This is a genomic window from Streptococcus mitis, assembly GCF_005844455.1.
GTDB lineage: Bacteria > Bacillota > Bacilli > Lactobacillales > Streptococcaceae > Streptococcus > Streptococcus mitis_BF.
Genome location: NZ_SPGF01000003.1, coordinates 1 through 57,671 on the forward strand (window position 1 = coordinate 1; position 57,671 = coordinate 57,671).

The following is a 57,671-nucleotide window of genomic DNA, read 5'->3' on the forward strand; positions in this document are numbered from 1 at the left end:
GTCAAATAAGCGTCTGGATTGTCAGTAAGATAGTTTTTAAGTCTATCTCTATCAACTTTTCTTGGTTTTGTTCCTTTTACTTGATGGTTTAGAACACCTATTTTCTCTTTTAGATAATGGTATTACGTGAGATTTGGAAAACGTGTGATGCTTCTGTTATACTACCTGTTCGCTTACAATAGGCAAGAACTTTTTTACGTAAATCTATTGAATATGCCATAAGAATATTATACCACATTGTGTACTATTTTTGGTTCATTTTACTATAATTTGACTTTCCTAATCGATTTGTTCACATCTTATTTCAATCTACTATATCATGTCATTGCTTGGTCATAAAGACGCTAAGACGACCAATCAAATTTATACTCACATCACAAAAAGTATGGAACAAGCAACGATTTACTCTTTAGCTACAGTTGCATTAAATCAAAAGTAGAAAACTTTTCCCATATACAAAAAAGCCCATCATACAGGCTAGACAGCTTGATACGATAGGCTATTTTTCTATTAATTAACGTACTGTACGGATACGCATTGTGTTTGTACGAACAGCTTCTCCAACTGGTACACCAGCAACAATAACGATATCGTCACCAGATTCTACTAAACCTGCTTCAACTGCTTTACGTTCAGCAATTTCAAACATATCATCAGTTGATGATGGAGCATCTGTCAACATTGGGATAACACCCCAGTTCAACATCAAACCACGTTCTGTCAATTCGTCGAATGTCAATGCCAAGATGTCAGCATTTGGACGGTATTTAGAAATCAAACGTGCAGTGTGACCAGTCTTAGTAAGAGTTACAACCAATTTGATATCCATTGAGTTAGTAGCATCTTTAACAGCTGAAGCCATTACTTCTGTCTTAGAGTTGCGCTCAAACGAATCTGAATCAAGACGTCCGTATTCGTTAAGAAGCGTTTGAGCGTTCTTATCGATTGTAGCCATTGTAGTTACTGACTCAAGTGGGTATTTACCGTTTGCAGACTCACCTGAAAGCATTGTTGCGTCAGTTCCGTCGATAACAGCGTTAAATACGTCTGATACTTCTGAACGAGTTGCACGTGGTTTTTCAGTCATTGTTTCAAGCATGTTTGTTGCAGTGATAACAACTTTACCTGCAGCGTTCACTTTAGTGATGATTATTTTTTGGTAAACTGGAACCATTTCGAATGGTACTTCGATACCCATGTCACCACGAGCGATCATGATACCATCAGCAGCTTCAATGATTTCATCCAAGTTATCGATACCTTGTTGGTTTTCGATTTTAGCGAACAATTGAACATGTCCGTTTCCAGTTTCTTCACAGATTGCACGAACTTCGTTAACGTCTTTTGCAGTACGTACGAATGAAATCGCGATGAAGTTAATACCTTGTTCAAGACCGAAACGGATATCGTCGTTATCGCGTTCAGCAAGAGCTGGGAAAGGAATTTTAGTGTTAGGGATGTTTACACCTTTTTGTTTAGCGATCACACCGTCATTTTCCACTTCAACTACAAATTCACGAGTTGCATCGTCTTTTTCTACAACGCGAAGACCAAGTTTACCATCGTCAACCAATACTTGGCGACCAACTTCAACGTCATCATAGATGTCAAGAGCACCAGCAACGTTCAAAGCAATCACTTCACGAGTTGATTTGATTCCTTGTTTAGTTGCAACACGGATTTTTTCACCAGTTTTGTATGAGTACTCTTTAGCTTCACCTTCGAACAATTCTGTACGGATTTCTGGTCCTTTTGTATCAAGAAGGAAACCAACTTTTTTACCTGCAAGTTTTTCTGCAAGTTTAACAGTTGCCATACGCTCACCTTGTTCTTGGTGGTCACCGTGTGAGAAGTTGAAACGGAATGTGTTAGCACCAGCTTCAATCAATTTAGCAATGTTTTTAGCTGAAGCTTCAACATCGAGTTTTTCACCCCAGTATCCGTCCTCACCAAATTTTTTACCACCACGGATTTCTACCGCAGGACCCAAAGTTGCAACGATTTTTACACGTTTGTTCATGATTTTTGTGACTCCTTTATATATATGACCTTTTTGGTCTTATTAACTAAATTGTAAATTATGACAAGCTCTTATTCAAGCTAGATAGCTCAAGGTCAGCCTTATGTGGGTTGTTAACCACAATCTTACCTTCAGCAGTAAGGCTAAACAATGCTCCTTCTTCTGCAGTACCAAGAATTGGATTTTCAACCATTTTTTCGTTACGAATACCAACCGCAACACCACCGATACCTTCTTTAAGAAGTTTAACAGCATGCGCACCCATACGTGACGCCAATACACGGTCACGCGCAGTTGGAGAACCACCACGTTGGATATGTCCAAGTTCTGTTACACGAAGGTCGCTTGTATCTCCAGCTTCTTTAAGTTTTTGACCAAATTCAGCTGCTGACATCACACCTTCTGCCAAGACGATGATGTTGTGTTTTTTACCACACTCATAACCACATTTAATGCTTTCTACGATATCTTCAATCTTGAAGCCTTCTTCGGGAATGATGATTTCATCAGCACCAGTTGCGATACCTGCCCAAAGTGCGATATCACCAGCATTACGTCCCATTACTTCAACAACGAAAGTACGACGGTGACTTGATGATGTATCACGAATCTTATCGATTGCATCCATTGCAGTAGTAACTGCAGTATCAAATCCGATTGTGAAGTCAGTACCTACGATATCGTTATCGATTGTACCTGGAAGTCCGATAGCAGGGAATCCATGCTCAGTCAAGCGCATAGCTCCGTGATAAGAACCGTCACCACCGATAACAACGACACCTTCGATACCGTGTTTTTTCAACTGCTCAATCCCTTTAAGTTGGCCTTCAAGTTGTGCAAACTCAGGGTAGCGAGCTGAGTGAAGGAAAGTACCACCACGAGAAATGATGTCTCCTACTGAAGCTGCATCTAGGGGATGAATTTCACCGGCAACCATACCAGCATATCCGTCATAGATACCAAACACTTCCATTCCTTCTGAAATTGCTTGACGAACAACTGCACGGATAGCAGCGTTCATACCAGGGGCGTCTCCGCCACTAGTCAAAACAGCAATACGTTTCATATTGGTTTATGCTCCTTTTTCTTTTAACATTCTTATTGATTATACCACATTTGATTTTAAAATTCTTCTATTTTCCGTATTTTTAGCGATAAATCGTTTTCATAACTATTTCATTCAATTTCACTTCTAATTCAGTGGATTTAGATACAAAATGATGGGGAGAAACAATTGTTTTTTGTTCCTCTTCATACCTGATGATGACTGGGATTGGACCTTTATACTGGTCTAAAATACGTGAAATTTCTTGATCCGATTCATGATTTTTCACCTGTATCCAAAAGCGTTCAGCAACTGCTTCTCTAATTTCTTGTGCAATCATTTGCAGACGGCCATCACGTGACTGGATTTTTCCTTTTATATAGTAGAAAGCTCCCTCTTTTATTTCCTGCCCAACCTGACGATATAAGTCTGAAAAGAGAGTGACATCCAATTTTTTCTTACTGTCATCTACCTGTAAGAAAGCCATGTTTTCACCCTTTTTAGTACGAATTACTTTTATTTTCTGAACTTCAACCAAAATAATAGCGTAGCTATTTTCTGATAAATTTCCGATTGGGGTAATCGAGTAAATAGCCTTACTCGCGATAGTTTGTAGAGGGTGTTTGCTGACACCTATCCCTAAAAGCTCTTGTTCCATATAGAATTTTTCTTGTTCTGTCCAATCTTCCGAATCTTGCCAACTATAAATGGTCTCACCAAACAAGCTTCCTAACTCTTTCACAAATTCAAATAGATTAGCTAAATTATTGAATACTTTTTGACGATTTTTTTCAAATAAATCGAAAAGACCAACTTTTACCAAAGGTTCTAGCAGAGGAAGTTTCAGATAATTATCAGGTAATTTAGCTATAAAATCTTCAATGTTAGAATAAGGTCTATTTTCAAGAATCCAAAGTGCCAAATCCTTGCTGACTCCCTTAATCGATTTCAAACCTAGATAGATGGCCCTGTTTGTAATTTTATCGTGATAGGGAATGGTGTTGATGGACAGAGACGCCACTTCAAAGCCTGCTTCAAGTGCATCTGTTAAGTAATCACTGTTGGCAGAATTCAACATTACTTGATAAAAAATGGCTGGATAATGCGTTTTGAAATAAGCCAACTGGAAGGCCAAGGCTGAGTATGCATAGGCATGTGACCTGTTAAAACCATAACCTGCAAACTTCTCCATGACATCAAAGACCTGCTCTGCCTTTTCCGTAGTATGTCCAGCTTCTAATGAACCTTGAATAAAAGAAGCCCTCATCTCATGCATGGCAGAGGCATCCTTTTTCCCCATAGCTCGGCGCAAAATATCGGCTTTCCCAAGACTAAATCCAGCAAATCGCTGAGCAACCTGCATAACCTGCTCTTGATAAAGCATGATACCATAGGTTGGAGCCAAAATATCCTCCAATACTGGATCCAGCACCGTCACTTCTTCCTGCCCATGTTTTCTTGCTACAAAATTATTGATATAATCACTAGCTCCTGGTCGATTTAGGGAAGTAGTCGCTACGACATCTTCAAAACAGACAGGCTGCACACGCTTGAGCAAGCGAATGGCACCAGGTTGTTCAAATTGAAAGATACCTTTTGTATTACCAGAAGCAAAAAGAGCTAGCGTTTTTTTGTCTTCCAAATCGATTTCTTCTATTTTCAGATGAATCCCTTCTGTTTCAGCAAGCAACTCTTTCATTTTCTGGACAAAGGTCAAATTTCGTAGTCCCAGAAAGTCCATTTTCAATAGCCCACTAGCTTCAACTCCATGAGCATCATACTGAGTCAGTGGAATTTCATCACCATACTTTAGAGGAATGTAGTCCGTCAAATCTTGGTCACTGATCACAACACCAGCTGCATGGACAGAGGTTTGTCTTGGATAGCCCTCTATCTTGCAGGCAATTTCAAAGGCTTTTTGGTATTCTAACTTACTATTGATTTGCTGTCGAAATTGGAGATTACCCTCATAAGCTGACTTAAGATTATCACGAAAACTGATTTTCTTAGTAATTGCGGATAATTCATACTCAGGAACACCATAACGTTTCAAAACATCTCGTAGAGCTTGCTTGGCTCCAAAGGTTGAAAAAGTAACGATTTGAGCCGCATGTTTACTACCATATTTATTACCAACATACCTGATAAAATCCGGACGATAAATATCAGGAATATCAATATCAATATCAGGCATGGTATAGCGTTCACGATTGAGAAAGCGTTCAAAAATCAGATTTTTCTCTACAGGGTCAATCCCTGTGATATCCAAGGCATAGGAAACCAAGCTACCAACTGCAGAACCCCGTCCCATCCCCATATAGTAGCCATTCGAACGTCCAAAACGTAACAAATCCCAAACGACCAAAAAATAATCATCAAAGCCCATATCATGAATTACAGCCAATTCTTGGTCTAGACGGTCTTGATATTCTTTACTAGACAACCCCTTCTGAGCAAGACCCAGTTCAGCACGTTCTCTCAACTCTTCTACAGCTGGTCTAGCTGGGTTAAAACGAGGCAGTTTCAGACTAGTATCCAAATCATAAGAAATACCTGAAATAAGCTTTTCTAAATTGTCCAAGGCTTGCGGAAAACATTCTTGGAATAGTTTCTCTAAAGAACTTGCAGATATAAAGACATCTTGTCGTGAACGCAAGGGAACTTCTCTAAGCGGTAGATTTTCTTTAATCGCTGTTAACACTTGCAAAACTTCTCTATCCCTGCTTTCAAAGGCATTGACCCGATAAAGGGGCAAAATAGGATTATGAAATTCGCTTGCCAGTGTTTCTGGGTAAACTCCAATATAGTAATCACAGTCTAGATTTAGCGACTCCAGTCCATCAAAATAAGGCACAATTACCGCAATATCCTCCAGATACTGAGATAAAACTGACCAATCTTTCTCCCCCTGCATCTTGGCTGTTGAGAGTTTCATCAACTGCTGATAGCCCACACTAGACAGAGCTAAAAAGCGCAGATTCACTTCCTGAGCATCCACAAATACAGTCGTTTCAAGCCCTAACAATGGATGAATTCCGTATTTTTTTGTAACCTCTAGAAAGTCAAAAGCACCATAAAGATTATCGATATCCATCATAGCCAGATGAGTGTAGCCAAATTCTTTAGCTGCTCTCACATACTTGTCAATCGAAATAACGCTCTCCATAAAACTATAGACTGTTTTTGTATCTAGTTGTGCGATCAATTTACACTTCTCCTCTATCCTTCTCAGTATATTATACCATTTTCAAAAAGAGAAATACAAAAGCAATAACTCCTATCTCCGTTTTATATTTTACATAAGGCATTTTGGATGAAAAAATAACAAATATATTTGCAGTAAAAATGTTTCTGTAAACTATTTTGAACTTTTTATCCCAATAAATGGATATCTCTTTTAAAAAAGTGAGATAAATTCACTCAAAATTCTTGTTAGATATAGTTTAATTTATGAACACTATAGAATATCACATATTATTTCATATAATTTGTATTCATTATTCTTTAATTAATTTCTTTCTCACTTAATAATTCCCTTTCTCCTATTTTTTTGATATAATAACCTTAATTATTATTTTACAAGGAGGTTTTATGCGCTTTAATCAATTCAGCTATTTATCACTTCCAAGAGATACTATTTTATATGAATTAAAAAAGTATGGATTTGATTTTCCATCTGAGTCAACAAATAAAAAGATGTTGGAGGCTTTTCTAAGTCGTTTCTTTTTTACTTATCAAGACACCAACTACCCACTTTCCATCCTAGCAGCTGATAAAAAAACAGACCTGCTGACATTTTTTCAATCAGAAGATGAACTGACAGCAGATATTTTTTATACTGTTGCTTTTCAACTTTTAGGCTTTTCTTATTTGGTCGACTTCGAAGACAGTGAAGCTTTTCGTAAAGAAACTGGATTTCCCATTGTATATGGTGACTTGATCGAAAATCTCTATCAGTTACTCAATACTCGCACCAAAAAGGGAAATACTCTTATCGACCAACTTGTTAGTGATGGTCTTATTCCGGAGGATAATGACTACCACTACTTTAACGGTAAGAGTTTAGCGACTTTTTCCAGCCATGATGTCATTCGAGAAGTGGTCTACGTTGAGTCTCGTGTCGATACTGACCAAAAGGGCCTACCTGACTTAGTCAAGGTCAGCATCATTCGTCCTCGTTTTGATGGACAGATCCCTGCTATCATGACAGCTAGTCCCTACCATCAGGGAACAAATGACAAGGCTAGCGACAAGGCTCTCTACAAGATGGAGGGCGAGCTCGAGGTTAAGCCTGCTCATAAGATTGAGCTAGAAGAACCTCAACTAAATCTCGTCCAACCTCAAGGCCAAGCTGAGCTTGTGGCACAAGCTGAGGAAAAGCTAAGTCATATCAACTCTAGCTATAGTCTCAACGACTACTTCCTTCCACGAGGTTTTGCTAATATTTATGTCTCAGGTGTTGGTACCAAAGACTCTACTGGTTTCATGACTAACGGAGACTACCAGCAAATCGAGGCTTATAAAAATGTCATCGACTGGCTCAATGGTCGTTGCCGTGCCTTCACTGATCACACGCGCCAGCGTCAAGTCAAGCCTGACTGGTCAAACGGAAAAGTAGCTACAACAGGACTTTCCTATCTAGGTACCATGTCAAATGGTCTTGCTACTACAGGCGTCGATGGTTTAGAGGTTATCATTGCCGAGGCTGGTATTTCCTCATGGTACAACTACTACCGTGAAAATGGGTTGGTGACTAGCCCAGGCGGTTATCCAGGTGAGGACTTTGACTCCCTTGCTGAGTTAACCTATTCTCGTAATCTCTTGGCTGGCGACTATATCCGTGGCAATGAAGCTCACCAAAGTGACTTAGAAAAAGTAAAAGAGCAGTTAGATCGCAAAACTGGTGACTATAACCAGTTTTGGCACGACCGCAACTATCTGCTCAATGCTGATAAAGTAAAGGCAGAGGTTGTCTTTACCCACGGTTCTCAGGATTGGAATGTCAAACCACTTCATGTTTACCAGATGTTCCATGCTCTTCCTGCTCATATCAACAAGCACCTCTTTTTCCATAATGGCGCACATGTTTACATAAACAACTGGCAGTCCATCGACTTCCGTGAGTCCATGAATGCCTTATTGACTAAGAAATTACTGGGACAGGAAACAGATTTCCAACTTCCTACTGTTATCTGGCAGGACAATACAGCTCCTCAGACTTGGTTATCACTTGATAACTTAGGTGGGCAAGAAAACTTTGAAACCTTCTCACTTGGTCAAGAAGAGCAAGTGATTCAAAACCAGTACCCAGATAAGGATTTTGAGCGCTATGGTAAAACCTACCAGACCTTCAATACAGAGCTTTATCAAGGGAAAGTCAATCAGATTACCCTTGACCTTCCTGTGACTAAGAATCTTCACTTGAACGGTCGCGCTCAACTCAATCTTCGTATCAAATCCAGCACAAACAAGGGGCTTTTATCTGCTCAACTACTGGAACTTGGTCAAAAGAAATACCTACAACCTTATCCAGCTATTTTAAGTGCTAAAACCATTGACAACGGTCGCTACCACATGTTGGAAAATCTCTGTGAATTGCCATTTAGACCAGAGGCACAACGAGTCGTGACAAAAGGTTACCTTAATTTACAGAATAGAAACGATTTACTGTTAGTAGAGGATATCACTGCAGATGAATGGATGGATGTACAATTTGAACTGCAGCCAACTATTTACAAGTTAAAAGAAGGAGATACTCTTCGTCTAGTCCTCTATACTACTGACTTTGGAATCACCATCCGTGACAATACCGACTACCACTTGAGTGTCGATCTTGAACAGTCTACACTTATCTTACCTTGTCAGAAGGTATAATGTAACAGACATTCAGTATGGAAAAATTTCCACTTGAATAGTCTAACTAAACATAAACTTGGTATCAAATCCACTCTCAAAGAAGGACTTATGATAAGCCCATAACTGGAGTTTGGATAAAAGATACTAACACCTCTGACCAACATGTGTAACCATCTATCATACACGCTACCACACCACATGTTGGACAATCACTGTGAATTATATTTATAGAAAATTCACAACAAGCCGTGACAAAATGCTACCATAATTAAATGATTCACTGTCAGTAAAGAACAGCAATGTAGATGAAGGGATAGATATCCAATTCAACTGCATCCAACGAGGGACAAATTAAAAGAGGGAGATGCTCTCCATCTAGTTCTTTATACTACTGACTTTGAAATCATATTACTTGACAATACCGCTTACCACTCGACTGACGATTTCGATCAGTCCACGCTTTCTGTACTTTGTACAAGGAGTAATATTTTATGAACAAATCTGAACACCGACACCAACTCATACGCGCTCTTGTTGCAAAAAACAAGATTCATACTCAAGCTGAGCTACAAGCCCTTCTTGCTGATAACGACATTCAAGTTACCCAGGCAACTCTCTCACGCGACATAAAAAATATGAACCTCTCAAAAGTACGTGAAGAAGACAACTCTTACTACGTACTCAATACAGGTTCTATCTCAAAATGGGAGAAACGTCTCGAAATCTACATGGAAGACGCCCTTGTCTTGATGCGCCCAGTTCAACACCAAGTCCTACTAAAAACCCTTCCTGGACTTGCTCAATCCTTTGGTTCTATCATTGATGCTTTGAGTTTCCCTGACGCTATCGCTACCCTCTGTGGCGATGATATCTGTCTCGTTATCTGCGAAGATGCAGAAGCTGCTCAAAAATGCTTTGAAGATCTGAAAAAATTCGCCCCACCATTTTTCTTTGGTGAGTAAACAGAAATTGAACTCAAAAACTGTAGCACTCTCAAAATTTTAAACAGTAGTGAATTGATGTCAGATAACATCTAGCGAATACAATAGCTGATTCCTACTGAAAAGTGAGCTATGCAGTTTTATACTCTTCGAAAACCTCTTCAAACCACGTCAGCGTCACCTTACCGTACTCAAGTACAGCCTGCGGCTAGCTTCCTAGTTTGCTCTTTGATTTTCATTGAGTATTAATATAGTAGATTGAAACTAGAGTAGTACACTACGGCTGCGAAAATATTTCTAGAAATTAATTTAACTTTCCTAATTAATTTGTTCACATCTTATTTCAATCTACTATAAAACAAAAAAGAGAAAACTATCTCATACATGAGTACAAAAGCTCCCCTTATAGTTTCTAGTGAAACACAAACATTCACTAGAAACTATAAGGGGAGTCTTCATATATCTAAAAGAAATTCTAAACCTGTTTCAGCTTGATATAGTGTTTGAATAAAATGTGAACAAATTTATTAGGGAATTCAAATCAATTTCATGCTTTAAAAGTCGTTTCGTACTATTTTAGATTCAATTAATTATACATCATAGATAATCCGCTTCAAAAGTCTCTTCAAATCACGTCATGTTCACATTTCCGTATAAGAGAGAAATTTATTGTTGCAATACTTTTCTTGGTTTGGTACCTTCAGCTGGACCGATGACACCTGCCATCTCCAGTTCTTCCATGAGACGGGTCGCACGGTTAAATCCAACTGACAAACGACGCTGAATCATGGATGCACTGGCTTTCTGCGTCTCGATGACCAAAGCCTTGGCTTCTTCAAAAAGCGGATCTCCACCAGTTTCACCATCTGAAAATTCTCCGTCATTTTCAGAAACCTCACCTGGATCAAAACTCTCATCGTAGTCCGCGTCTGCCTGAGCCTTGATGAAGTTTACGATGCGTTCGACATCATCATCCGAGATAAAGGACCCTTGCAAACGAACTGGATGATTTTCATCAATCGGTTTAAAGAGCATGTCGCCTCGACCAAGCAGTTTTTCTGCTCCATTTTCATCCAAGATCGTACGAGAGTCTGTCCCTGACGAAACTGCAAACGCCACACGAGATGGAACATTGGCCTTTATCAGACCAGAGATGACATCAACGGATGGACGCTGGGTTGCAAGAATCATGTGGATACCAGCAGCACGCGCCTTCTGTCCAAGACGAATAATGGCATCCTCTACTTCCTTGCTAGCCACTATCATGAGGTCAGCCAACTCATCCACAATCACAACAATGAGTGGCAGTGGAATCTGCTTGTACTCAGATTGAGCATTAAATTCCTCTACCTTGGCATTAAAACCTGCAATGTTACGAACCCCCACCTTAGCAAAGAGTTCATAACGGTTTTCCATCTCATCCACAACCTTTTGCAGGGCCTTACTGGCCTTGCGTGGATTGGTCACAACTGGAATCAAGAGGTGGGGAATATCATTGTAAACAGACAACTCAACCATCTTGGGGTCAACCATCATAAATTTGACTTGGTCTGGTCTCGCCTTCATGAGAATGCTAGCAATAATGCCGTTAACTGCTACTGACTTCCCAGAACCCGTTGAGCCTGCGACGAGCAAGTGGGGCATTTTAGAAAGGTCAAAAGCTCTTGCAGTGCCATTAACTGCCTTCCCTAAAGGAATTTCCAAGAGATTTTCTGCTTTCGTTTGAGATTGTTCCCATAGTTCGCGGAAGGACACGGTGGCAATTTCAGAGTTAGGAACCTCAATTCCGACTAGGGATTTCCCAGGAATTGGTGCTTCAATCCGAACATCCTTGGCAGCCAAGGCAAGAGCGAGGTCATCTGCTAGATTGGAGATGCGGTTGACCCGTACACCTACTGCTGGTTTAACTTCATACTTGGTCACTGATGGACCAATTTCAGCCCGTTCAACTGTCACCTTGATACCAAAGCTAGCAAAGGTTTCTTCTAGGATTTTGATATTTTCCCGGACGATTTTCTTCTCTTTAGACTGGTCCTTTGGTTTATCCGGTGCAAAGAGTTGCAAACTCGGGAGTTTGTATTCAAGGGCTTCCTTGGCTGAAAAATCAACCTGTACATCTTCATCATCAGAGCTATCTTCCTCTTCAGCGAATTCAAGCTCTGGTTGAGGCAGGATGATTTCTGGTTCCACCCACTCTTCTTCAGGCATAGGTGGAATATCGTGCACAACTTCCTCTGTCAGAATTTCACCTGTTTCCATATCGACAGGAGGCATATTAAGCAAGACTTTCTCAGCAGCTTCTTTTTCTAATCTAGCCTCTTCCTCAGCCTTTTGGCGAGCTTTTTCTTCTTGTTTGACAAAGCGTTCCTCTTTTCGACGCTCATGCCCTTCCCACCATTTAGCAAAGCCTCTGCTGAAAAATTCAGCGATATCGTAAACAGACCAAGGACTAACTAGGAGAGCACCTGATAAAATCAAAATAGCACCAATAAAGTAAGTACCGATATTTGAAAAGAGAAAGGCTGTTGGCACATAGAGTCCAACACCAATCAAGCCTCCACCAGCAAAACTGGTCGTTCGAAAACCAGTCAAATCAGTCACAACCTGCGCCATGGTTCCCTTTAGGACCGACTTGTCCAAACCATATTTCCAAACCAAATAGGCCTCAAAAATTAAAAGCAATCCCGCAAATATAATGAAAAAGCCAGCTAGGAGGCCTTCCTGTTTTCGTATCCACTTGAAAAAGAAGAGATAGACCAAGAGAGAAAATATTGCCAGATAGGCTAGGCTTCCCACCAGCAAGCGAATTAAATTGTAAAGGGTAATACCTGCAGCCCCTAATTTAAAAGCTGCGAAAATCAATAAAATCGCGATTCCTAGCGAAATCAACATTCGTTGAATCGCTTCTTTTCTTTCGAGTTCTGCTTTAGACGGTCTCCGTCTTGTTTTACTTGTATTTTTGTTTGCCATTCTTCTATTATACCATATTTCACAGGCATTTCGGAAAGAGAAAAAGACTGCACCGTACGGTACAATCTTTTCATTTTTCTATTTTTTATGCTTGAGGTTTGCGTAGGTAACCATAGACCACACCACTTACGATTGCTCCTACCAAGACAGAAACGAGGTAAAGAAGAGTATTTGAAGTAAGAGCGATCACGAAGATTCCTCCGTGTGGCGCCATGAGTTTGATTCCAGCAAGACCAACGAGTCCGCCTGCTACTGCTGAACCAAGGATGAAGCTTGGGATCGCACGAACTGGGTCAGCGGCACCAAATGGAATCGCTCCCTCAGTGATAAATGACAAACCCATGATGATGTTTGTCAAACCAGAGTTGCGTTCTTCTTTAGTAAATTTATCTTTGAAAAGAAGCGTTGCGACAAAAATTGCAAGTGGTGGCACCATTCCTCCAGCCATAACTGCTGCCATGGCTACAGAACCACCTGAAGAAACAGTTGCTGCAAGCGTACCTGTACCAAAGACATAAGCTGCTTTATTGACTGGTCCACCCATATCGACAGCCATCATTCCTCCAAGGACGATACCAAGAAGGACAGCTGAACCGCCTCCAAGACCGCCTAGAAAGTCATTCATAGCAGTGTTGATTGCTGCCATTGGGATGTTAACAGCTAGCATGACAAATCCTGTCAAGATTGTTCCTAGAAGTGGCAAGAGAAGGATTGATTTAGCACCTTCAAGTGAATGAGGAACTTTAACGTATTTCTTGATGGCAAGAACTAAAGCACCTGCGATAAATCCACCAACAAGGGCACCTAGGAAACCAGATGAGACACCTGCAAGAGTTGACGTTGCTTCACCACCTGCTGCATAAGGGATTTTACCAAAGGCAAAACCTTCTTTGGCAATAGCACCAGCCACGAAACCTGCTACCAAACCTGGTTTTTCAGCAATAGAATAGGCAACATAACCTGCAAATACTGGAAGCATCAAACCAAAGGCAGCTCCACCAATTTTCATGAACATAGATGCTAGTTCATTGTAGGAACCAAGATTACCAAGGCTATCATTTGGCACACCCATAGCACCATCAATCAAGAAAGCAAGGGCAATCATGATACCCCCACCAATAACGAATGGCAACATTTGAGATACACCACTCATCAAGTGTTTGTAGAAGGCCCCACCAAGGCTTTGTTTTTCGTTGCTTGCTGTTGCAGCTTTTGCTCCATGAGCAGCATGGTAGACTTCAGCATCTCCTGAAAGAGCCAAGTTGATCAACTCTTCTGTCTTACGGATTCCGTCAGCAACCGGACGATTGATCAATGGTTTGCCATCGAAGCGATCCATTTCAACGGCCTTGTCTGCTGCGATGATAACAGCTTTAGCCTTGCGGATATCTTCTGCAGTTAGTTGATTTCCAACACCGCTAGCACCATTAGTTTCAACCTTGATAACAACACCCATTTCAGCAGCCACTTTTTGAAGGGCTTCTTGGGCCATGTAAGTGTGGGCAATACCTGTTGTACAAGCTGTAACAGCTACGATAAAGTCACCAGATTCATTGGCAGGTGCTTGAACAGGCTCCTCAGTTTTTTCTGAAGCTTGGTCAAAGAGTTCGATGACTTGGTCAGCTGATTGCGCTTGACGGAGTTTGTCTGCAAATCCATCTTTCATCAAGTATTGAGACAATTCTGCTAAGGCTGCCAAGTGGGTATCATTAGCACCTTCTGGAGCCGCAATCATAAAGAAGAGGTCAGTTGCTTGCCCATCCAAGCTTTCGTAGTCAACACCCTTGTTTGACTTGGCAAAGAGAACAGTCGCTTCTTTGACAGCAGAGTTCTTACTGTGAGGCATAGCAATTCCGTCACCCAAACCTGTAGAAGTCAAGGATTCACGCGCCAAAATTCCTTCTTTAAAGGTTTCAAAATCTGTCACGTATCCGTGTTCAACCAAGCTACGAATCATTTCTTCAATAGCTGCTGTTTTTTCAGTTGCTTGTAAATCGAGCAACATGACATCTTTTCTCAATAGGTCTTGAATTTTCATCGTTTTTCTACCTCAACTTTTTCATAAGTTTCTTTTATAAATGCTGCAGTTGCCAAGTCATCAGAGAAAGTAGTTGCTGTCCCACAAGCCACTCCCCATTTGAAGGCCTCTACTGCGTCTTTTGATTTGACAAATTCACCTGTAAATCCAGCGACCATAGAATCACCAGCCCCAACTGAATTTTTAACTGTCCCTTTGATTGGTTTAGCAAAATATGATCCCTCAGATGTTACCAGAAGGGCACCATCCCCAGCCATAGAGATAATGACGTTTTGAGCACCTTTAGCCAGTAACTCACGAGCATAGTTCTCGATTTCATCTAAACTTTCGAGTTTCACTCCAAAGATAGCTCCAAGTTCATGATTGTTTGGTTTAACCAAGAGCGGTTGGTATTCCAAACTATCAATCAAGGTCTGTCCTTCAAAGTCACAAACGACTTGCGCACCCGTCTGACGCGTCAAGGCAATCAAATCTTTATAGATAACATTGCCTAGATTTTTAGCACTTGAACCAGCAAATACAACTGTATCATCTGCTGTCAGACTAGATAAAATAGCTTTCAATTCTTCTAACTGGGCTGGTTCGACATTTGGACCCGTTCCGTTGATTTCTGTCTCTTGGTCTGCTTTGATTTTAACATTGATGCGAGTATCTTCTGCTACTTGGACAAAACGTGTCTCGATTGCTTCATCAGCCAAAGTATCTGTGATAAATTTACCAGTAAAGCCACCGATAAATCCAGTCGCTGTATTTGGAATATCTAAGCGCTTCAAGACACGACTGACATTGATTCCTTTCCCACCAGCAAACTTATCATCACTGTCCATACGATTGACACTACCGACTTGGACTTGGTCCAGACGGACAATATAGTCAATGGATGGATTGAGTGTGACTGTATAAATCATACTTCTATTACCTCCGTTTTCTCCTTAATAACCTGCAAGAGCTCATGCCCTTGACTTGTGATAACAATAGCGCGTTTGAGTGGTGCTACCTTAGCAAAGCAAGTTTGTCCAATTTTAGACGAATCCACCAAGACGTAGGTTTGTTTGGCATTCTCTAAAATAGCACGCTTCACAGCCCCCTCCTCCATATCAGGAGTCGTATAATAGCCATCGTCCACACCATTCATCCCGATAAAGGCACGGTCAAAGTGCAATTGGTTAATCTGGTTAAGAGCAACGCCCCCGATGCTAGCATCTGTCGCCATCTTAACACTTCCTCCAACCATGACAGTTGGAATCTGCTTTTCAACCAACTGAGCAGCATGGTGAATCGAGTTGGTCACAACTGTAACATTCTTATTGACCAATTCATGAATCAAAAAAGCAGTTGTTGTTCCAGCATCGATAAAGATGACATCTTGTTCCTTGATGAGAGAGGCTGCTTTCTGAGCAAGTAGCTTTTTCTCTTGAAGGTTTTTGACAGATTTTTCTTGAATGGTTTCTTCTTCCTGCAAGGAATGGGGCAATTCTGCTCCACCATGCACGCGACGAAGCTTGTTTTCCGCTTCCAACTCATCCAAGTCTCTTCGAACCGTTGATTCTGAGGTCTCTAGCAAACTAACTAATTTCTCTAGAGAAACTACATGATGTTGATTTAACTCCTCTAAAATCAGTTGCTTCCGCTCTGTTTTTAACACTGAATCACCTCCTGTTATCGTTTACACTATTCATTCTATCACACTTTCTTTTAAAGTCAAGCATTTTTTATCATTTTCTTTCAAATTCTATCATTTTTCTTATTTTCAGAATTTTTATTGCAAGATAAGAGCCTTTATGGTAGACTATTTGAGTAAGTATTGGAAGATTACTCAAGAGGCTTAAGAGGCCGTGTTGGAAACGCGGTAGGCGTGTAACAGCGTGCGTGGGTTCGAATCCCATGTCTTCCGTTTATTTTAAAAAAGATACCCAAGAAATCTTGGGTATCTTTTTTCTTATATGCTTGTTTTATAACTCGGGTGAATTTCTTAGAAAATATCAAATAACAATTTCACATTGAGAATTGTTAAGATAATGGAAACAATATAACCAAGGATGGTATTCCATTTAGCATTGGTAAATTCGCCCATCAGTGATTTCTTAGAAGTTAAATAAATCAAAGGGAAGATTGAAAACGGAAGAGCGATTGAAAGAAAGACCTGTGAATAGACCAATAACTGATCCAAGGTTTTTTCCTGATGACCAAACAGAACTGCAACTATCATGACAGGTAGCAAGGCAAAGAGGCGAGTCGCCAAACGAATGAACCATTGAGGCAATCTCATATGCAAGAAACCTTCCATAACGATTTGTCCAGTCAAGGTACCCGTAATTGTCGAATTTTGACCACTGGCTAATAAAGCCAAGGCAAACAAGGTTGATAAGGTCGAGCTAGCTATAGCTCCTGCAATAGTAGAATCCTGCAAGGCATTATACATTTGAGAGAAGGCAGAAATCTCAGATGCATGGCCGAAAAAGAGAGCCGCCCCGAGAATTAATAGAAGGGAGTTAACCACAAAGGCCAAGGATAATTGGAGATTTGAATCCCAGGTCATAAAGCGCACGGCTTTTCGAACATCATTCTTGTCCTTGTGATTGATTTTCCGAGTTTGTGACAAGGAAGAATGCAAATAGAGGTTATGGGGCATAACCGTTGCTCCCACGATCCCTAGTGCCAAGGTTAATTGACTTTCATGCCCTGGCAAGGGACTTTCAAATAAGGTTGCATTCGGTAGATAACCCTCAACGATTCCTTGGAAGCTTGGATGTGACAAAGCTACCAGATAGGTAAAAATTGCTAGAATGGTTAAAATCAGTGTTGTCACAATAGCTTCAATCTTCTTAAAGCCAAATTTCATCAGAAGCAATAAGAGAAAAACATCCAACACGGTCAAGAGAATTGCTATCATAATCGGAATCTTAAAGAGAAGATTGAGAGCAATCGCTGAACCTAGAACTTCTGCCAGATCTGTCGCCATCAAGGCTAATTCTAAAATCACCCATAGACTATAACGAAGCCATTTAGGTGAATGATGAGCCGTTGCTTGAGCCAGGTCCATCTGGGTTACAATACCAAGCTTTCCTGCCATCTGCTGAAGTTGCATGGCAATGAGAGATGAAATCAAGATAACAAACAAGAGACTATACTTATAGGAAGCACCACCGACTACACTGGTAATCCAGTTTCCTGGATCCATATAACCAACTGCGACAAGAGCACCCGGACCTAAAAAGGCATTTAAATTTTGCCAGAAATGATTGTTATTTGGAGTATCGATAGATTGATTAATCTCAGAGAGTGACACTTTTTTATGAGAAGACATAGATACTTACCTCTTTCTAAACCTACTTTTTCATTATTTTCTATTAGAGAAAAATAAGATTGACTTTAAACTATTAAAACAATGAAAACTATATGAAAAACATTTAGTTTTTTCATTATTTTTCTTAAGGCACCTTAATATTTTTCTTAAGGCACCTTAATTATAACACAAAAATGAAAACTATATGAAAAACATTTAGTTTTTTCATTATTTTTCTTAAGGCACCTTAATTATAACAGAAAATATGATAAAAACTTAAGAAAATTCAGGACTTGATTTAATATTTAGGATACAACAAAATGTTGTATTCTTTTTTTGCAAAAGAATACCAAAGAATAAAATAAAAAACGTTGTAAAACACCTGATATTATGCGTTTTTTGATTTTAAAGACTTTTTGCTTGATCCTTTTCACCCTGTTTAACCGCCATTGATTTTAACTCATTACCCACATCTCAAAAAAGATTTAAAATTGTCTTAATCTCCTTTATTGTGCCGCTTTTGGAGTTTTTTTGGTATAAACTTCTACGCGCATCCTATGAAGCAAGACAGACTCATAGCTTCATACATAATAGAACGAGTATCTCCATCTGTAGAGATACTCGTTTTTTGCTATTTTCGAAGTGATCTTTTTGACCAGTCCTATACATCATTTTTATACTCAACGAAAATCAAAGAGCAAACTAGGAAGCTAACCGCAGGTTGCTCAAAGTACAGCTTTGAGGTTATAAATAAGACTGACGAAGTCAGCTCAAAACACAGTTTTGAGGTTGTGGATAGAACTGACGAAGTCAGTAACCATACCTACGGCAAGGTGAAGCTGACGTGGTTTGAAGAGATTTTCTAAGAGTATTAAGGAGTATAGAATAGTATTTTAACTCCATCCTCTAAAGTGCTTTCAATAAAAGATACTTGAACACTATATTCAGCATATAAGCTTTATGCCCTAAGTCAAAACAATCATTCTTTTCTAATTTATCGTAAATAAATCTAAAATCACAGAATACTGTCAGATGACTTAAAAAATGATTCTTTGGAAAAAGCGAATCAAAACTTGATTTATCACTTTTTATTCCACTATCTTCTCGTTACACATATTAATAAAATACTGATGTAAGCGCACATCATCAGTCAATTCTGGATGAAAAGAAGTTACCAGCATATTTTTTTCTTGAGCTGCAACGATTTGATTATCAACTCTTGCTAGAATTTCTACATCTTCTCCAACACTGCTGATAATTGGACCACGGATAAAGGTCATTGGAATCTGACCGACTCCCTTACATTCTGCTTCCGTGTAGAAACTTCCTAATTGGCGCCCATAGGCATTGCGCTCGACCACCATATCCATAGTTCCTAGATGACTCTCTTCCTGAGAAGTAATTTCCTTAGCCAGCAAAATCAAACCTGCACAGGTTCCAAAGGCTGGTAAACCAGATAGAATGGCTTCTCGAATGGGAAGCAGCATGTTTTGGTCTCGTAAGAGCTTGCCCATGGTTGTAGACTCCCCACCAGGCAAAATCAAACCGGATAAGTCACTCTGATGTTGCTGAAAATCCTCTAAATTTCTGATTTCAACACTCTCGACACCTAATTGATCCAACACTTTTGCATGTTCTGCAAAGGCACCTTGCAAGGCCAATATTCCAATTTTCATCTATTTCCCTCGCTCAGCCATGAGGATTTGGATCTCATTTTCATTGATACCAACCATGGCTTCCCCTAGATCTTCAGAGATTTGAGCTAGAATTTGAGGATTTCGGAAGTTAGTCACAGCCTTAACAATGGCACTAGCCCGTTTAACAGGATCCCCTGACTTGAAAATACCTGAACCGACAAAGACCCCCTCTGCCCCTAATTGCATCATCAGCGCAGCATCTGCTGGCGTTGCAACGCCTCCAGCTGCGAAGTTTACAACTGGCAATTTTCCATGCTCATGGACATATTGAACCAATTCTACAGGGACTTGCAATTCCTTGGCAGCAACATAAAGTTCGTCCTCACGTAGATTTTGAATGCGGCGAATTTCCTGATTCATCATACGCATATGGCGAACAGCTTGGACGATATCTCCTGTACCTGGTTCTCCTTTGGTACGAATCATAGAGGCACCCTCAGCAATACGTCGCAAGGCTTCACCCAAGTCCTTAGCCCCACAAACAAAAGGAACTTGGAATTCTTTTTTGTCCACATGGAAACGGTCGTCTGCTGGAGATAAAACTTCACTCTCGTCGATATAGTCAATCTCAATAGCCTCTAAAATCTGAGCTTCAACAAAATGCCCGATTCTAACCTTGGCCATCACTGGAATACTAACCGCTTCTTGGATTTCCTTAATCATCTTTGGATCACTCATACGGGAAACACCACCAGCTGCACGAATATCAGCCGGAATCCGCTCCAAGGCCATAACAGCTGCCGCACCAGCAGCTTCTGCGATACGGGCTTGTTCAGGATTTTGAACATCCATGATAACCCCACCTTTGAGCATCTGTGCCAAGTTTTTATTTAGTTCATAACGATTTTCAGTCATTTATTTTATCCTCATTATTTATATTGGTAGCTACCATTTCATTTTAAGTTAGATTAGAATGAATCACAAGATAAAAAAATCATAATTGTATGGGTACAGATTGACTAAAAAACTATCTGACCTTCATTTAAGGCCAGATAGTTCATCAAATTTTATTTTTCAGCTGTAAGTGCAGCCATTGTGATGTAGTTGTAAGGTTTGTTGAAGTGTGGCAAGAAGAATAGGTCTGTCAATGCCAATTTATCAATTGTTACATGCTCTTGGATAGCAAGTGAGAACATGTGGATTCCCATGCTGATTGCAGAATCGTGTGAAACCATTTGTGCACCAAGAATCTCACGGCTATCTTTGTCAAAAACAATCTTGATGGCAACTTCATGATTGTCATGCTTCATAAATTCTGGTTTTTGAAGATCGTTAAAGCCTGTTTCAGTTGCATTGTAACCAGCAGCTTTCGCTTTTTCAAGTGTCAAACCAGTTGAAACCATGTGAAGACCGTAGATAGAGATACCGTTTGAACCTTGCACACCGATTCCTTCCAATTCATGTCCACATGCGTTATAGGCACCAACGATACCAGTACGAACTGCATTTGAAGCAAGGGCGATATAGCTTGTGTCTTTGCGAGCGTTGTCATAAACAGTCGCACAGTCACCAACGGCAAATACACCAGGAAGTGAAGTTTCTTGTTTCTTGTCTACAAGGAAGGCACCGTTACGGAAGAGTTCAATCTTACCATCAGCAAGGGCTGTATTTGGACGGAAACCAACTGCAAGAACAACCATATCCACGTCGAAAGTTTCTTTATCAGTAATCAAGCGTTCAACTTTACCGTCACCCTCGATTGCTTTAACAGTTTGACCCAGAGCCAAGCGGATGTTGTGGTCTTCCAAGTTCTTCGCCATCATTTGAGTGAAGTCTTTATCATAGTAACCATTCAAGACAGTATCTACGATATCAACAAGGACAACCTCTTTTCCAAGACGTTCAAAAGCTTCAGCAAGTTCAACACCGATGTAACCACCACCAACAACGGCGATACGGTCGAGGTGCTGGCTCTTGTCAGCAAGTTTATTGATAACTTCTTCAGCGTTTTGGTACAATTTCACGAATTGTACATTTTCAAGAGTTGCTTTAAATTCGCGGTTGCCTTTAACAATTTCAACACCTTCGATTGGTGGCAAGATTGGTGTAGAACCTGTAGCGAAAATCAATTTCTCATATGATTCTTTGTGTTCTTTTCCTTCAACTTCCGCTGTAACTACTTTGTTATCATAGTCGATTGAAAGAACTGGTGAGTTCATGTAGACTTTAGCACCTTTAGCTTCCAATTTTTCTTTATCAGAATAGAACAAGCCTTCAGCACCGTCAATTTGTTCACCAATCCAGAGGGCCATTCCACATCCTAGGAAAGAGATGTTAGAGTTTTGGTCAAATACAACGATTTCGTTCTCATTTCCAAAATTATCCAACATAGTATTAATACATGCTGTACCAGCGTGGTTAGCACCGACTACAACGATCTTACTCATAAAAAATTTCCTACCTTCATTCTAAATTTACCCTACTAGTATAACATTTACTGTTAGCGTTTACAAGAGTTTGGCTGATTTTTCCTATTTTTTTGTAAAAAATTGTAAATAATCTGTATCTTAACACAGATTATTGCAAATTTTCTTCATTTCCTGAGCATATTTCTTGACATCTTTACAAATTTTATTTGTGAAAACGCTGACTTTATGGTATGCTAGTATCATGGAAAGAAAATGTAAGGGGTTCATTTTTCATAAATTTACTATATTTCAACCTTCTTTTCATAAGAGAAAGGAGTTGGTAGCTTGCCTCTTAGTTCACATTCTGAACGCCTAATGGGAACCACTATCACTATTTCATTAGTGGATGAGCGAGCCGATAGCTTGCTCCAGAAATCCTTTGATTTACTCAGAGAGCTAGAATACCGCTTCAACGCTAATAGCCAAGAATCTGAGTTGATGGAAATCAATCATCAAGCTGGAATAGCCCCCGTCAAGGTTCATCCAGACCTGTTTGAACTGATTTCACTTGGGTTAGAGCATAGCCTAGCGCCCTCTAGCCATCTCAACATCAGTATTGGTCCCTTAATTCAAACCTGGCGTATCGGTTTTTCAGATGCCAAGGTCGCCCAGCCTCAAGAAATTGAATCGGTGCTCCCTCTAATCAATCCTCATTATATCGAGTTAGATTCTTCTACTTCTACTGTATTCTTGAAGCAGAAAGGAATGAAGATTGATCTTGGTTGTTTAGCCAAAGGATATAGTGCAGATAAGGTTGCCCAATTTCTGAGAGCAGAGGGAGTGACTTCTGCCTTGATTAATCTGGGAGGGAATATCCTGTCCATTGGAAAAAATCAGGCAAGAGGAAATCAGCCTTGGCAAATCGGGATTCAAGACCCAGCCAATCCAAGGGGAAATCACTTAATGACTATCCCTGTTATCAATCAATCTGTCGTGACTTCAGGCATTTATGAACGTCACCTGACAGTCAATGGAAAAGATTACCATCACATTTTTGACAGCCAGACAGGATATCCTGTTGAAACAGAACTCGCTAGTCTCACAATCATCTCTGATAAATCAGTTGATGGTGAAATCTGGACAACTCGACTCTTTGGAGAAAGACCTGCTTCTATCCTTTGGCAAGTCGAAAGTTTGGAGGGAATCGAAGCGATTTTGATTGATAAGGAAGGTCACCTAAGTTGTTCTTCAGGAATTCCTACTCTATAGAGACAACTGTTTCAATGGAGTTTTAAAATCGTATTATGTAAAAAGAGAAAGGAAATCTCATGTTAAAACTTATTGCTATTGTTGGAACAAATTCAAAACGTTCTACAAACCGTCAATTGCTTCAATACATGCAAAAACACTTTGCTGACAAAGCTGAAATTGAACTTGTTGAAATCAAGGACATTCCTGTCTTTAACAAACCAGCTGACAAGCAAGTACCTGCTGAAATCTTAGAAATTGCTGCTAAAATCGAAGAGGCAGATGGCGTTATTATCGGTACTCCTGAGTACGACCACTCTATCCCAGCTGTTTTGATGAGCGCTCTTGCTTGGTTGTCTTATGGTATTTACCCACTCTTGAACAAACCAATCATGATTACAGGTGCTTCTTACGGTACACTTGGTTCATCACGCGCCCAATTACAACTTCGTCAAATCTTAAACGCACCAGAAATCAAAGCAAGTGTCCTTCCTGATGAATTCTTGCTTTCACATTCTCTTCAAGCCTTTAATCCAAGTGGAGATCTAGTAGATCTTGATGTTATTAAAAAACTAGATGCCACTTTTGACGACTTCCGTATCTTTGTAAAAATTACAGAAAAATTGCGCAACGCACAAGCCCTACTTCGCAAAGATGCTGAAGAATTTGACTGGGAAAATTTGTAAGATAGGAGACCAAAAAGAATGAAATTTGTTGGACTTGTAGGATCAAACTACGATCAATCATATAACCGTAAACTCTTGGAATTCATCCGTCGTCACTTCAAACTCAAATTTGAATTAGAAGTTCTCGAAATTGACGAAGTTCCAATGTTCAACCAAGACGAAAAATGGGACGAAAGCTTCCAATTGCGTCTCTTGTATAACAGAATTACGCGTGCTGATGGTGTCATTATTGCTACTCCTGAGCACAACCATACAATCTCAGCTTCTCTTAAATCTGTTCTTGAATGGCTTTCATATGAAGTTCATCCATTTGAAAACAAACCAGTCATGATTGTGGGAGCTTCTTACTACGACCAAGGTACTTCTCGTGCCCAAGTTCACCTTCGTAAGATTCTTGACGCTCCAGGTGTCAATGCCTATACGCTTCCAGGTAACGAATTCCTTCTTGGTAAAGCCAAAGAAGCATTTGACGCAGAGGGCAATATCACAAATGAAGGAACTATTAATTTCCTTGAAACATGCTTGGACAACTTTGTAAAATATGTGGGAGTCGTTTCAAAATTGAAAAAACCAAAACCAATTGAACCAGAAGATTTATATTGTACAAATTCAATTGCAACTACCATCCAAGGTGTTGATCCAGATGATCCTGAATGGGTAGAAAAAGCTGCTGAACTTGTTGGAGCTGTTTCTGGAGATACTTACGTTAAATTAGACCACGGTATCTTGACAGTTAACCAAATTGACATGTTCTTGAAAGCAATGCCATTTGAATTGACATTTGCAGATGATAACAATCAATTCTTGTACTTTAATAACGCCCACCAAGACCCAGATACAATGTTTGGTAAACGTGTACGTGCTCAATCAGGAAATAGATTAGGAACAGTACACGGTACATTGCCAGATTCTAGAATGAAAAACGTTGAATGGGTTGTCGGCGTATTGCGTAACGGGGATCAAGAATATGTCCGTACAATTGTGCCAGGAACACCTGAAGGTGTTATTAATACCCATAATTACCAAGCAATGTACTACCCAGATGGTTCATATGCTGGAATTAATGAAATTATCTTTAATTTCCAACCATGGCTTGACTGGTACCTCAATACAACTGGTCAACGTCTAGTTGGTGGGAATGCTGCAGCTCCTGCTGGAGGACATGGCGGAGCAGATGCCACATCTGGAGCTTCTGATGCAGGTGATGCTGGAGGTCACGGTGGTGGCGCAGATGCTACATCTGGAGCAAGTAACTAATTATTTTAGGAACCGTTATGGTTCCTTTTTTAGTGACTCTTTATCAACTGTACTTGGTGGTATGTCAATCCTTCTCCATGGGGTTATCGCCAGCAACAGTTTGAAAGTTTTGACCAAAGAACGTGTTGATTTCGCTCAAATGCGTAACCTAATCATCGCAAGTGCTATGTTGGTCCTTGGACTTGGAGGAGCTATCCTTAAACTCGGTCCAGTTACACTTTCAGGTACTGCCCTATCAGCCATGACAGGAATCATCTTGAACTTGATCTTGCCATACGAAAATAAAGACTAATACTCTTCGAAAATCTCTTCAAACCACATCAACGTCGCCGTGGATATATGTTACTGACTTCGTCAGTTCTATCTGCAACCTCAAAACAGTGTTTTGCGCAACCTGTGGCTAGTTTCCTAGTTTACTCTTTGATTTTCATTGAGTATAAGAATCTAAACATATCAAAAAACGAGCATTTCCAATTACGGAAGTGCTCATTTTTTGATATTTAAAAGTGAGTGTATGATTTCTACAACGTTTTAATACAGTTCCCCTACACTCATAAGCTCCCACTCATTATAATCAACCTGGAACACCTCTGGGGCTTTTGTAGTACCATTGTACACTACAATAAAGTAACCCTTATCATTGTAGAACTTGCTCAAAATCTCAGCGTCTTCAAAGTTTGCTTTTAGACTAGTCTCTTCTACTTTCTGAGTGCTTTCTTGTTTTGTGTCTTTACTATCTACCCCAACAGTAACAAAATTTACACCAATAAAAACAAATAGGTAAAATAGTACAAGCAAAACCCCCAGAAGGCTGTTTATAGTCTTCTAACGCTGTTTAATACGTTTCCCCTACTCTATACTCAACCCATTCCTTTTCCTTCACTGGGTAAATCTTAGCAACTTTTGTTTCCTCATCATACACTACAACAAAGTGACCTTTACTATTCCAGAATTTACCTAAAATAGTATCATCATGTAAATCAGTAAGTAAATTGCTTTCTTGACTTGTTGGGCTTTCTGTTTGTACTGTTTTAGGCTCTTCTACCCCAACAGTAACAAATCTTGACCCAATAACAATAAATAGGCAAAATAGCACTGCCCCAATTCCCACAAGTTTAAATAAGTATAAATCGCCATTATCTCTTTTCATGTTATCTTTTTATCTCTCTTTTTCTTTTATATACTCTTAAATCCCAAGGGGTAATAATATCCCCTTACACTCCCACCATTTCATCAAGCCATCTAGTGAAATTGGCTTCTTTTGTCTCATCATCATACCACTCAAAATATTCAATATAAGTTGAGTTTGTGATTAGCTTTATACGTTTTTTGATATTGGGAATCTAAATAGAATTCGGGCTCCTCTGTACTATATAAGTTAGCGAGGAACCGAACTCTTTTGGTATATTCTAATCGTTTTATTGGACCACTTTTTGAGACAGTTCCAGTGTATATGTTTTATATAATTGATGGCAAGCTTGATCCTCTCCTGCTTTAATCAAGGAAACACAAGGTAAGACAAGTTCTGACCAGATAGACTCTAGTGTTTCCTCACGATTTGAATGTTCCTCTAATTTGGCAACAATCTGAGGAGCTATCTTATAGTAGGATTCAATTTCCTCCTGACCACCATCTTGCAAGGCTAGATAAGAATCCCTGAATTTTCTCAAAGTCATCAATTCATCGCAGTCATCTGCCAATCCCTTGTAAGTTACCGCTGCTTCTGTCAAATAACAACCTCTTTGTTCAATTTGATAATAAGCATCTGGTTCACCGAAAAATCCAGTTTTAGAGCGCACATATCTCTCTGCATCACTCCTACGTTGAAAAATAGCTACTTCTCTTCCCTTACGATATACAACAAATTCCATCTCTTTTTCCTTCCTATCTTACAATATTTAATAATTCCTCATAACTTGAAACCACATCATAGATGTGCTGATCATTAATCAATCCAGCTTGTGCTAAAGCTTTAAAGTGAGCACGCGCACAGGCAATTTTTGCTTGCTCAGCTTGCTTTAATTGAAGACTAGACATAGAGCCTTTCGTTTCTGCAACAAAATAGATATGCTTGACACTTCCTTCACGGAAGGCGATTGCCCAGTCAGGATTATAGTTTCCAAGTGGAGTCGCAATACTGAACTTCCCTGGTAACTTCACATAAACACGAACATCCTCGTATTGTTCCAACGATTCTTTAAAGGTCTTCTCCGTATTTGAATCAACTTTTACAAAATTGTAAATTCCTTTTTTGGATTCAAGTAAGTGATCATCTGATCTGTTAGCAGTTTCAGGATTGTCATAAAACAAGTCCATATCATACTCTTCATTTAACACATTATACTGGATATGCTTGATAATTTGACTTGCTTTTTGTTCATTAATGAGCTTCGAAACCTTAAGAATAAACTCTTCTGGATTCTGTTTAAACTTGTCAAATTGGTAGACATAGATTTTACTTAATATTTCCGCAACCAACCTACGTGTTAATCCTGTCTGCTCAGCAATTTCCCCTAGTAAATCATATTTGGTCATAATCTGCGAATCCGTTAGATACTCTTGCTGACGATCATTCTCAGCCACTGTCAGATGGAGTCCTTCTTCCTTACTCATCTCAGTAGCGCTTGCTTGCGTTATATGAAAGCTTGGTTTGCTAACGACTAATTTCTCATTAATGTAGTCAACCGAATGTTTTACCAACTCTGCATCATCAAATTCTACTTGATAGCTTGTCTTTCGATTGATTTGCTTCCAGAGATTTAGGAATTCTTTTCGGGCAATATTTTCTTGATTGACCTCATTTGAGAACTGAATGACTGAATGATTGGCATTTTCAATTTCATACTGTCCAGCATGATAAACGCTCTCCAATATCTCTACCAGCTTATCCTCATAACCTGCTAGTGTTTCAGACAGCTGTAACTGATGATTTTCTTTTGCAGTAAAATATTCTGTAGTCAATTGCCCTTCACGGTCTATATAGCCTTGTCGAATCAAATCAAAGTGAATCGAATCTGCTTGTTCCTTCGTAATTCGTATTGTTTGACCTTCTTGATTGGTTAGAACTTTATTCGTAAAGAGAGTAACGTCCACTTTTACAGGACGATCTGCTAAGAGTTCTTTGATTTCTTCTTGTAGACTTCGAGCAAATTGATCATAATTTTCATTTGCAATTACTGTCAGTTTATTGATTTCATGAACATCATTTCCTAAGAGTTCAAAATCCTGACGAATTCCATTTTGGTCAACTGCCAAACGCATACCACGACCGATTTCTTGACGCTTTCCAACCTCTGCTGAAGATTTTTTGAGAGTACAAATTTGAAAGACATTAGGATTGTCCCATCCCTCTTTTAGAGCTGAATGAGAAAAGAGGAAACGAACTGGCTCTTCAAAGCTCAATAAACGCTCCTTGTCCTTCATAATCAAGTCATAGGCATCGATATCATTTGAAAGATTTTTCTTCTTTTCACTGGCAGATTTATAGTCCACAAAAATGGTCTTATCTGACTTCTTCACTTTATCTATCGAAAAATAACCAGCATGAACTGAATTTCCTTCAAGATTAGCCTCCAAATATCTACGATAAGGAGTTGGTTCCTGTGTTTGGATAAACTGATTTACTTGATTTCGGTATTCCTCTTCAAAAATCTGAGCGTATTCACCATTATAAGCATCATTATGTTCATCATATTGCTTATACTTGGCAACTTCATCGATGAAAAATAGGGATAATACTTTAATTCTTCGATTGTAAAGTTTATTTTCCTTTTCGATATGACTTTTTATAGTCTCTCGGATTTGAATTCTTCTGATGCTCGACTCATCCACTTCCCCAATCACTTCACCAACATGGAGCTCTTGAGTCACACCAACTTGAAGTTTGTTTTCTCTTGCATCAAAGTGACTAAGTGTCATTCCTTTATAAGCAGATAAATTCCCTGATTCAGCATACAAATCAAAGGGTTCTTCTACCACCTTCAATTTCCTTTTGACACCTGACTGCATTTTTACTTCAAACTCAATTTTTGCTTTAGGTGCTCCTGATTTTTGTAGAATGATTTCTTGTAGATATAGATAGCCTTGTGTCCCGGTCGTCCCAGTTTGCTCAATAGCCTTAACGGCAATCTTCTTCACCAATTTTTGATTGTAAGCATCCATGGCATCCAATCTATAAACCATATCATGCTTTTCTTTATGGGTAGCCGAATAACGTAGCGTAAACAATGGCTTGAAATCTTTTAGTCTTTCCTTGGTTTGCTTCCCTTCAACAGACTGAGGCTCATCGATAATCATAATCGGATTCATAGCTGCCAAGACATCAATCGGACGACGCCAACGGAAACTTTCCTGCTCAGAATGAATCCGTCGAGCATCTTTTCCTTTTGCATTAAAGGCTTGAGAGTTGATGACCATGATTTGAAGGTCTGACGAATTAGCAAAACTATCCAGATCACCTAAACGTGAAGAATCGTAGACAAAATAGCGTGGTTGTTTGCCATACTCCATCTGAAAGTGGCTTGACATAATTTGTAATGACTTGAGAACCCCTTCACGAATGGCTACACTTGGAACGACAATGATGAACTTAAGCCAGCCATATCGTTTGTTCAATTCCATAATTGTACGGATATAAGTGTAAGTCTTCCCTGTTCCCGTCTCCATTTCTATTGAGAAATTATAAGCTTCTCTCCCAGCAATCATATCAATAGAAAGACTATCAGAAGGACGTAAACCATAGCGAGTTTGCATAGTATGGACATTTTCCCGTATACTTGCTTGACTCAATTGAATCGGTGCATTTCGATAAGCATCTAAAACCAAATCTACCTCATCTGACTTGAGGCGACCTGGATCCGCCATATACTGAACTCCAGTATGTTTAGCTTGCCCTTGAAATAAATCTGCAATGGCACTCACCGCATCCAACTGAAATTGTTGTTTTTTAAATTGTAGTTTCATAATTTATTTTCTTCAATTTTTATATTTTCCAAATAATTGTATATTCTCAATACTTTGTTAACTGTTTATAAATATCACAAAAATCAAATATCATATACCTCTGATATTTATCATTTGGTTTATTACTATTAATACTAGCTACCAGGTAGATGGTCTATGAGAAATAGCATACTCTATCAATTCCTCCATGTTACTTTGAATATCCTCATAAACATACTTTGAAGTAGAGAATGGAGAATCGTAACAACGGATATAACTTGATAACGATCTGCCAGTTCGTGATATTGTAAAATCGTCAAATGGATTTCTTCCTTGATTATTTTGATTTCCAAATCTATCCTTTAAATTATGAATATATATGCCTACGATTCCTTTATCCAACTCAATTGCTTTTTTAATCTCATAGTTAATCCATTTACGTCCAGCGGTGTTCTCACCAATCAAAACAACCACACATGAACGCTTTGCCATTTGATTATCTATCCATGATTCTATCATTGCATCAGATTTTAATTTTACTTCTTCCCATTCATTATCTGAAAAAGTAGACTCGCCTGATACTCTCCCCATATTTCTAACTTGTGATGCTCGCCAGTTATCATTACTATAGTGAAAGCTAAAAAATACTTGTCTCTTCATACTTTCCTCACTTATCTAAAAACAATTAAAAGTGTCAATGTAGCAATAACTATTAAACCATAGGTATACTTTAAAATGGGACGAAATAATGCTATCAGAAAATCCCCTTCTTCTTGTTTTGGAGTCATTCTAAAATCTGTTTCTATTTCACTTAATCTTACCTCATCGTATAAACGTCTAAATTGTCGTTCTAATGACAAATAATATGCATCATGAAACCAGAATAAGATAGTCACACAAAAATTTAAAAGAAGTATATACCACATACTGGTATTACTAAACCAAAATGCGAACAAGGCTCCTATGGAAGTAAACGACCATCCTTTAATGATAAAAGAATTATTACCCATCCGTTCAATAATAGCTTGTATCATCTCTAAATGTTTTACATTGTATTCACTCATACCCTACACCACCTTAACTTTGGTATGAGGTGATAATTCTTTGAAGATTTCACTTACGTTAATCTTATCTGCTGAATTGGCAAATGAGCTATCACGGAAAACGGCACGGAGTGGTTGTGCTTGAGCGATGTGACAGATAACTTCTTCAGAGATTTCATCTTCAAAACAAGCCATGAGTGAGCCTTGATCTACATCATAGATTTCTGCTCCTGCTACTTTCTCCAAATCAATGGCTAATGACAGTTCTATTCCCCATGTTAACATAACTTGAAAAAGTAAGTCGAGGCCAGTACGTCCTTCCTTGATATTGGATACACTATCAAAGAGTTCTCCTTGGATAAATTGATCAGGACGAGCTGAAACATCCTTGAAATTAGAAGAATCTAACTTATAAGCTTTAAAACCAAAGTCTTGTTTGCCAATCAATTCAGGATGCTCCTCCTGAATCTTGGCAGCAGCACGACGAATCCGTTCACGAGAAATCTGGTCAATAGTTTCATAACCTGCTTCTTTAGCAGCAGACTTGTCGGCCACTTCCTCATCCAAAGTACACAGGATAAACTTACGATTTCCACCATCTTCAGCATTCAGTTGCATGACTGCATCTGCCGTAGTACCAGAACCACCGAAGAAGTCGAGGATTAAAGGAGAACTTATTGTCAAACGATCAATTAAATACTTAATTAAATTAGAATCTTTAGGATAATTGAAATAACCTTTTCCAAGAAGAATCTGTGTTTGTTTTGCTCCTTGTGTACTTGAAAAGTTTTCAACAACTCCCATCGGACGTTGAGTTCTATCGATCCTTGTACCATTATTATCATAATTTAAATATTGTTTTGTATAAACTGTCCAAATTCCATTCTTGTCTTTTTTAAAGACAAGATACTCATTATCAATGCCCCATTTTAACTTTTCCTTACTCCATCTCCAACAAGCTTTTTGTCCCGAATTATTTTGAGAAGGAGTAACAAAGGTTCCATCAGGACACTCTATTGGATAGTCCAACGATTCAGAATATTGGATAGAACCCATTCCTAGTTTTTGCAGATAATACTTTCCTCGAATTTCATCAGATAATACATACCTATCAATATTAGTAATTTCTACTCCATTTATTTCAAGCAAATCTATGGACTTAGAATAACAAAGAATATACTCATGTTTAAGTCTAAATAACTTACTATCCGAGCTTCCTCCACCTTCTTTATTTAGCCAAACGAGATTAGCTACAAAATTCTCCTCTCCAAATATCTCATCACAGATAGCTTTGAGGTTGGCTTGTTCATTATCATCGATAGAGATAAAGATAACACCTGAATCCTTGAGGAGATTACGCGCTAAACGGAGGCGTGGATACATCATATTGAGCCAGTCTGAGTGGTAACGGGCCGATGTCTTTTCATTTTTTGTGAGCCCAACGACCTGGCGTCCTTCTTCATCCAAAAGTTCCATATCTTCTTTCAGCTCTTCATCTGTTTTTTGGAACTTATCAGAGTATACAAAGTCTTTTCCTGTATTATATGGTGGATCGATATAAATCATATCGATTTTTCCTAGATAGGATTCTTGTAAAATTTTTAAGACTTCTAAATTATCTCCAGTAATAAAGACATTTTCACTGTTTTCAAAGTCAACACTTTCATCAAGATCTGGTCTTAAGGTTTTGGTAGTTGGTCGCCCAGCTTCTGCAATAGCTTCACGCTTTCCAACCCAAGTAAACTCATAGGATTCTCGACCATCCACAATTTCCTCTGATAAAAACTGTTTAAGTTTCTCAAAGTCAATCGCAGGACCTAATCTGCCGTATTCATCCCTCTTTTCCATCAGAACTTCAGGAAAAAGTTGACCAATTTTTGAAATATTATCTGTAAAAACATCTTTTGAAGTGAGAATTAATTTCTCAAGTCCAGAGTTTTCACCTGTTTGCTGTGCTGTGCTGTGCTGTGCTGTGCTGTGCTGTGCTCATGGTAGTATCCTTTCTTAGTTTTGTCAAGCTTTCATAATTTTAATTTTATAAAAAATTAAGTTGGCTTATCCTATTTTTGTAATGCTTAATTTTTAATAAATTACAGCTTCATTTTATCAAAAATAGATTTTGAAATCAAAGAAGTTCCCTAATCTCAATTTCTGATTTTCCTTTGTCAAAATTTACAATCAATTTTGCTTCTTTAAAGCTTCTATTCTTTCAATGTAGCCTGATATTCTCTTTTTATTTCTATTTGTTTTCTCATTGATTTTTCAGAATACATCTTTTTCTTTAACTGTTGAGCCTTTTTCTCTAATTTATCTAATTGGTCACTGAGATCAATAGAGTTCCTAAGATTACTTGTTTCTAAAACTTGTAGCTCTTTCTTACCTGTTTCTTTTACAAGACTCTCATAAACATCATCTAAATCATTTCCCTCAAAGTCAATGCTTACATCATCACACGTCTGAAAGCGACGGACAATCTTAAAGTGCTTACCATCCTTTTCTTGACTTAAAGGCTCTTTATAATGAATAAGAAGTTCTTCTTGACCTTGTGGATATTTTAATACAAAAGCTGTGTAAATCCCTAATCTTATATCTAGCTGTTCCAATAAAGTGAACGAAACATCCATTTGTTCGAGTTCTATTTCTAACACCATGATTTGCTTCACCTTTTTTCCAGCAGGAATATTAGTGGTACTTGTATCAATCTGATGAGTAATTTGAATTGCTCTAATCTGTTCTCTTAATTCTTTCTTTTCTTTTACAGAAACATTAAGATTATCAAAAAAATCACTATTTCCCTTTTTATGAGGACGATATAGAACATGAGCTTTTGATAAGGCTGTATAGGATGGGAATTTAATCATCAGAATCTCCTTTCATCAATATGAAGAAACAAATTAGCTCAAAATCATCCATTCCCTCAATGCTAGTATTCATCAAGTCAACAGATCCAAAGTTAAATAGGGCATCCATCGTTGAAATCTGATCATGTTCCATTAGTTGATCGATTGCCTCTTGAAGCAATTCGGAATAAACAACCATTTCTTTACCGTCTTTTGTTTGACGATTAAACTTGTCTACTACTTGACTTAATGGCTTACTTTGACCCCGACAAATGCTACTGAGGTACTCCAATATTTTCTTGCTTTCAGACGGAGATAACAGTAATTCTCCATTTCTATTGATGTAGAGGATATAATATGGGTGAAGCTGATTTTGATTATTTTTTCCCTTTATCTGTTCTTTATTTTTTAGGAAAAAAATGACACCTTCTGATTCTTTATTGGAGGCAGGTAAAATAGCTTGCAATCCTTTCGGAACTTTTTCTAACTCAGGATGTTCTTCCAAATACTTAAGAAGATCCATACGATAATCTTCCAAGCCTAAATCCATAATGGAAATACCATCATTCATCTCCTCAAGATCGACAACTTCATCTCTAAGACGTTCTAATTGTTTTCTTCGGTAATTATTATCCTCTATTTCTTCACTAGATAAAACATTATCATCTGCTGTTGAGGTCAATACAGAAATCTTCATTCTAGATTCAACTCTAGACTTGAGATCGATATACTCATCTAACTCAAGGTTTGGCCAAAAGTTAACCAATTGAATGTATTTATTTTGACTACCAATTCGATCCACACGACCAAATCGTTGAACAATACGGACAGGATTCCAATGGATATCGTAATTAACCATCATATCTGCATCTTGTAAGTTTTGACCTTCGGAAATCACATCTGTTGCGATTAAAAGATCAATCTCACTCTCATCACCAGGAAACAGAACATCACGAGATTTTGATTTAGGAGAGAAATAAGTTAGTAACGAATTGAGATCTTTATTTTTAGTTTCCAGAGTTGTAGCAAAACCTTTTGTACCTGAAATCTGAGCAGTGTAGAGACCATACTTATCCAAGACATACTGACTAATATGTTTATAAAGGTAGTTCGTTGTTGTCGCAAATGCGGAGAAAATGATCAACTTTTTATTGCCAGCATTGATTGGATTTGTTAGTTTCTCATCTATCAAGGTAAAAAGAGTCTGAAGTTTTTGGTCTTCTTGTGGTGTTATTTTACTGATTAGATTTTCTAGCTCTGTCAATACTGCAAAATCTTGTTCTAACTCGACCTTCCAACTACGATAATCCATATCTTGTAGAGCAATCCGATTTTTCTTACCGATAGAAAACTCGAAATTACTATCTTCCAAATCAAAATCATCTTCATCAAAGTTCGGATCAACAGATAGATAATCGAAGCCTGTCAATTCATATTCCTCGATAGCCTTTAATGTCTTTTCTACATAATCTTTTACAACGTCTATTAAAGTATATCGAAAAGCTGCAACAGAACTTTCTAAACGTTTGAGCAGGTTAATCATCATCAGTTTTTTGATACCAGACTCACGACCAAACTGAGTTAAATTCCCCATTTTTCCTTCTTTACTTTTATCGTATTTAGCTCTCTTTGATGGGTAGATATGTATTGAAGGTTGATAGATAGTCAACTGTAGTTTATCAAGCAAGTGATATAATTTTTTATAGGTAATCCCAAGATTTGAAACTGTTAAATCCGGTTCAAAATTAAGAGGTTTTAAGCGCTGTGGAAACTCCCCAATAGCTTCTCTATCATAAAATTCGCGAATATGTTTTCTACTTCTAGCTATGGTTACACTATCTAGTACTTTAAAGGAATCAAAATCTAATGTCGATAGCAGTTTATCTGTTGTTCTCTCTTCTGCAGGTAGATCAGCCCACTTGTTGTAAGCAGATTGAGCATTTCTGAAAATATCATTTATAGATGATTTGGTTTCTAATTTACTATCAATTTGATCCGTATCACCTTCATAGGCTAGAGCAATTTGATTTTTCAAATCATTAAAACGATTATTAACAGGTGTGGCTGATAGCATGAGTACCTTTGTAGGGACACCAGACTTTATGATTCGATTCATTAAACGACTGTATCGATTTTCTCTCCCCTCAGATAAGTCATTTTCGCTAGAGCCACCATTTCTAAAATTATGAGACTCATCAATGACAACCAGATCATAAGTATGCCAATTATTTAAGGACAAATCAATTCCATTAGAGTGCCCTTTATCTCTACTAAGATCTGTATGATAAAGCACGTCATAAAGCAAATGTCTATCATAAATTGGATTATTTACATAATCATGACGATACATATTCCAGTTATTTTCTAACTTTTTAGGACAAAGTACTAAAATACGTTTGCCTCGATAAGCATAATAAGTCATGACCGCTAAAGCTGTATAAGTCTTCCCTAGACCAACCGAATCCGCTAGAATACATCCATTAAATTTCTCTAATTTAGAAATGATCGATTTTACTGCATCCTTTTGGAAATCATATAACAGCCCCCAAATCTTACTTTCTTTATAACCAACCCCTTCATTTGGTAAAAAGTCTTCATTGATATCTTCTAAAAATTCATTGAATAAATTATATAGCATCACATAGTAAATGAACTCAGGTGAATGTTCTTTGTGAGCTAAGTTTAAATTCTCCAAAAACTCTTCTGTAACATCACGAAAATAATCATCTTCGTCCCAGAGATTATCAAATTCATCTAAATAATTTAAACTAAGTGGTGCATGATAGAGGTTTCTACTCGTTTTAAATAGAGAAGCTTCATATCCTAATTCTTTGCGATCAAAGTTTTTCAAACGATCTACTGCCACTACATCATCCGAATTTTCAATTCGAATACCATTTGGCATTTCATCTGTTTCAATATTAATAGACTTAAATTGCGCTTTTCTTCGGATCCAATCAGCACATTCACGAGCAATCGCTTTTTGGGTCAGCTCATTCATCAATTTCAGTTCATACTTTCCACCAAAAATCGATTGTTCCCGTTCTTTTTTGGGTATCGTATATTCACGGAAATCTGTTTTGGTTTCATCTGTTATAAAAGTCGGATTTGTAAAAATAAATTTTAACTCTTCAATATTCTCCAATTCCTCTTTCAACTGCTGATAAGCAAACATAGAAAAGGTTGCCGCTGCAATTTTGACTCGGCTCTCTGATTTCAATTCTTTCTTTAACTCATCTCCAAGACGAATTGATCTATTATCAATTTCCATAATTCCTCCCTGTTAGACTATTTCTACTATTATATCATTCTTTGCAGATTCAAAATAGACCTTTTTTTCTTTCCAAAAAAGGAAAGCCCTACGGCCTTCCTTTATCTTACTTACGTTTCTTCTTCGCTTTCTTCATTTTATTCGCCATGCGTTTCATGGACTGTTTCATGGCAAATTCACCGATTTTACCTTTGAGCCCGCCACCAAACATCTGACTCATATCTGGCATTCCTGCTCCTCCGAGAGCTGACAGGTCAGGCATGCCACCTTGTCCCATCATTCCTTCAAGGGCAGACATATCCATTCCTCCCATATTTGGCATATTTTTAGGAAGGTTGTTGGGATTGATACCCATTTGCTTCATCATCTTGTTCATATCGCCAGACATAACACCCTGCATGAGCTGTTTGGCCTGATTAAAGTCCTTGATAAATTTATTGACTTCGACAAATGTATTTCCAGAACCAGCTGCGATACGACGGCGACGGCTCGGATTTAACAAATCTGGGTTTTCACGTTCTTCAGGTGTCATCGAAGACACGATGGCACGTTTGCGCGCAATCTGGCGCTCATCCACCTTCATGTTTTGAAGTGCTGGGTTGTTGGCCATACCTGGAATCATCTTGAGCAAGTCTTCCATCGGCCCCATATTTTGCACCTGATCCAATTGATCGATGAAATCATTGAAATCGAAGGTGTTTTCACGCATCTTTTCAGCCATTTCAAGGGCTTTTTGCTCATCGTATTCCTGAGAAGCTTTCTCAATCAGAGTGAGCATATCCCCCATGCCAAGGATACGACTAGACATACGGTCTGGGTGGAAGGTCTCAAGGTCCGTAATCTTTTCACCTGTACCAGTGAACTTGATTGGTTTTCCAGTAATGTGACGAACAGATAGAGCCGCACCACCACGAGTGTCCCCATCAATCTTGGTAAGGATGATACCAGTCACTTCCAACTGAGCATTGAACTCACGCGCAACATTGGCCGCTTCCTGACCAATCATAGCATCAACGACAAGCAGGATTTCATTTGGCTGAGCCAAGGCTTTCACGTCACGAAGCTCATTCATCAAAAGCTCATCAATCTGCAAACGACCTGCCGTATCAATCAAGACATAGTCGTTGTGATTGGCTTGGGCTTGTTCCAAACCTTGACGAACAATCTCAACAGCCGGAACCTCTGTTCCAAGAGCGAAGACAGGTACATCAATCTGTTGCCCCAAGGTCTTGAGCTGGTCAATGGCTGCTGGACGATAGATATCCGCCGCAATCATCAAAGGACGGGCATTTTCTTCCTTCTTGAGTTTGTTGGCCAATTTACCGGCAAAAGTTGTTTTACCAGCCCCCTGCAAACCAACCATCATGATGATTGTAGGAATCTTAGGTGATTTGATAATTTCTGCCGTATCAGAACCTAAAACAGCTGTCAGTTCCTCATCAACGATTTTGATAATCTGTTGGGCTGGGTTAAGGGTATCAATGACCTCATGTCCGACTGCACGCTCACGAACTTTTTTGATAAAGTCCTTTACAACAGGCAAGGCAACATCGGCTTCAAGCAAGGCCAAGCGAATTTCTTTGGTTGCTTCTTGGACATCAGCCTCAGAGATTTTTCCTTTTTTACGTAGATTTTTAAAGACGTTCTGCAAACGTTCTGTTAAACTTTCAAATGCCATGTTTCTTCCTCTTATTCTCTATTATCAATGCTTGTTAAAATTTCTATCTGCTCCTGCAGAAACTCATCCTTGGGATAGCGCTCCAAAATATGGTCAAAAATCTGACTGCGAACAATGTAGTCCGAGTACATGTGCAATTTCATCTCATAATCTTCCAGAATCTTTTCTGTCCGCTTGATATTGTCGTAAACAGCCTGACGACTGACACCGAACTCTTCAGCAATCTCAGCAAGGCTGTAATCATCAGCGTAGTAGAGCTCGATATAATTCATTTGCTTATCTGTTAAAAGCGCTGCATAAAATTCAAAGAGCGCATTCATACGATTGGTTTTTTCGATTTCCATAACTTTTATTATACCAAAAAATAGCCTAATCTACCACACTAGGAAGCCAATCCGAGAAGATAGCTAGCTAAATTTGAAAAAAGCCCCAAGTAATTTCCAATTGATAGCTGGCAAAGGGTTGTCTCTCTTGATTTTGTAGTTGATAAACTAGCTCAATCTTTTGCCCATCCACTTGATAGCGACTCGTTTGAATGATAAACTCCTGCATGCCCATGGGTGTGGGAATATAGGCTAAACTATCACTATCCTTTAAAAAGCGCATAATGGTCTTAGGATTGGAAAAACGGGTCATCACCAGTTCTTGAGCATGAAATTTAATCACTACTTTTTCCTTTTCCTCATTATAGAAAAGCAGGTAGCTATAATCTCCTTTTTCATGCACTTCCACGTCATAAAGCTGGTCAATCACTTCCAACTGCTCATCAAACTGAATCGTATTTCGCATCCGAATCTTCACATCAAGTCCTCTTTCTTGTCTCTTGTCCTACTATTTTACCAAAAAGAGCAGGATTTTGCTATAATGGTCATATGAACGAAAAAGTATTCCGTGACCCAGTTCACAACTACATCCATGTCAATAATCAAATCATCTATGACTTGATCAATACCAAAGAATTTCAACGTTTGCGTCGCATCAAGCAACTGGGAACTTCCAGTTATACCTTCCACGGTGGGGAGCACAGCCGTTTCTCTCACTGTCTAGGAGTCTATGAGATTGCACGACGCATCACGGAGATTTTTGAAGAAAAATATCCTGAGGAGTGGAATCCTGCTGATTCCCTCTTGACCATGACCGCTGCGCTCCTTCATGACCTTGGGCATGGTGCCTACTCCCATACTTTTGAACATCTCTTTGATACAGACCATGAAGCTATTACTCAAGAGATTATCCAAAGCCCTGAGACAGAAATTCACCAAGTCCTGCTACAAGTAGCGCCAGATTTTCCAGAAAAAGTTGCCAGTGTCATCGACCACACCTATCCTAACAAGCAGGTCGTGCAACTCATTTCTAGCCAGATTGACGCAGACCGCATGGACTATCTCTTGCGCGACTCCTATTTTACAGGGGCATCTTATGGGGAATTTGACCTGACTCGCATCCTCCGAGTCATTCGTCCTATCGAAAATGGGATCGCCTTTCAGCGCAATGGCATGCATGCCATCGAAGACTATGTCCTCAGTCGTTACCAGATGTATATGCAGGTTTATTTCCACCCAGCAACACGCGCTATGGAAGTTCTCCTACAGAATCTCCTCAAGCGTGCTAAGGAACTCTACCCTGAGGACAAGGATTTCTTTGCACGAACTTCTCCACACCTCCTGCCTTTCTTCGAAAAAAATGTGACCTTATCTGATTATCTAGCTCTGGATGATGGTGTGATGAATACCTACTTCCAGCTCTGGATGACCAATCCTGACAAGATTCTTGCAGATTTATCGCAACGCTTTGTCAACCGCAAAGTCTTTAAATCCATTACCTTTTCACAAGAGGACCAAGACCAACTTGCTAGCATGAGAAAATTGGTTGAGGACATCGGCTTTGATCCCGACTACTATACTGCTATTCATAAGAACTTTGACCTCCCTTATGATATTTATCGTCCCGAATCTGAAAATCCGCGAACACAGATTGAGATTTTACAAAAAAATGGAGAACTGGCAGAACTCTCTAGCCTGTCTACTATCGTCCAATCCCTTGCTGGCAGTCGACACGGAGATAATCGCTTTTATTTTCCAAAAGAAATGTTGGACCAAAACAGCATCTTCGCAAGCATTACCCAGCAATTTTTACACCTGATTGAGAACGATCATTTTACCCCAAATAAAAACTAGAAGAGGAAATCTATGAGTATTAAACTAATCGCCGTCGATATTGACGGAACCCTAGTCAACAGCCAAAAGGAAATCACTCCTGAAGTCTTTTCTGCCATCCAAGATGCCAAAGAAGCTGGTGTCAAAGTCGTGATTGCAACTGGCCGCCCTATCGCAGGTGTTGCCAAACTTCTGGACGACTTGCAGTTGAGAGACGAGGGCGACTACGTTGTAACCTTCAACGGTGCCCTTGTCCAAGAGACTGCTACTGGGCATGAGATTATCAGCGAATCCTTGACCTATGAGGATTATCTAGATATGGAATTCCTCAGTCGCAAGCTCGGTGTCCACATGCATGCCATTACCAAAGACGGTATCTACACTGCCAATCGCAATATCGGAAAATATACAGTGCACGAATCAACCCTCGTCAGCATGCCTATCTTCTACCGCACCCCTGAAGAAATGGCTGACAAGGAAATTGTCAAATGTATGTTTATCGATGAACCAGAAATCCTCGATGCTGCGATTGAAAAAATTCCAGCAGAATTTTACGAACGCTACTCTATTAACAAATCCGCTCCTTTCTACCTCGAACTCCTTAAAAAGAATGTAGACAAGGGTTCAGCCATTACGCACTTAGCTGAAAAACTAGGATTGACCAAAGATGAAACCATGGCTATTGGTGACGAAGAAAATGACCGTGCCATGCTCGAAGTCGTTGGGAACCCCGTCGTCATGGAAAATGGAAATCCAGCAATCAAAAAAATCGCCAAATATATCACTAAATCTAATGACGAATCCGGCGTTGCCCACGCCATCCGAACATGGGTACTGTAAAAGGGAAGAATATACGAAAACCGCTCAGATGAGCGGTTTTTGATGTCTAATTACTGCCCCCTGCAGGAATCGAACCTGCAACTACTCCTTAGGAGGGAGTTGTTATATCCATTGAACTAAGGGAGCTAGATAAAAACTCTGCTGAAAAAGCAGAGTTTTTTAGTCGAATTAACGACGGATTTCTTTGATACGAGCTGCTTTACCTTGAAGGGCACGCAAGTAGTACAATTTCGCACGACGTACTTTACCGTAACGAACAACTTCGATTTGTTCAACACGTGGAGTGTGGATTGGGAAGATACGCTCAACACCTACACCGTTAGAGATTTTACGAACTGTGTAGTTTTCTGAGATACCAGCACCTTTACGTGCGATAACAACACCTTCAAAAATCTGGATACGTTCACGGTTACCTTCGACAACTTTCGCGTGTACACGAACAGTGTCACCAGGACGGAATGATGGGATATCTGTACGAAGTTGACCTTCAGTCAAGCTTTGGATTAATGGATTCATTTTGTTCTCCTATCTTTGTCAATCTTGAGGAATCTTCCTCAGCGGATAAACTGTATTTTTGTGCGTCCATTACACACAAGATACAGTTTACCAAATTTCTACAAAAAAGTAAAGAAATTTATAGCAGAAGTTTGTGTCTATTTTTTTGAGGTAGTAAAAAAATACATCAAAAACGGAAATGTAAAAACAAGGCTAAACAATTTTACTTGCTCAGCCTTGACATCTACTAAAATTTCTGATAGTATTAATCTTACTGATAAACAAGTCCCAATTGTTTATCTTTATGAGAGGTACGTTGCTGCGTGCCTCTTTTTTTATTGATAAGGTTATTATACAATTTTTACTACTATAAGTCAAGAGTTTACTGAGTTTATGACATCTTATTTATTGATTTTTTTCCCTGCAAAACGTTGTTTGTCTCTCTGTTTTCGGCCCTTCCAAGAAGCATTTACAATCGTTCCTAAACTTCTTGGAGCTTGATCGATCTTTTTGCGTACTTTTGCACTGCTCATTCCTTCTGAGTGGTATTTTTCATATTCATTTCTCCAATTACCAAAAAATAAATCTCGGAGTTCTTGATTGTAAGACAACAAAATAAGATAGGACATAGCATCTGCATGATTTAATGACCAATACATTCCTCTATTTTTCATCCGATAACTGATTTTCCGATGCTGGCTTTCCATAATTCCTAAACTTGCTGTTTCTAGATTCCTCTGCTCAGGAGGTTGCGTATATTTAAAATTACCAAGAATTCTATTCTTAAAAACCTTAAAAGTATCAATCTTCTTTTCGTTCTGATTAAGCAGGACGAATGATTCTAATGTATCAATAGCTGTTTTCAATTTCTGCTTGCAGTGGCTATCTATGGCTTTCATAAATTGATCTAGTAACTCTTCGGAATACGGTTTGACCAACTTTTTTATTTCTTTGTTTAGATGGTACCTATCCCAAAAATGTTGATGGTGCTTAATTCCTAGATCTTTTGATATCTCTTTAAATAAACGTGGAGTATATCCGTGCCCCATATCTGAATTAGTCACAAGTAGAGTATCTGACGTAATTTTAAAATGATTATAAATATAATCTACTACTCTTTTCCTTGCTATTCGATTATTGGGAGACACAATTTCCACCTTATCTTTTAAAATTTTCCTATTTCCATACTCCTCCGTTCCGGTATGAATGACAAAATGAGATAATTCTTTATTCTGTTGTTCTTTTTCTCTTCCACTGACCTTTATCCAAACACCATCTCCTTCAAGATAAATGACAGGTGCCTCAATTTTCTTGACAACTACCTCATCACTATAGTAACGATAATCTTCTTTTTCATTTAACAACTGACTTGCTAGTTTAATTGCTTTTAACACTGTGTCTTTAGTAATATAAACCTGGTACATCAGTTCAATAACTTCCACAACTTTTCGATAAGGTAACATTGTAGCTAGTTTGGTGATCTGATACAGCAATTCTTTCGAATAGGCAATACGTTTCTCCAGACCTAACTTTTCATCTACTGGAATCCTACATTTCCCATTCTTATACCAGCGCCTTCTTGAAAAAGTTACCTGGCCAAACGTAAATGTAACGGTTCTCTCAGCATAGTTTACAAATTTGTAACCTCTAGCTCTCATTATGGGAGCAATATAGTTGTCATAGTCACTTACAAATTTATGAAATCCTTGTAGATTTTTCTCTTTAAATTTCTCTACAAATTCTCTTTCATCAATAATTTTTGTATCCAAAATAAAAACACTCCCAACTAAAATCATAATAAAAAAGTATAAAGATTTTAGTTCGAGAGTTCAAATGTTTTTTGTCAGCAAAGATAAAAGCCTGGTATTAAACCAGACTTTAGGTAGTTAACAGTAGTATCATCTCATAACTAATATGACTCATTTACAACAAAAGCAGTAAGTTAAAATCAATGCAAAGTGTGATTATAATTATATTTACAATTACATTTATAGTTATATTTGTATTTATAAATATAAACCTGTTTCTTCTCTGAATTGGTTTTTTTGATGATGATTTTCTTCTGCCTTTTGCTTAAACTGTTGCAATTTTGTTGAGAATTTATCTGACTTTTTTATGAAGTCCCCCTCTTTCTCATCATTGATAGCTCCTTCAAATCCTTTATTTTTAAGATAATTTATATAAAAAAGTTGCTCCGATTGGAAATAATCAAATAATAGCTGTCTGTTATCATGAACCTGAAATGCTTCAAGCGCTGAATAATAAATTGCCTTATTAATATCATCCACAATAAAGGGGGTAATCCCTTCTTTTAAGCATTGTTTATACAAAAGCAATCGACCTATTCGACCATTGCCATCTGCGAAAGGATGAATCCTTTCAAATTGTGCATGAAATCTTGTTAAGTAATTCAAATCTTTCTGCTGTTTTAAGTTATAGCCAATTATCAATGAAAGCATCTCATCTTCAGTCTGTTCAACAGAAGCTGTCGCAATTTTTCCTACCTCATTTTGCAACACTTTATAACGACCAACTGGAGCTATCGGATTATACTCAGAACTGGTGCCACTTTTTAGAATACGATGCAGGGTTTTAATGTAGTCTTCTGTCAGTGGCTCATTAACGGTATCTAAGATATAATCAAAACATTTAAAATGATTATTCATTTCTACCAAATCATCAATTTTGATTCCTTTTGCATCAATATTTGCGATAGTCTTTGTCTCATAAATTAAGCTAGTCTGCTCTTCTGTCAGACGACTTCCTTCAATTCGGTTAGAATTATAAGCAAAGCGTTTCTGTGTGATATCATAAATACCACCATGTACTTTTCCTTCTCTCTCTGCTAAGAGCCTTGTAATTAAATCCATTATTTCTCCTTGTAGTAAGCAGTTGTAGTTATGGATATATTTATAGTTATAAACATATTTACAATTATAGTTTCTCGATTAATTTATCAAGATAATCTGATGCAGACTTTGCACCAGCTGCTTTTGCAACTTGATCTAACTTTTTCCGATTACTTGGCTTCAAAGTAAACTGGAATTGCTTTTTGCGTTCAAAACTTTCAAAGCTATCTATATCCGGAAGCTGTTCAGGTTGATGAGTTGCTTCAATAATCTGTGAAATTTCTTTTTCTTTCGGTGTAAATGCCATCATAATCTCCTTCTAATTATATTTATAACCGTATTTATGTTTACAAATATAATTATATTGTAGCATAAATTCTTGAAAAAGTCTCCTCTAGCTCCATAAAAAACTTTTTATGTTTTTGATAAAGATCAGGATTCTCCTTCATATCTGCAATAGAGACCTTATCAATCGTGGAATGATTGAATAGCTCTTTTGCTGGTACAATCCCTAGAAGGTTGTCTGTTCCCTTTTCTTTGGATTCAAGTCCAAGTGCTTCCAATAATTCTCTTGATGATCCATAGTTTGGTCGAATCATATTTGCTAGAAAATATAACTCAGCAGTAATGTAGGACTCTCTGGTACGATAATCGATTACATCCTTTCTGAACGCTTCTAACCGAGTTGATAGATTGAATTTAGCATTATAACCAAATTCTGAAGGAGTCAAGGGACTAATAATAGCATGACTGACCGCAACAGCATTTTTTGTAGCTGTCGCAAAGTCCGGTCTACAATCAATCAAGATATAGTCAAACTGACCCAACTTCTTCTTTTCGTAGTTATCCTCTAGCCAAAGATAAAGGAGCATATTTTTCTTATCGCTGTTCTCTAGATCTCGTTCCACCGAGTCAAGTTGAACCGAACCTGGGATTAGACTGATATTTTCCTTAACTTGCTTAATATCCACGTCGCCTCCTTTGAAGGCATTCGCAATCGTATTCTGACTTTCGTAAATATTGTAGCACTGAGTCAAATTACATTGATGGTCTAAATCTATAAAGAGAACCTTATGCCCTTTCCTAGCCAACCATTCTCCATAATTAAATGTCAAAGTTGTTTTTCCAACACCGCCTTTAATAGCAGCAAATGTGATAATCTTCATTCTATTTCTCCATCCTTTTTCTATATTTCTATTATACCATTATAATTATATTTGTCAACATGTTTATAGTTATATTTATAATTATTTTTTTACAATGAAGTTTCTCTATCCTTACGCTGCTCCACATTTTTCTCAATGTCTTGATGTAGCTTATAATCTTTTGTAATTGCTTCTACTCGTTGATACAAAGCCTGGCGCTCAAAGGTCGCCTCTTTAACAAGTTTATCAATCTCAGCTTTGCGAGTGCTAGGATCTACTCTTAAATCTTTCAGAATAGAAACAGCTAGTTTCACTTCCTGAGGATCGCTTGATTCCAATGCAAGAAATGCAGACTGAATTTTATTAAGCTCACCCAAGCGTTGATCTAATTTATCAAGCAGGTTATATACTTCTTCTAGTTCCTCTTCAAAACGATTTAACAATTCATCAAATTGTTGTCCTTCTGTCACTCCATGAGCAGATAGATAATTATATTCACGAACAAGCTGATCCAAACTGGAGATTTTCGGATTTTTCCGGACAATCATTTCTCCATTATCATACGACAACTGAGAAGCGACTGTTTCTCCCTTCATGTAACGATTCTTATCAGCGTGTTCAGGATTAACAAAATAGTAGAAGTCATTTTTTCTGATAAAAATTTCATAAGAGCCATCTTCTGCTTTTTCAATCTGATGAGCTGGAATAAGAATTGTTCCCTTATTTCTAATCCCAAATTCCATTTCAAGATAGATCCCATTTTTTGTTTCTTCCATCACCTGCCATTCTTCAACTGTGATTCTCATTTCAAAATCATCTTCTCGTTCCGCAACCATTTTTTCATATTCAGATTTAATTTCATCGACAGAGAAAGTCACCTCATTAGCAACCACTCTCTCAGAAATTTTCTCTAAAGAATAATTTCCTTTTTTTGACAAAGTGCGATCCCTAACATTTCGTGTTTGATCTCGATCAGTCAGACGATATTTTATTTCCTTCCCTGAAGTATCAACAACAAGATCTAAAGCTTTGGCCTTAGATTTAAAATCTTCTAAGGAGCTTGAATGTTTTAAAAGGAAATCTAAACGAGATTTAATTTCATAACGAAATGAATTTTTCTTTCGGTAAGCATGATAGGTTTTTCGATTAGTCCATAATCTCTCTTTAAGAATTTTAGCTCCAGCTAAATCCGCATACTTATCTGAAATATTCTCTAAACTTTTTTTCGTTCCTTTCTGCCAACGAAACTTTTTTAATGTAACAGAATTAGTGGAATTGAAAATGATGTGATTGTGAATGTGCCCCTTATCCATGTGAGTCGCTATGACAAATTCATGTTGTCCACCAGTTAATTCTAAAATTGTTTTTCGACCAATTTCATGAATTTCTTGTGGAGTCAAGTCATCTTCAGGAGAAAATGATTGGATGATGTGGTGAGCTAAAACCCGATTCGGATTGTGAATGTCAGATCGTTCTTTTGTCCCTGCTCGTTGAGCAGCGTTCTTTTTTGTCAAAAGAAATTCTTCTGTCGCTGTACTAGCGTCTGTAATTCCATAAGTAGATACCAGTTGCTTGACTACTCGGCCATCTTTAACCACTGCTGGAAATTCAAACTGTTCATCTTGTTCTAAGAAACTCGTTTTAGTTGGATTCTCGATATAGCGTAAAGCATTATTTAAACTTTTTGTATCAGTCAGCTCGACCGTCTTTGCTTCATCCTCAATATATTTTGTAGATCGTCCTAAAGAAGCTACACCCTTTATTTGAAGAACCTTTGTTACAACCATCGCTCTTGTTCCTTTGTTTGATTTTCCTGTTTTTGGATAAATTGGCTGACTGTATCTTTCAAATGTTTCTGCAATTCAAGAATCTGACTCAATTCATTTAGACTAGCCTGATTATCTTCGTTTACTTTTTTTGCGACCTGATTAATATTGACCCCTATCCGATTTATTTCCTTACGTAACTCTTTCAATTCTTCAAATTTTAAAATATTGACTTCTCCCATAATCAATAGGATTCGGGCAAAGGTATTAAAATTTGGCATTCCAGATTCTGCAACCTTTGTTGAAATAAACCGTGCCTCTTCTTCCGTCAAACGAATTTTTTTCTGAATCATTCGTTTTCGTTTTTCTATATTTTTCAAAAAATCTTCACCTCTCTTCTGCTATTTTCTCTTGAGGGTCTCAGCCCCCTTTTCTTCTGGCAAGCATAGCACTTGGGTACCCAAATGCTGTTTTTAAAAAGGTCAAAGTTAGTCAGGGTGTCACCCCTGACTATTCTTGACTTTTTAAATTTTTGGGGAAATCCCCAATCCCCTAATCCCTGCAAGCAGGAATCTTGTTCTATCACGAGGGAAAAGTTTGACTAAACTTTTAAGTCTTCCAGTAGAAGCTCCATTGTATCAACCATCTCCGTTTTAAGGATTTCGTCTTTTAGTTGCTCAAATCGTTCATCACTCATTCCCTCAATTTCTTTAAGTGCAACGGGATACATTTCTACTTCTTCTAACTCATAGTTTGTTTTTACTCGCATATCTCTACGAAGAATATAGAGGCATTCTTTACGTGAAATGTGCTGGTTGACTTCATTCACTTTTGGCGAATCTGTAGTTTCATCTATAAAAAATATCTCCATTAAAAGATTAAAAGTTTCTTGTTTTAGATGTTCAATCATCTTCTGTTTCTCCTTTTTTGTTTTTCTTCCTACGGACTAATGCCTCCATTATTGAGGGCTGCTCAGGGACTTTTTTTCTTCCACCTGCTTTACAGCCTCCGCCTTTTGATTCCCCAACTGCTCAGATTTTTCTTTTGCCTGTTGGAGTTTAGCAGCAAACTTATCTTTCGTCACAGTTTTATTTTTCACTAATTCTAACTTAGCATCCATCCGATCAATCAAACTTTTTGCTTCCTTCTGAACAACCTGCAGTTGTTCTACCATATCTTCAAAACCATTTTTATCTTTTGCCCAAATAGCCAAATATCCAAAACTGTAGCTACTCGTATCGAAACCAAAATGATTAGCCACGACATAAGCGACACTTTCAGCTTGTAATTCTTGCTTACGATATTGGTCGTCCCCATATTGGGCATTGCTTCCTCTATGTAAATCTGCATAAGCCATTTCATGAAAAATGGTTTTTAAAATCTGTTCTTGACCCTTTAATCCTTTTGAAATAACAATTCGATTTTCATCTGGAGAATAATAACCATTTGCGCTCTCTATTTTAATTTCTTCAAAACTAATAGGAACCTGATTATCCATTGAAACAGCTTTGGCTGCTCGGTACAAATCTTCATAATCTTTAACAGAACCAGTCAATTCATTAATTGCTTTTGGCAATTCTTTTCCTTCTGTTTGAGATATATCAAAGACATTCCCTAACTTGAATCGAGTAACTGTGACTTCCTTCTCTTCCATTTCATTCTCAGATGGAGAAAAACTCAACTCATTTTGATTAGCAGAAATCTTAGTTTTCACTTGATACGGAACCCAGATTTTCAGAGCTTTAGAACCCTTTTTAACTGTTCTGTCAAAATCTGTTTTCCATTTATTAAAACTTGCAACACGGGAAACATTAGGATTTTGCATCTTCAGCAAATGAATATTGTTGAGTGAGTAGTTATGAAATTTACTCATCGTATCCAAGAAAGATTTAAACTGTTCTGAATCCAAATAGTTCTTCATTCCCTCCTTCAAGTGTTCAGCTAAAGCTTTTGTATCTTTATTTGAAACCAACTGGGAAATGGTTTGTTCTGAATTTTTAGTAGCAACTGCTTCGGTAATAATAGCTCCTGCAGCCACTTCAGCATCTGTTCTTCTTTCTCGATCTTCCTGCTTTTTATGAAGGTTAGAAGCAGCATTGTATGGATCTGTTCCTTGCAACATCTCATCGGAGTTGGAAATACCATCACCATCCAAATCACGATCCCTCTCATCTTTTCGGTTATACTGATAAATTTTTTCGTATGGATTATCTGGTGTATTTTGCAAATTTTTGACTTGTGATTTCTCAAATTCTTCTCGAACTGTGGCAATCGTTTGTTCAACTTTTTCTGATAAACTTTTGATTTCTTTTTGCCATTTTTCTACAAGAGCTACTTGTTCCATAGGTGAGTCCTTGACTCCCAACTTCTCAAACCAAGCAGATAGATTTTCGACCTCAACACTATCCATTCCATCAAAAGAGATAAATCCAAGACGAGCATCATGACTACTATCTGTAAATCCAATTGGACTATTTTCCAAATCTCCAAATGGGAGTTGGGATAGAAGTTGATCTGCGTAAAGAGTATCTTCTAAAGCGTAACTGAACTGAGAAATATCTAACTCACTCGCCAATCTCTCCAGATGATACGGAGTGAATATGGCCCCATCTATCTTCATCAATTCTGGGTACTCTCTCATTTCTCGTGTTCCAAGTCTTTCTTTGTGAGCAATGGGGTTAATCTCCTCACCGATATTGTAACGGATGCTATCCTGAATCAGTTCACCATCAGGAGCGTAGATACTAAACTGGATCTTAGTTGGAGAGATGTAGGCTTCTGGATGACCACCAGTCACTTGTTTTAGCCCTTCCTGATATAGCTGATAGAAGCTCTGATTGGCCTTGTAAAGCTCTCTAGCAAAATCTTGATAAGGTATCAGCTCAGTTTCTTTAAAGGGCAATCTAGGCCCATCTGGGCGCTCCTCAGACCATTGAAGGCGTACATGATAGTTCTCCTTATAGATATAATCTTGTTTCCATTCTTTATAAAAATCTGAATTTGTATCTAGGAGATGATCTTCTCCAGCTGCAGCAACAATCTGATCAAATTTATCATTGTGTTGCTTCGCATAGTCAAGATACTGATTCCAGGCTTTATGAAATTTTTTTGGAGTTTTTGAGATGTCACCTGGCACACCTAAATTATAGACAGTATCTAAGACTTGAGTAAAGGTAGCTGAATCAAGTAGGGGGCTATTCAGTGTGTTAGAAGGAGTTAATTGTTCAATTTCTTTAGAAACTTCTTCAAACTGCTTATTCTTCAAGACTGACAGCATTTCTGCACCTTTGTCTTTAACATACTCCTCATTGATTGAAAGTTGCTCAATGTGTCCATCTCTTTCTCTATAAACACCGAGAATGATCTTTTCATCCAATAATTTAACATTAGTTCCAAGCTCTCCCTTGAGTTTCATAAGAGAGGCTGGAATTTTTTCATCTCCAATATCTTTAAACAGTAGTAAGAAATCTTCATCTTTTGCTTTAATAGCTTCACTCATATTGAGATTGTGAAGCTTTTCAACACTACTCAAATCATCTAGAACAAAAGAATGTGGATCTAAAATATCACGCAACATAGGAAGAACCTGCAATTTATCCTTAATTGCATTACTAATCAACATACCGTCATAATGCCCCTGACCATTTGCAATATCATCTAGGAAATTTGCTGCTCCCTTTCTCTCTTCAAAAGGTCTGATTCCTGAAAGATGGATAAAATTATCCTTTTGAAAAGTCACCTGAAGCACATTCTCCTCTCCATGATCCGCATAAACAAAGCTGATCTTACTGTCAGCCAGTTCATTTAAATACCAGGACGCTGTACTTTGGATAGACGGTGCATATTGATTTAATCGTCTTAAATCCGCTGGTGTAATCGGATGATAATTCGCTGTTCTCCGTTGCACTTTATCATAATTTGTGCTAAACTGTAAGTAAGGATAGGATGATGTCGGGTGACTGGTAACAGTTTGCTCAAAGGTACTTGTTTCAAGTACAGGTGAGGTACTGCCTTCAGCTTTAGGCTGTAAAGAACCCGTGCCACCACTGGTCCTATCATTCATTTGCTCCTGAGAGGTCTCAGGAGCTTTTTCTGTGCCCTGAATTTGTTTTTTGGGCTCCCTATCATCTCCAAGAGGTTTGGAAGGTTTTTCATAGGTCACTGTTTTGTCCGAATCAATAACCATTTGTTTTCTAGGCTCTACTGAGAAGCTAATATTATGCCAGTTCTTCTTCAGCCATTCTGCATCTTCTGGGGATAAATTACTAGTGTCTATGTTCAATTCAGAACTCTGATTATCTTCTAGAACCACTTCATCTTGCTTTTTTTGTTTGGACAGTAACTTATTTACCACCTCTTTTTCCTCCTCCGTATTAGGGAGATATTTAGGAGATAGTTCAAATCTACCTTCCTCCGTCAATTCTAAAGCAACTCGACGTAACCCTTTTATAAAATAGATATTTGGCTGCTTAACCCACTGCTTGACCTCTCCAGAATCAATTAAAGCTTGTGTCTCTGGTTGAATAATCAGTCCATCAACTTTATCTTGAATGGCTTCTAGGCGTTCTAATTCCTTTTTGTAACGCTTGATAGTTTCAGGTCTATAACTCGATTCCCCACGTTCTGCCTTCTCAATTTCTTCCCGAATACGGGGAATATTTTGGACACTCATCTCCAGGCCATTCCCCTGCCGGTTGAGACCTGCTGCTTTTCGGTCTTCTCTTTCCTGGAGCCTTTCAATTCGCTCTTCTTGTTCCTTGATTTCATCCAATTTAGAGAAGACACGATTTTCAATTTGTTCTTGCTTCTGCATAAAACGGCCCCCTCCTCGTTTATCATTCATAGGCTGGCCATTCGTTAGGGATTGATGAGAATAGGCCGCATTGATTGCCTCATCAGCTTCTCCTTTGAGTCGCTCTAGCTTTCGTCTAGCTTGCGCCAAGCGACTATTATCTGGCTTTTCTGCTTCATACTCAGCCCCTGCTTCATGTACTTCCGACATAGTATGTTTCCTTTCTTTCTCTTGATTGACAATCCTTGTATATTCCTGATGGACTTCTTCCTTCGTCAGCTGCCTAGCTGAGACAAAGGCTTTTACATCATCTGCAGTTAGCTCTTGCGCTTTTGCGAGAGCTATTTCCTTCTCAAAAAAGCCCTGGTAATGCCAGGACTTTTCATCTGCTGTGTAAACGTGCGCCAGCTCCTTAGGAGCTTCATTCCCCCTCTTCAGGAAATCATTCCAATCTTCCTTTTCCTGGTTAAGCTGAACGATAGGCGGAATCGCAATCTGGACTGGAATCCCCTTCTCCTGCAATCGAGTGATAAAATTCTGTCCTGCAGCATCATTATCTACAGCCAACGTAATCACATCTTGATGCCGACCATCTTTGAAATAATCCGTTGTTCTAGCGACTACTTCTAGAGCTTTCCCCGTATTCTGATTGACTTGATAAGATTTATCATTTATCTCTGCATACAATTCCATAAACCGTCTACTAATAATCCCATCTTTTACTCCATCCATAGCTACTAAGCGAACATCCTGAAGCCTATCCTTATGAAGCTCATAGTAGCTCATTAGATCGATTGGAGCTTCCGCAAAGATCAAACGTTTTGGTGTTCCGATATCAATTGAAAATCCTAGTTGTCCGTCTGAATTTCTCATAATTTGTTTTAAACGCCCACGTTCAGGATAGTGCTCCCGATTCTCTACTATTCCCTGAAGACTCGCTCCAGCTAAAAAGCCTGTGTTGTCCTTATACTTAAAGACAATCACAGGCTCAAAATAGTCTCCTTTTTTTCGGATTGCTTCCGCTATACTGCCTTGACTAATAAAGAAGTTAATCGTATCATCTGAAAGGCCTCTCTGTGCCTTCAAATAGCGTCTAGAAGCGCTGAAATTCTGACGCTCATATCTTTCCAAGTGATAGCTAAAAGGCTCTTTTGAAGCCGTCTGAGCTTCTACATCGACTTCCTTAAATTCTCCAGTTTCTAAAAAATGCATCGCCTCCTTGTAAGTAACACCCTGGATAGTTTGAACTAGTTGAATCACATCTCCAAATTCTGATCGAGAATTCCAATGAAAGTCATTCTTCTTTACATCGATTACAAACGAATCATGCTCTGTCCACGTATAACTATAGGCTCCCGTGCGCTTTAGCCTCATTCCCAGCTGTTCCGCAACAGAAATGATAGATATATTTTTAGCTGATTCTTTAGTTAATGCCATCTCTTGCCTCCTCTACAATGAAAATTCTGGCACTTCTTTTTCTAATACATCTTGTGTTCGCTCTTTTTCAAGCTCTTCTGCTTCGACAAAACGGTTTAAATCAGGAAAATGGAGTTGGGCTTGTTTTAGCTTATCATGAACTAACAAGTTCTCATCGATATGATAGACTGCTTCCTGATAGCCATTGAAACCTTTCTCTAAATCAATATCATCAAAGCGGATGACAGCCAACTCTGTCAAACTTCCCTTATACCAAGCTCCAATCTCACTTTCAAGATAGAACTGAACTGATTCTCTATCTTCCGTCTTTGTATCTCGCAAATAGGCCAGTTCCCAGCTTTCACCCTGAGAATACCCAGTGACTTCTTGAACAATTAGCTCCTGGTTGTTAGTGCTTAAAATCCGATTAATATCGTCTAAGCGGGGGACTAAGATTTCCCGAGCTAGAGAGACTGCTTCTGTGCGATAGTCGAAAAATTCATATTGTTTCCTATCTTCGACATAGTTCCTAACGAAATCTGAATAATGAGGGAAATGTTCCTGAAAGCTAGGTGAAATCATCCCATAGATATAGGCTTGTCTTAATGTTTCAAACTGGGCTATTTGATAATATGATGGATCGAGCTTAGCTTCTTGATTCAACATTTCCTTGATACTTTCTGGAAGTTGTATTGGTTCCGAATCTGGCCAAGTTCTCTTAGAATAGTTGATTACTTCCTCGTAGAGAATAGTATCAATCTCTGAATTCTTCATTTTAAGCAAAGCCTCTACAATTTGAGCTGATTCTGAAAGATTGGAACGATAATCAGTAATCAAGCCATCTTTACGAACTTCCCACTCCTCAACCTGAGCATTTTCTGAAGTTCGTAGTAACAATACCTCCTCGGATTCCAAGTCAACTCCAATAACTTGATCGCCATTTGGTAGCTGATCCATCTCCAATTCCTGGATTTTAGCATCTAATTGATTATTAACCTGAAGCAAGTCTTGCTTCAAATGAAATAATTCTTCTGCATTGGCCTTTAATTCCTCAAAGTACTCTCTGGAGATTTTCACTGGTCGAACCAATAAATCTTTCTCTCGTTGCTCTCGAGGGTAGGAAAATAAGTAGGGAGCAACTTCTTTGAAATCCTGGTAGTTCATCCATTTTATAGATTCTGTAACAATCATATTCTGGACATCGATGACATCTGTATGAGGAGTAATCCAGCCAGATAAAGCCAACTCTTTTACTGCTTCAGATAGGGGGTAAGAAGGGATATGTTCTAAAACCCCCTCAAAATAACCAATCCCTCGTGCAGTCTCCTCCTCAACTTCACGCTTCATTCGTTTAAATTGTTTTTGTGGTAATGTATTCATTCTATTTCCTTTCCTTTCTTTCTATTATCAGGTCCGTAAAAGGTATCTACGATACCTGCAGAACGTAAAGCAGATTCCAATGCCGATCTAGCTAACTCAGAAGCTGCAATCGTTCTCACTTTCACTTCCCATAGTTCTTCTTCCTTCTTTTTAATTAAGCCATCCGCCCACTCATTATCTTTAATCAGCTCATCTCGTCGTTGCTTCAATTGTTCTAAATCCATTTGATTATCCTTTCATCAAAAAAACAGCTCTGTTTTTAGAACTGTTTCATTACCTGCTATTTTTATTTATTGAAAAGTCTTTGCCAGAACGATCGTCTTTGTAAAGACTCTATCTTCTCTTCTGCTACATTTTTCAATCTACGTAAACGTTGTGATTCATTGGTTAGACGTTGATTTTCAGTGAGAATCTCTCCTTTTTCCTGCTTCAGTTTTCGTTTATCTTCTTCTAGTTTTTGATTATCCTTTTCTAACTTCTTGTAATACTCCTCCTCTTCGTGATACTTTCTCAAGAGTGTTTCGGCCTGCTTGATGTCTTCTGAAAGTTGTTTCACTTTTTCAAATTTTTCATCGTAGGATGATTTCAACAGCTTAATTTCATCCTTGAGTTCTTGGCACTGATCCTCATAAGTTTTCAAAGCTTGGTACTTCCTTTCGTTATCTGGTGTTATCATGTGTTCTTTTTGAAAACGTCCATAAAGTTTATAATCTCTATCTTGATAAGTGGTTCTAATTTCTTTTGCAATAGTTGCTAGTTCCTCAGGATTTTCAAACTCCTCCGGAAGACTTTCCTGAATCCACTTTGGAAAGAAGGCCTTGGCTTCAAAAAGAGGGATGCCCTTTCTAGCTAACTCTGCTCGTTTCAGACGACTTGGTTTTCCAGATACATAGAACTCAATTGCTAAAATACCATTAAATCGATAATATGCCGAATAAGGATAGGTTTCCTCCAACTTCATATAAAACTTTAAAATAGAATACCCACCGTCTGGAAAAGGCACCTTTTGGAGTTTAGCAATACGCTTCGGAAAAATCATAATGGTCGTCTCACCCTCCTGAATTTGAAACTTCTGAATTACTTCAAAAGCAGAAAGAAAAGCAATTAATTCAGGCGTATAGGCGAAGCTCCCAGACTTGTCCCTTAATGGGCTAGATTCTCCAGTAAAATATCGGAAAAAAGCCTGACCGCGCTTTCGAGTTTTCGAATTTGTGCGACCGTGAGATGGACTTACTTTTAGCTCGGTTTCCAAGTCGTAAAATACACCGTTAGTCTTATCTGTAGGATAATGCCAAGGATCGTCATCAGCTAGTTTAAGAGCTTCAAATGCGTTAACAACACGTTTCTGACCGTCTTTTGTCTTAGCAACGGCATAAAATTTTGAAACTGCCATGGGTTACCTCCCTTTGGTATTTACCTTTATTATACCATAAGAAATATCAAGACACATTGTGCTATCTAGTTCTTAGTTTCTATATAGCTAAGTTCGTCTGTAGAAAAACCAACAATCTTATAGAAGCCTATGGCTCCAAAAGTTTCTAATAAATGAGTTTCCGCTACCCTTTTAGCTGTATTAAAATCACGAAAAAAACCTGCATAAGCAAAATTTTCATGCCAGGTTATTTTTTCGCCTTCCTGATGCAGCCACACATACTGATCCCAATTTA

Annotated in this window: 42 protein-coding genes, 2 tRNA genes and 2 pseudogenes; 9 read left to right on the forward strand and 37 right to left on the reverse strand. The window is 38.4% G+C overall.

All coding sequences use genetic code 11. The features are described from left to right. The 4 genes and pseudogenes from FGQ53_RS01040 to FGQ53_RS01055 form a co-directional block, all read right to left on the reverse strand. Window positions 1-220: pseudogene (locus FGQ53_RS01040) on the reverse strand (IS630 transposase-related protein); the annotation flags it as partial. A gap of 294 nt (window positions 221-514) precedes the next feature. Beyond that, window positions 515-2,020 carry a pyruvate kinase gene (gene pyk, locus FGQ53_RS01045; RefSeq protein ID WP_138335202.1) on the reverse strand — a complete coding sequence of 502 codons (1,506 nt, stop codon included), beginning with the start codon at window positions 2,018-2,020 and terminating at the stop codon, window positions 515-517. Between the two features lie 58 nt (window positions 2,021-2,078). Continuing rightward, window positions 2,079-3,086 carry a 6-phosphofructokinase gene (gene pfkA, locus FGQ53_RS01050; RefSeq protein WP_138335203.1) on the reverse strand — a complete coding sequence of 336 codons (1,008 nt, stop codon included), beginning with the start codon at window positions 3,084-3,086 and terminating at the stop codon, window positions 2,079-2,081. An 82-nt stretch (window positions 3,087-3,168) separates the two neighbouring features. Further along, window positions 3,169-6,270, reverse strand: a complete 3,102-nt coding sequence (locus FGQ53_RS01055; RefSeq protein WP_171019050.1) for a DNA polymerase III subunit alpha — start codon at window positions 6,268-6,270, stop codon at window positions 3,169-3,171. 386 nt (window positions 6,271-6,656) lie between these two features. Between FGQ53_RS01055 and FGQ53_RS01060 the strand changes: the two genes are divergently transcribed. Together FGQ53_RS01060 and FGQ53_RS01065 are read left to right on the forward strand one after the other, a co-directional pair. Further along, complete coding sequence (locus FGQ53_RS01060) at window positions 6,657-8,939, forward strand: Xaa-Pro dipeptidyl-peptidase (protein WP_138335205.1); 2,283 nt, start codon at window positions 6,657-6,659, stop codon at window positions 8,937-8,939. A 473-nt stretch (window positions 8,940-9,412) separates the two neighbouring features. Then, a complete protein-coding gene (locus tag FGQ53_RS01065; protein WP_138335206.1) occupies window positions 9,413-9,883 on the forward strand; it encodes an arginine repressor in 471 nt (156 codons plus the stop codon). A 645-nt stretch (window positions 9,884-10,528) separates the two neighbouring features. Here the strand turns inward: FGQ53_RS01065 and FGQ53_RS01070 are convergent. The 4 genes from FGQ53_RS01070 to FGQ53_RS01085 all read right to left on the reverse strand — a co-directional run bounded on the left by FGQ53_RS01070 (window position 10,529) and on the right by FGQ53_RS01085 (window position 16,515). After that, window positions 10,529-12,832: a DNA translocase FtsK gene (locus FGQ53_RS01070; protein WP_138335207.1), complete on the reverse strand. Its 2,304-nt coding sequence runs from the start codon at window positions 12,830-12,832 to the stop codon at window positions 10,529-10,531. 85 nt (window positions 12,833-12,917) lie between these two features. Further along, window positions 12,918-14,870 carry a PTS fructose transporter subunit IIABC gene (locus FGQ53_RS01075; RefSeq protein WP_138335208.1) on the reverse strand — a complete coding sequence of 651 codons (1,953 nt, stop codon included), beginning with the start codon at window positions 14,868-14,870 and terminating at the stop codon, window positions 12,918-12,920. Next, the gene (gene pfkB, locus FGQ53_RS01080) at window positions 14,867-15,778 is read right to left on the reverse strand and encodes a 1-phosphofructokinase (protein ID WP_138335209.1); all 912 of its coding nucleotides are present in this window, start codon (window positions 15,776-15,778) and stop codon (window positions 14,867-14,869) included. Before pfkB ends, FGQ53_RS01075 begins: the two co-directional genes overlap by 4 nt. Further along, complete coding sequence (locus FGQ53_RS01085; protein ID WP_000920655.1) at window positions 15,775-16,515, reverse strand: DeoR/GlpR family DNA-binding transcription regulator; 741 nt, start codon at window positions 16,513-16,515, stop codon at window positions 15,775-15,777. The genes pfkB and FGQ53_RS01085 overlap by 4 nt, the downstream gene beginning before the upstream one ends. 161 nt (window positions 16,516-16,676) lie before the next feature. Here FGQ53_RS01085 and FGQ53_RS01090 point away from each other — a divergent pair. After that, window positions 16,677-16,764: transfer RNA gene (locus tag FGQ53_RS01090), tRNA-Ser, on the forward strand. A 78-nt stretch (window positions 16,765-16,842) separates the two neighbouring features. Here the strand turns inward: FGQ53_RS01090 and FGQ53_RS01095 are convergent. From FGQ53_RS01095 to nox, 4 genes are all read right to left on the reverse strand, one after another. Beyond that, complete coding sequence (locus tag FGQ53_RS01095) at window positions 16,843-18,177, reverse strand: Nramp family divalent metal transporter (protein WP_000094601.1); 1,335 nt, start codon at window positions 18,175-18,177, stop codon at window positions 16,843-16,845. A gap of 1,067 nt (window positions 18,178-19,244) precedes the next feature. Beyond that, window positions 19,245-19,832 carry a pyridoxal 5'-phosphate synthase glutaminase subunit PdxT gene (gene pdxT / locus FGQ53_RS01105; protein ID WP_138335211.1) on the reverse strand — a complete coding sequence of 196 codons (588 nt, stop codon included), beginning with the start codon at window positions 19,830-19,832 and terminating at the stop codon, window positions 19,245-19,247. Continuing rightward, window positions 19,833-20,708 (reverse strand): pyridoxal 5'-phosphate synthase lyase subunit PdxS, encoded by an 876-nt coding sequence (pdxS, locus tag FGQ53_RS01110; protein WP_000138526.1) that lies wholly within the window; start codon window positions 20,706-20,708, stop codon window positions 19,833-19,835. Between the two features lie 152 nt (window positions 20,709-20,860). Next, window positions 20,861-22,240: a H2O-forming NADH oxidase gene (gene nox / locus FGQ53_RS01115; protein WP_000036783.1), complete on the reverse strand. Its 1,380-nt coding sequence runs from the start codon at window positions 22,238-22,240 to the stop codon at window positions 20,861-20,863. Between the two features lie 306 nt (window positions 22,241-22,546). On the opposite strand from nox, the gene FGQ53_RS01120 reads away from it, so the two are divergent. The 4 genes and pseudogenes from FGQ53_RS01120 to FGQ53_RS01135 form a co-directional block, all read left to right on the forward strand. Further along, complete coding sequence (locus FGQ53_RS01120) at window positions 22,547-23,470, forward strand: FAD:protein FMN transferase (protein WP_138335212.1); 924 nt, start codon at window positions 22,547-22,549, stop codon at window positions 23,468-23,470. A 59-nt stretch (window positions 23,471-23,529) separates the two neighbouring features. Then, window positions 23,530-24,135, forward strand: a complete 606-nt coding sequence (locus tag FGQ53_RS01125) for an NADPH-dependent FMN reductase (RefSeq protein ID WP_020900666.1) — start codon at window positions 23,530-23,532, stop codon at window positions 24,133-24,135. 18 nt (window positions 24,136-24,153) lie between these two features. After that, a complete protein-coding gene (locus FGQ53_RS01130) occupies window positions 24,154-25,392 on the forward strand; it encodes an NAD(P)H-dependent oxidoreductase (protein ID WP_138335213.1) in 1,239 nt (412 codons plus the stop codon). A 46-nt stretch (window positions 25,393-25,438) separates the two neighbouring features. Next, window positions 25,439-25,684, forward strand: a pseudogene (locus FGQ53_RS01135) (uracil permease); the annotation flags it as partial. Window positions 25,685-25,923: 239 nt separating this feature from the next. Here the strand turns inward: FGQ53_RS01135 and FGQ53_RS01140 are convergent. The 12 genes from FGQ53_RS01140 to FGQ53_RS01195 all read right to left on the reverse strand — a co-directional run bounded on the left by FGQ53_RS01140 (window position 25,924) and on the right by FGQ53_RS01195 (window position 39,966). Then, on the reverse strand, window positions 25,924-26,190 hold the full coding sequence (locus FGQ53_RS01140; protein WP_229090243.1) for a hypothetical protein: 267 nt from the start codon (window positions 26,188-26,190) through the stop codon (window positions 25,924-25,926). A gap of 37 nt (window positions 26,191-26,227) precedes the next feature. Then, on the reverse strand, window positions 26,228-26,542 hold the full coding sequence (locus FGQ53_RS01145) for a hypothetical protein (RefSeq protein ID WP_138335215.1): 315 nt from the start codon (window positions 26,540-26,542) through the stop codon (window positions 26,228-26,230). Window positions 26,543-26,810: 268 nt separating this feature from the next. Then, entirely contained in the window at window positions 26,811-27,263 is a 453-nt protein-coding gene (locus tag FGQ53_RS01150; RefSeq protein ID WP_138335216.1) for a CFI-box-CTERM domain-containing protein, read from the reverse strand. Window positions 27,264-27,276: 13 nt separating this feature from the next. Continuing rightward, the gene (locus FGQ53_RS01155; protein WP_138335217.1) at window positions 27,277-30,354 is read right to left on the reverse strand and encodes a type III restriction-modification system endonuclease; all 3,078 of its coding nucleotides are present in this window, start codon (window positions 30,352-30,354) and stop codon (window positions 27,277-27,279) included. Between the two features lie 138 nt (window positions 30,355-30,492). Then, on the reverse strand, window positions 30,493-30,993 hold the full coding sequence (locus FGQ53_RS01160) for a TIR domain-containing protein (RefSeq protein WP_138335218.1): 501 nt from the start codon (window positions 30,991-30,993) through the stop codon (window positions 30,493-30,495). Window positions 30,994-31,004: 11 nt separating this feature from the next. Further along, on the reverse strand, window positions 31,005-31,397 hold the full coding sequence (locus FGQ53_RS01165; protein WP_138335219.1) for a hypothetical protein: 393 nt from the start codon (window positions 31,395-31,397) through the stop codon (window positions 31,005-31,007). 3 nt (window positions 31,398-31,400) lie between these two features. Further along, window positions 31,401-33,143 carry a site-specific DNA-methyltransferase gene (locus FGQ53_RS01170; protein WP_171019053.1) on the reverse strand — a complete coding sequence of 581 codons (1,743 nt, stop codon included), beginning with the start codon at window positions 33,141-33,143 and terminating at the stop codon, window positions 31,401-31,403. A gap of 434 nt (window positions 33,144-33,577) precedes the next feature. Next, window positions 33,578-34,237 carry a DUF4391 domain-containing protein gene (locus FGQ53_RS01175; RefSeq protein WP_229090244.1) on the reverse strand — a complete coding sequence of 220 codons (660 nt, stop codon included), beginning with the start codon at window positions 34,235-34,237 and terminating at the stop codon, window positions 33,578-33,580. Beyond that, window positions 34,230-37,487, reverse strand: a complete 3,258-nt coding sequence (locus FGQ53_RS01180) for a helicase-related protein (protein ID WP_138335221.1) — start codon at window positions 37,485-37,487, stop codon at window positions 34,230-34,232. The genes FGQ53_RS01175 and FGQ53_RS01180 overlap by 8 nt, the downstream gene beginning before the upstream one ends. A gap of 106 nt (window positions 37,488-37,593) precedes the next feature. Then, window positions 37,594-39,165: a signal recognition particle protein gene (ffh, locus tag FGQ53_RS01185; protein WP_138335222.1), complete on the reverse strand. Its 1,572-nt coding sequence runs from the start codon at window positions 39,163-39,165 to the stop codon at window positions 37,594-37,596. Between the two features lie 11 nt (window positions 39,166-39,176). Then, the gene (locus FGQ53_RS01190; RefSeq protein WP_138335223.1) at window positions 39,177-39,509 is read right to left on the reverse strand and encodes a putative DNA-binding protein; all 333 of its coding nucleotides are present in this window, start codon (window positions 39,507-39,509) and stop codon (window positions 39,177-39,179) included. A gap of 67 nt (window positions 39,510-39,576) precedes the next feature. Further along, window positions 39,577-39,966, reverse strand: a complete 390-nt coding sequence (locus FGQ53_RS01195; protein ID WP_138335224.1) for a DUF1934 domain-containing protein — start codon at window positions 39,964-39,966, stop codon at window positions 39,577-39,579. Window positions 39,967-40,037: 71 nt separating this feature from the next. On the opposite strand from FGQ53_RS01195, the gene FGQ53_RS01200 reads away from it, so the two are divergent. Continuing rightward, window positions 40,038-41,342: an HD domain-containing protein gene (locus FGQ53_RS01200; RefSeq protein WP_138335225.1), complete on the forward strand. Its 1,305-nt coding sequence runs from the start codon at window positions 40,038-40,040 to the stop codon at window positions 41,340-41,342. 12 nt (window positions 41,343-41,354) lie between these two features. After that, window positions 41,355-42,161, forward strand: coding sequence for a sugar-phosphatase (gene yidA, locus FGQ53_RS01205; protein WP_138335226.1), 807 nt, complete (start codon window positions 41,355-41,357; stop codon window positions 42,159-42,161). 54 nt (window positions 42,162-42,215) lie between these two features. Here the strand turns inward: yidA and FGQ53_RS01210 are convergent. From FGQ53_RS01210 to FGQ53_RS01270, 13 genes are all read right to left on the reverse strand, one after another. Then, window positions 42,216-42,287 (reverse strand) — tRNA-Arg (locus FGQ53_RS01210). 42 nt (window positions 42,288-42,329) lie between these two features. After that, window positions 42,330-42,677, reverse strand: a complete 348-nt coding sequence (gene rplS / locus FGQ53_RS01215) for a 50S ribosomal protein L19 (RefSeq protein ID WP_138335227.1) — start codon at window positions 42,675-42,677, stop codon at window positions 42,330-42,332. 380 nt (window positions 42,678-43,057) lie between these two features. After that, entirely contained in the window at window positions 43,058-44,425 is a 1,368-nt protein-coding gene (locus FGQ53_RS01220) for an ISLre2 family transposase (protein WP_138335228.1), read from the reverse strand. Between the two features lie 237 nt (window positions 44,426-44,662). After that, window positions 44,663-45,526 carry a Fic family protein gene (locus FGQ53_RS01225; protein WP_138335229.1) on the reverse strand — a complete coding sequence of 288 codons (864 nt, stop codon included), beginning with the start codon at window positions 45,524-45,526 and terminating at the stop codon, window positions 44,663-44,665. Window positions 45,527-45,590: 64 nt separating this feature from the next. Next, window positions 45,591-45,812 (reverse strand): hypothetical protein, encoded by a 222-nt coding sequence (locus FGQ53_RS01230; protein WP_004237679.1) that lies wholly within the window; start codon window positions 45,810-45,812, stop codon window positions 45,591-45,593. A 52-nt stretch (window positions 45,813-45,864) separates the two neighbouring features. Next, window positions 45,865-46,671, reverse strand: coding sequence for a ParA family protein (locus FGQ53_RS01235; RefSeq protein ID WP_138335230.1), 807 nt, complete (start codon window positions 46,669-46,671; stop codon window positions 45,865-45,867). 89 nt (window positions 46,672-46,760) lie between these two features. Then, the gene (locus FGQ53_RS01240) at window positions 46,761-48,437 is read right to left on the reverse strand and encodes a relaxase/mobilization nuclease domain-containing protein (protein ID WP_138335231.1); all 1,677 of its coding nucleotides are present in this window, start codon (window positions 48,435-48,437) and stop codon (window positions 46,761-46,763) included. Further along, on the reverse strand, window positions 48,428-48,769 hold the full coding sequence (locus tag FGQ53_RS01245; RefSeq protein WP_419991819.1) for a plasmid mobilization protein: 342 nt from the start codon (window positions 48,767-48,769) through the stop codon (window positions 48,428-48,430). Before FGQ53_RS01245 ends, FGQ53_RS01240 begins: the two co-directional genes overlap by 10 nt. A gap of 248 nt (window positions 48,770-49,017) precedes the next feature. After that, window positions 49,018-49,326, reverse strand: coding sequence for a hypothetical protein (locus FGQ53_RS01250; RefSeq protein WP_050112682.1), 309 nt, complete (start codon window positions 49,324-49,326; stop codon window positions 49,018-49,020). 48 nt (window positions 49,327-49,374) lie between these two features. Beyond that, window positions 49,375-54,645: a PBECR4 domain-containing protein gene (locus FGQ53_RS01255; protein ID WP_138335233.1), complete on the reverse strand. Its 5,271-nt coding sequence runs from the start codon at window positions 54,643-54,645 to the stop codon at window positions 49,375-49,377. Window positions 54,646-54,657: 12 nt separating this feature from the next. Next, window positions 54,658-56,004, reverse strand: coding sequence for a hypothetical protein (locus FGQ53_RS01260; RefSeq protein WP_138335234.1), 1,347 nt, complete (start codon window positions 56,002-56,004; stop codon window positions 54,658-54,660). After that, a complete protein-coding gene (locus FGQ53_RS01265; protein ID WP_138335235.1) occupies window positions 56,001-56,228 on the reverse strand; it encodes a hypothetical protein in 228 nt (75 codons plus the stop codon). The genes FGQ53_RS01260 and FGQ53_RS01265 overlap by 4 nt, the downstream gene beginning before the upstream one ends. Before the next feature lie 62 nt (window positions 56,229-56,290). Then, entirely contained in the window at window positions 56,291-57,397 is a 1,107-nt protein-coding gene (locus tag FGQ53_RS01270) for a hypothetical protein (protein WP_138335236.1), read from the reverse strand. Window positions 57,398-57,671 lie beyond the last annotated feature (274 nt).

What these genes read in the sequence shown, in the direction of transcription:
- pyk (WP_138335202.1), bottom strand. Translation starts at nt 2,020, where the DNA reads ATGAACAAACGTGTAAAAATCGTTGCAACTTTGGGTCCTGCGGTAGAA.
- pfkA (WP_138335203.1), bottom strand. Translation starts at nt 3,086, where the DNA reads ATGAAACGTATTGCTGTTTTGACTAGTGGCGGAGACGCCCCTGGTATG.
- FGQ53_RS01060 (WP_138335205.1), top strand. Translation starts at nt 6,657, where the DNA reads ATGCGCTTTAATCAATTCAGCTATTTATCACTTCCAAGAGATACTATT.
- FGQ53_RS01065 (WP_138335206.1), top strand. Translation starts at nt 9,413, where the DNA reads ATGAACAAATCTGAACACCGACACCAACTCATACGCGCTCTTGTTGCA.
- FGQ53_RS01070 (WP_138335207.1), bottom strand. Translation starts at nt 12,832, where the DNA reads ATGGCAAACAAAAATACAAGTAAAACAAGACGGAGACCGTCTAAAGCA.
- FGQ53_RS01075 (WP_138335208.1), bottom strand. Translation starts at nt 14,870, where the DNA reads ATGAAAATTCAAGACCTATTGAGAAAAGATGTCATGTTGCTCGATTTA.
- pfkB (WP_138335209.1), bottom strand. Translation starts at nt 15,778, where the DNA reads ATGATTTATACAGTCACACTCAATCCATCCATTGACTATATTGTCCGT.
- FGQ53_RS01095 (WP_000094601.1), bottom strand. Translation starts at nt 18,177, where the DNA reads ATGTCTTCTCATAAAAAAGTGTCACTCTCTGAGATTAATCAATCTATC.
- pdxT (WP_138335211.1), bottom strand. Translation starts at nt 19,832, where the DNA reads ATGAAAATTGGAATATTGGCCTTGCAAGGTGCCTTTGCAGAACATGCA.
- pdxS (WP_000138526.1), bottom strand. Translation starts at nt 20,708, where the DNA reads ATGACTGAAAATCGTTATGAACTAAATAAAAACTTGGCACAGATGCTC.
- nox (WP_000036783.1), bottom strand. Translation starts at nt 22,240, where the DNA reads ATGAGTAAGATCGTTGTAGTCGGTGCTAACCACGCTGGTACAGCATGT.
- FGQ53_RS01125 (WP_020900666.1), top strand. Translation starts at nt 23,530, where the DNA reads ATGTTAAAACTTATTGCTATTGTTGGAACAAATTCAAAACGTTCTACA.
- FGQ53_RS01130 (WP_138335213.1), top strand. Translation starts at nt 24,154, where the DNA reads ATGAAATTTGTTGGACTTGTAGGATCAAACTACGATCAATCATATAAC.
- FGQ53_RS01145 (WP_138335215.1), bottom strand. Translation starts at nt 26,542, where the DNA reads ATGAAAAGAGATAATGGCGATTTATACTTATTTAAACTTGTGGGAATT.
- FGQ53_RS01150 (WP_138335216.1), bottom strand. Translation starts at nt 27,263, where the DNA reads ATGGAATTTGTTGTATATCGTAAGGGAAGAGAAGTAGCTATTTTTCAA.
- FGQ53_RS01155 (WP_138335217.1), bottom strand. Translation starts at nt 30,354, where the DNA reads ATGAAACTACAATTTAAAAAACAACAATTTCAGTTGGATGCGGTGAGT.
- FGQ53_RS01160 (WP_138335218.1), bottom strand. Translation starts at nt 30,993, where the DNA reads ATGAAGAGACAAGTATTTTTTAGCTTTCACTATAGTAATGATAACTGG.
- FGQ53_RS01165 (WP_138335219.1), bottom strand. Translation starts at nt 31,397, where the DNA reads ATGAGTGAATACAATGTAAAACATTTAGAGATGATACAAGCTATTATT.
- FGQ53_RS01175 (WP_229090244.1), bottom strand. Translation starts at nt 34,237, where the DNA reads ATGATTAAATTCCCATCCTATACAGCCTTATCAAAAGCTCATGTTCTA.
- FGQ53_RS01180 (WP_138335221.1), bottom strand. Translation starts at nt 37,487, where the DNA reads ATGGAAATTGATAATAGATCAATTCGTCTTGGAGATGAGTTAAAGAAA.
- ffh (WP_138335222.1), bottom strand. Translation starts at nt 39,165, where the DNA reads ATGGCATTTGAAAGTTTAACAGAACGTTTGCAGAACGTCTTTAAAAAT.
- FGQ53_RS01190 (WP_138335223.1), bottom strand. Translation starts at nt 39,509, where the DNA reads ATGGAAATCGAAAAAACCAATCGTATGAATGCGCTCTTTGAATTTTAT.
- FGQ53_RS01200 (WP_138335225.1), top strand. Translation starts at nt 40,038, where the DNA reads ATGAACGAAAAAGTATTCCGTGACCCAGTTCACAACTACATCCATGTC.
- yidA (WP_138335226.1), top strand. Translation starts at nt 41,355, where the DNA reads ATGAGTATTAAACTAATCGCCGTCGATATTGACGGAACCCTAGTCAAC.
- rplS (WP_138335227.1), bottom strand. Translation starts at nt 42,677, where the DNA reads ATGAATCCATTAATCCAAAGCTTGACTGAAGGTCAACTTCGTACAGAT.
- FGQ53_RS01225 (WP_138335229.1), bottom strand. Translation starts at nt 45,526, where the DNA reads ATGGATTTAATTACAAGGCTCTTAGCAGAGAGAGAAGGAAAAGTACAT.
- FGQ53_RS01230 (WP_004237679.1), bottom strand. Translation starts at nt 45,812, where the DNA reads ATGGCATTTACACCGAAAGAAAAAGAAATTTCACAGATTATTGAAGCA.
- FGQ53_RS01235 (WP_138335230.1), bottom strand. Translation starts at nt 46,671, where the DNA reads ATGAAGATTATCACATTTGCTGCTATTAAAGGCGGTGTTGGAAAAACA.
- FGQ53_RS01240 (WP_138335231.1), bottom strand. Translation starts at nt 48,437, where the DNA reads ATGGTTGTAACAAAGGTTCTTCAAATAAAGGGTGTAGCTTCTTTAGGA.
- FGQ53_RS01245 (WP_419991819.1), bottom strand. Translation starts at nt 48,769, where the DNA reads ATGATTCAGAAAAAAATTCGTTTGACGGAAGAAGAGGCACGGTTTATT.
- FGQ53_RS01250 (WP_050112682.1), bottom strand. Translation starts at nt 49,326, where the DNA reads ATGATTGAACATCTAAAACAAGAAACTTTTAATCTTTTAATGGAGATA.
- FGQ53_RS01255 (WP_138335233.1), bottom strand. Translation starts at nt 54,645, where the DNA reads ATGGCATTAACTAAAGAATCAGCTAAAAATATATCTATCATTTCTGTT.
- FGQ53_RS01260 (WP_138335234.1), bottom strand. Translation starts at nt 56,004, where the DNA reads ATGAATACATTACCACAAAAACAATTTAAACGAATGAAGCGTGAAGTT.
- FGQ53_RS01265 (WP_138335235.1), bottom strand. Translation starts at nt 56,228, where the DNA reads ATGGATTTAGAACAATTGAAGCAACGACGAGATGAGCTGATTAAAGAT.
- FGQ53_RS01270 (WP_138335236.1), bottom strand. Translation starts at nt 57,397, where the DNA reads ATGGCAGTTTCAAAATTTTATGCCGTTGCTAAGACAAAAGACGGTCAG.